This is a genomic window from Paenibacillus sp. FSL R7-0340, assembly GCF_038002205.1.
Taxonomy (GTDB): Bacteria; Bacillota; Bacilli; order Paenibacillales; family Paenibacillaceae; genus Paenibacillus; species Paenibacillus polymyxa_B.
In genome coordinates, this window is record NZ_JBBOBY010000002.1 from 115,343 (window position 1) to 173,013 (window position 57,671).

The following is a 57,671-nucleotide window of genomic DNA, read 5'->3' on the forward strand; positions in this document are numbered from 1 at the left end:
GTGCGCGGCTGCGTACATAATAGGTCGATTTCATACCTGATTTCCAGGCATGGATGTGCAGCTCTAAAAATTCAGTTGCTTTAATATCAGGCCGTACATACAGGTTAAAGCTTTGGCCTTGGTCAATATGACGCTGACGTGCAGAAGCCATGTTGATCGAAGCGTGTTGATCCAGCAAGAAAGCTGTCTTGTAGTACCAGATGGTTTTCTCGTTCAAGTCCGGTGCTGGGTTAGCGATCTTGTAAGTTGTTTTCTCTTCATAGGAAAGCAACTCATACAATGGATCAATGCTGGCGGTAGAGCCTGCGATGATAGACGTGGAACCGTTAGGCGCGATGGCGAACAGCCATGCGTTGCGGACACCATTTTGTTTGACTTCTTCTGCAAGCTCGCTCCACTCGGACGTAGTGACAAATTTGCCTTCACGTGTACCGTCCGTATAGCCACGGGAAGTGAAATAGTGCCCGCTAGACCAGTCAGAACCCTCGAATTTCGCATAACGGCCTTTTTCTTTCGCTAGCTCCATGCTGGATTTGACTGCCAGGTAGTTAATCTTTTCATACAAATGATCGTTATAGGTTACCGCTTCATCGGATTCCCAACGGATACCTTCCAGTGCGAGTAGATGATGCAGTCCAAATGTACCCAGACCGACAGCGCGATATTGGCTGTTCGTATATTGTGCTTGCAGCACTTCAATGTTGTTGATATCAATAACATTATCCAGCATACGTACCTGAATCGGTACGAGGCGATCCAGCACACCTGCCGGAACCGCACGAGCCAGATGGATGGAGTTCAGGTTGCAAACAACAAAGTCGCCAGGAATTTTGGAAATAACAATGCGTGTTTGTCCGTCCTTGGTGACCAGTTCTTCTTTTTCCACTACAGTTGCAGATTGGTTTTGCATAATTTCCGTACACAGGTTGGAGGAATATACCATACCATGGGCGCGGTTCGGGTTGGCCCGGTTTACCGTATCACGATAGAACATGTACGGTGTACCTGTTTCCAGTTGTGATTTCATCAGGCGCTTCATGATGTCGATGGCAGGCACTGTAATACGAGAGAGAATGGGATGCTGTGACGCCTCCTCATACTTTTCGCGGAAGGTACCTGAACCGAAGGTTTCATCATAAAAATCTTCCAGGCCCAGTGGACGACCCTTGTCATCTTTCCAGCCCATCACCTTCTTCACTTCATGCGGACAGAACAGATTCCATTCGCCCCGTGCTTCGACCCGCTCCATGAACAGATCGGGTAGACATACGCCGTGGAACACGTCATGTGCACGCATCCGCTCGTCACCGTTGTTCAGCTTCAGGTCAAGGAACGCGAGGATGTCCTTATGGAATACGTCCAGATATACGGCAATTGCACCTTTGCGAGTACCCAATTGGTCTACGCTAACAGCTGTATTGTTCAGCTGACGAATCCACGGAATGACGCCAGAACTTGTATTTTTATGTCCACGGATATCGGACCCGCGCGCCCGTACTTTACCGAGGTATACGCCGATGCCGCCGCCCATTTTGCTAAGACGGGCTACATCCGTATTGGAGTCGAAAATACCTTCCAGGGAGTCGTCTACGGTGTCGATAAAGCAGCTGGAGAGCTGTCCGGCCACCTTTTTTCCGGCATTGGACATGGTTGGTGTAGCTGCCGTCATGTACATGTTGCTCATCGCCCAGTATGCTTCCTTGACCAGCTCCATACGCTTGTCGGCAGGCTCTTGGTGCATCAGGTACATCGCGATGATCATGTAGCGTTCTTGCGGCAGTTCCATTACGCGTCCATCAAAATCATTGGCCAAATAGCGCTCAGACAGCGTTAATAGCCCGATATAATCGAACAGCAGGTCATTTTTCGGCAATATGGAATCGCCCAGCTCATCAATCTGCTCCTTGGTATAGTAGTCGAGCAGTTCTTGACGGTAAATTCCTTTTTGGACCAAATCGGTAATCAGCGGATAAAAAGCGCCGTAAGGCTCGTCCGCATAGGATTTGTAACGTCGGTGAGTAGCAGCTTTTTTATACAAGGAAGTGAGCAAAGCACGTGCAGCGGCAAATTTCCAGTCCGGTTCTTCCTTACTAACCAATTCAAGGGCAGCCATCGCAAACGCGTTGCTGATGTCATCCCCCGTGACTTCGTCCCGGCGTAGCTTGCTAGTTACACCGCGAATGAGACGATCTTTATCCAGCTTGTCCAGCCCGCTGAGTACACGGTCGGCATATACGGAAATGCGTATTTCATCAAAAGCCAACTGGCGATTGTTTGGTTTGGTTACGAGTTGTGGCATAGGATTAATTCCTCGCTTTCCTGATTTGGAATCATACTTGGGAATAGCATGAAAATGATCATGATGAGAAGATAATGGCGAAAAAAGCGATGGTCAGACAGCATTTGGGGGCTGTATGTAATCCAATAACATAGAAATAGCGATGCACCTGCCAATGAAGGGGGAAAAGATGGTTCCCGTACGATTTATCGGCTACATCACTATATTTAGACGTGTTATGAATATTTAACCCAACATATTGTGTGTATAAACTTAAAATTTCAAATAAGTGCAAGGAGTATTATAGCAACATTCGAAGCCATACGTAAAGGAAAAGGAATGGAAAATCAAAATATGCAGAGAAGTCGCGGGCTGTATTTGAATTGAGGCAGTTTGAACGGTACAATGAATGATAAAGATGTTTCCTACAGAAACAAGCAGCATACATATGAACTTTTTTTGTGAAATAAGGTTGCTCGTTCTATCGGACTGAGGTTTTAGATTTTTAAAGAAGTGACGATTTTAAATTAAAAGGAGGAACTTGGCGATGGCTATTGCAGAAGTGACAGTGATCCCGATTGGAACGGGGAGTACAAGCCTGAGCGACTACGTTGCCCAGATGCAAAAAGTGTTGAAGACGCAAAAAGGAATTACCTATGAGCTTACCTCCATGAGTACGATTATTGAAGGTTCGTTGGACGATGTGTTCACCGCCATTGCTGCGCTGCACGAAGCGCCATTCCTGTCTGGAGCTAAGCGTGTTTCCACCTCGGTCAAAATTGATGATCGCCGTGACAAGCCTTCCTCCAGCCACCAAAAGCTCCGTTCCGTCGCAGAGAAACTATCGGGCACCGCGACAGGAAATGTTACCGAACTAAATCCAAATCCTAGTTGAAAAAGTTGATGTAAGTGATTGATTTTTATGTAACTAAGAGTATAATAGTTTTTGTTGTCAGTTACACTGACCTGCTGGTGTAGCTCAGGGGTAGAGCAACGCACTCGTAATGCGTAGGCCGGGGGTTCAATTCCCTTCACCAGCATAGCTATAAACTCAAGCACAGCGCGGCTTCCAAGCTTTTGGAGGGCGCGCTTTTTTGTGGTTTTGGACAATCTTCTACGCTGAGGTCTTTTTAGTAGGATTATTATGCTATATATAATTAGTTCTTTGTTTTGTTTCATGCTAAAAATCGAATTCTTACATTAGTTGCATAGTATATTGACAGGTGGTTAATTTTGGTGAAAAATGAAGTATGTTTTTAAAAATTATGGAAAGTTTATGCGAAGGGTGGCTATGGAATGAAGCATACACCTACGATACGAGCAGAATTAGACAGATACTTAAAACAAGAGAGCATGAGTCTAACGCAATTCGGGCATATAGCAGGCATGAATAGGGGAATAGTAAGTGCTATTGTGACGGGGAATAAGTCTATGTCTGTTAACCAGCTTGACCTAATTACTGAAGCTATGGATTTACCGGAGGGCTACTTTTACGACTTATTTATAGAAAACTACATCATCGACACTCCCCCGAATATGAGACGAATCGAGCCGTTTTTGTTTCGCTGTGCGGAGTTGGACAAGCTGGATGCGATCCGTCGAGTGGTGGGAAGCATTATGGACAACGTACTCTATTCGCCTAAACTATTTGATATAGCAGAAGTACTATTAGCACAGGGACGACATGAGGCTGCATTGCTGCTCTATGAGGGCGTAGCTGAAGCGGAGAAGTACCAACATTCTGAACGTTTAGCCATCTGTCAATATCGTATATTCACGATTCAAGTTGGAGACGATCAAAGTCGCAATCTCAGTGCAGCTACGATATTTGAAGCTTTTATTGAACGCCTAGATGAAATAGACCAGCTTGATGCATTGAAGGACTTGGCTAATGTGTACAGGTCTTTGCGTAAATGGAACAAGGTAGATGAAGCGGCGAAAAAAATGAAGCAGAAGGCGAAAGCTCAATATTCGCTAAAACATCAACAAGAGAGTCGAGAGCGTGATGAGTCTGCCAAGAAGCTAAGTCGCCCGTTGTTTGTATATATTTCATATGCCGATTTATTGTGTGCAAGTGTCTGTGAAGCCCAAGGCGACTATCAACAAGCTCTAGATTATACATACACCTACGCTAATCTAGATTGGGTCAAAGAGACTGACGACGACACTCAACACTGGGTTAGCTTGTTTAAAAGTTGGGCAGAAGGTAATACTTACGTATATAAACTGTTGTCAGGAGATATAAGTGTGCTTCAAGATTATGTTGAATATATTGCAGTGACATCAGCCACTAACGAGAATGAGAAAATCTCAAAACTGTTGAATGTTATAATTTCAGCAAACCAATATAACATAGATGTGGAAGGTATACTTCAACAATTTGAAGCCGAAATAAACGCTTTTGCACAACAGCAACCATCATCAGATGATATGTATACCCAACAGGTGATACCGGATTATATCGCGTGGTTTGGTTACGAGTTAGCTTATTATTATTTACATCGAGGCTCTTACATTGATGGTTTTAAACATTTGATGTATGCAATGGTAAGTTATCATACATTAAATAATGAGACTAATTTTATAAACTGTATGGGTTTGTTTTTACATTTTCGGGATTATGCAGTTTCAGAAACTAAAGCAGCATTTTTAAATTTCATTGAAAAGGTGTGGATGACCAATGTTAAAAAAAATGGTACTGCTGATCATCGCGGCTAGCTTTTTGTTTATTGTTACTGTGCCGGATCAAGCCCTTAACCACCACAATAGTATTCAGCCTTACGTTACCATTGGAGGTGCTTAAACGTAAGCAAAGCAAATCCCCGCTAACCTTAACTGGTCGGCGGGGATTTTTGTTGAAGGAATTACTACATCGTTCACCGAATGAATTATCAAGGTGATCAGCATGAATCATACATATAAAGTGTCAAAATCGGATATAGAACTGTTTGCAGCTACATTAAGCTAGGATCTGTATTTTAAGACGATATATACCATCTTTGAAATTGCACTGGATGTGGGTGTCCAGTCCATTTCTTATTTAGTAACAATAGGGGTTCCAGTCCCACTGCTCATTTTTTTAAATAGTAAGATGGCAAGAAGTAAAGCTATGCTTACAGCGGCAAAACCCAGCCAATTCAAATATAGGACAGATGTACGACTGATGACTAGCCCGCCTAATCCAGATCCCAGTGCAAAACCAAATTGGATGAACGAAGTATTTACGCTAAGAGCAATGTCCGGATTTCGAGGCGCCAGAGTAACCAGATAAAGTTGCTGGGCCGGGGAAATACTCCAAGTTGCTAACATAAAAATCATTAAAACCAAGATTAATACCAAGAGATTGACTCCGGCTAGAGCGAATAAAAGAAGAGTCGCCCCTTGTAAGATGAGCCCGAGACAAATGGTAAATTTCGATCCCTTTGCATCTGCCAATTGTCCGCCCACTCTTGATCCGACAAAGCTGCAAATGCCCGCCAGGAACAGAACACCGCTAATTTCTGTCATGGAAAGAGAGGACGTGGCTTGCAAGAAAGGCGTAATATAAGTAAACAGTGTAGAATAGCCGCCGACATAAAATAACGTAATAACCAAGGCCATCAGAATGGTTGGATTTCTTAAAATAGAGAGCTGCATTCTTAGGGTAACCTTTTCTTCTTCTTTGATTGCCGGAACTTTTTTATAGATGATAAGTAATGGAAGAACACTTAATAATCCGATTAAAACAAATAGCACTCTCCATCCAAACATCTCACTAAAAAATGTGCCCATGGGAACACCAAGCACTAGCGAACTGCTAAGCCCCATCAAAATGATACCGATGGCATTGCCCCTTTTTTCTTTTTCAACGAGTCGTGTCGCTACTGCCATGGCTACAACGGTAGCGATTCCTCCGCTAGCCCCTTGGATAATTCGTATCCATAGTACTGTTTCATAAGCAAGATCTACAAACATAAGTCCGTTGCTGGCAATAAACACACCAAGGGTGGTCATTAGTAGTTTCTTGCGATCTGCATTGATCGTTAATGCAATCAAAATCGGAGCGACAATGGCCGCGGCGAGAGCAAACACAGTCACCAATAACCCAGCTTCTGAAGTAGATACTCCCAAGTCCACAGCGATCATCTCAATGACTCCCGTAATAATATATTCAATGGTTCCAATCAGAAAAACAGCCAGTGCCAGGACATAGATGATCCGTTTATTTTTCAATTTACCCCACTCCACCCTCTTCAGTTATCTATTTATAATGGGAATTTGTATTTCTATGAATTGTGCATCTCGTTCTGGAGTTAACGGTAAATATAGTTCCCTACCTAATTCGTTTTCCTTGATCTGATAGTTATTTTTCTCAATCCATTTAGCTAAATGAACACAGGCCGCACCATCAAATTTTGAATTTGAATGAAAAGCCATTGTAGCCATCATCGGTTCAGGAGGAAGAGTCCGTAGCCGAAACGGTTCTGGAAATGACCGCAGCTCACAGGTTAAAAAATAACCGACTTCAAACTCAAACTCATCCTCTTTTCCGTCGATGTCTTTCCACAAAACAACCTGAGGGCCTTGGATCAGCTGGCGAATTTCCGTTGTTAATAACTGATCAAATTGACGAAACAAATCCGGAATGTCCTCTTCTTTCCCGCATGTTTTCTGATAAAAAAACGATTGAGCACCATCTGCTTTGACTCTGATTTCTTGACCCGTTTCGAATTGCCCCTCTTTTTCTATAAGCTGCATCCGCTCCTCAATCCTGACGAGTTTGGCTTGTTCCGTATCGATGATATGCTGGATTTCGCTTCTTTTCAGCTTAAACATGCCTTGAATATTCTCCAATGAAATATCTTCCTGAAGCAGCTGTTTAATTTGGGGCAATGTAAAACCCAATTCCTTATAGATTAAGATTCGGTTGAGCTCAAGAAGCTGATCTGCGGAATAGTAACGGTAGCCCGTATCGTAATCCACTTTTCTCGGCTTAAGTATGCCAATCTGGTCGTAATAACGCAGTGTTTTTAAGGAGACCTTGCTTAGCCTGGAAAATGCACTGATTTTGAACAAAATATCATCTCCAATCTATAACATAATGTGAGTATACAGTTTCCCGTGCAGGGGAAAGTCAAGGATGTGAATGCTTTTCCTTTTTATAGCTAAGACCGACTGCCATCCTTGTCACCACTCTATGGATTTTGTTGGTTCAAGCCTTAGTAATTGAGTTAATCTATCTATTGAAAAATACTTCCAAAAGATGCTTTTATTTATTCGAGAAATTTCTCTCATGCCGATTGTAGCACTAGCTATGGCCTAACTGTCCTTTAGCGAACAAAAGGATGCCACTTATCACGGCATCCTCTAGATATTCATTAATCTATCCTGAACTGTACCGGAACGCACTCGTAATGCGTAGGCCGGGGGTTCAATTCCCTTCACCAGCATTCAATGAAACTCAAGCACAGCATGGCTTCCAAGCTTTTTGGAGGACGTGCTTTTTTGTTGGAGGGAGCATTCTTCTCCCAATCAATTCATATTATAACTACAATTGCATGCGCCCTTAACTTTAGGATTGTTATCTCCTTATATCTTACAAAGGAGACATCTACTCAAAATATCAAACGGTGAAGTTAAGTGAATACTCTAAATAAGATTAAATCCCCGCAAACCTTAACTGGTCGGCGGGGATTTTTGTTGAACAATCTAAGGAACGGTGTGTTGAAGAATCGTACAGGAAATTTAGGCTTTAACTGGTTCAGGTCTTTTTAATTGAAGAGGAGGAGGTATTAGCCAACCCTTTTCTTTGTTCATTTTTAGAATACGGACTCCCAAAGCAGTCTTAGTTAGATGATATTTTGCAAATAAAGCCCCGATGTCTTCTCTAATGGATTGACCCATAGCTTGGCTGCAAGATGTCAATCCCACAGAGGTATCTAATGCGATTTTAGCTGCAATTTCGGGATCAGTAAACCTTGCACCAACCGGGATATCCTCAAGTTTCACAGGGGGTCTTTCAGGCAAAATAGGAGCTGGGGCAATCCCATTATCAGTAAGCATTGCGTCGCATTCTTGGATTTCCAGTTTAGCTTGATCAATAAGATCATCCAGTATTTTTTTGAGTTCCTTGTCTCCTGCGTGGTTTAAACATGCTTGGTAAAATGAAACGCTGCCTTTCGCTAACGCTGACAACTGCCACACACTATAAATTTCTCCGTAATGCATGGGCTCGTCTTTTGGATTCCCGCTTAGGATACCCATTATAAAACCACTCCTTGTTTATTTTAATGATGTACAAATTTATGATTCCCAGTAGTAAAGAATTAATGTGTGTATATGAAATAAGTTCTATTGGGCATGCTAAATACGTATGTTGAAAAAATGAAGATAATGGTTGTTGTTGCATTAATGATTTCATGTTTTGAAGCGTATATAAAGTCGCTCTGCTGGCTAATCACCGGCAGGCTTTTTTTGTGTTTTGAATTAAAAACGGATATTTGAACCATAATAAGACAGCCTGTTTTATTCCAAAAGTACAGAGGAGCAGATGAATTGAAAAACAAATGGCTGTTGGCATTGCCGTTAACCTTGGCGCTCGTTTTTAGCATGACTCCGTTAGTAGTCGCGCAAGCGAAGGTAGGGGAGGAGAAGGATTCTACTTGCCTAAGTTCCAAAATGGTGCAACTGAAAGGCGATATGCAGAAGGTATGGATCGACCATACGATATGGACGAGGAACTATATTGTCAGCGCCATATCTAATCTTCAAGATCAGAAGGACGTATTGGACCGGCTTTTACGGAACCAGCAAGATATAGGCAATGTGATCAAGCCTTATTATGGGGAAGCCGCTGGTAATAAGCTGACTGATCTTCTGAGGGAGCATATTCTAATCGCAGGGAAAATTGTAGCGGCTGCTAAAGCGGGTAATCAGGCGGATGTGAAAAAGCTAGAGGCGGATTGGCGTACAAACGCCGATGATATCGCCAAATTTTTAAGTGCAGCGAATCCGAACTGGCAGTTTAAAACACTACAAGATATGCTGTATACGCACCTTCAGTTGATTACGGAATTAGTCCTTGACTATATCAAAGGAGATTGGAAAGCGGGTATTGCATCAACCGATAAAAACGAGATCCATATGATTCATTTAGCGGACATCCTGACAGAAGGCATTGTCAAACAGTTCCCTGGAAAATTTTAAGCGCTATAGCTGCAAAGCAGATTAGCTTTCTATAATCACCCCAAAGGGTGGTATAGAAAGCTTTTTTATCGGTTTAATGAATCGTTAATACAACTATGAATGCAGTCGGTATGTCGAACCGAAATACGTTCTCCCACAAGCTCAGTTCTATTGATTCTATTACGAAGCACTCGTAATGTGTAGGCCAGGGGTAAGGTGGTTCATGAATAAAAAAATTACAATAAGTCTATTTTATTTCAATAATCTTTTTAAAAGGGCAAATTACGTTGTCGGTTCTACTAGTCTTTTTTAGTACGACCTTTTTTACCGAGAAGCCGCCTCAAAATATATTTCAATACATATACTTGGAGCATGAACATATGAAGAACTGGTTTCGAGAAAAATAGGGAAGTTGCTTTTATGTAAAATAATATTTTCTTAATTTAAAATGTAGAATGGAGGGAACTTCTTGTGCCACGAGCTTCAGTTATACTGCCAGTTTATAATACTGTGGCTTTTGTTTGGGAAGCAATCCACAGTATTTTAGTTCAAACCTATTCCGATTTTGAATTAATTATTATTGATGATGGCTCAACAGATGGATCTGCTTTTCTTATTTCACAGATAACAGATCCTAGAGTGGTTAAAATCTTTCATAGTACCAATCAAGGTTTGGTCGCTACTTTAAACGAGGGATTCAATAGGGCAACTGGTGAATATATCGTTCGTATGGATAGCGATGATATTTCTACGCCAGATCGATTGGATGTGCAAATATCATTTATGGATCAAAATCCCTTAATTGATGTATGCGGTGCTGCTTTTACTACTTCTAGTGGAGGAGTACTTAAGGTGAATCCGGCCAGTCATGAAGAAATTAAAACATGGTTGTTATTTCATTGCTGTATCTGCCATCCTGTCACAATAATACGCAATAGCATGATACATCGGCTAAACATTCAATATGATAGTAATTATCCTCATGCCGAAGACTACGAAATGTGGAACCGATTAGCTTCACAGGTACAAATAGCGAACCTCCCCATAAACTTATTGTATTATCGTCAACATAAAGGACAAGTGTCCAATCAACACAAAGCAATACAAGACGCCACTGCTCGGAGAATTCGACAAAGACAGTTTAGCCAGTTGGGTTTGGAATTATCAGATGAAGAGAATCAGATTATGCTGGATATTCTTGAGTTTAAAATTAATCCCTATGATTATCATTGCTACACTAAAGCTGTAGGATTTGCGAATTGGGTGTTGGATCAAAACTGTAAGTATCAGATTTACAATCAGGAACTATTAAGCATGGCTTTTTCACGGTGTATATCCCATCTCCCATATTAACAAAGATATCAGCAAGCGATTGGAAAGTATCCTAATATTCCGCTGGCATACGTAAATGGGGTGTTTTATGTTTACCTGAATGCCCGGTCATAAAACATATTTACACATATATTAAAATGACGACAAAATAAAGGAGGGCTAAAGCTATGAGCGGATGTGCAGGTGCAGCTGTTTGCGGTGTGTGGACTTCTACAGCGGCCATTTTGGTGCTCTATATCCTCTTGGTTATCATCCTTAAATCATGTTGGGTTTAATTTTGTGAAAAGAATTGTATGATAATGACCCATCAATCAAATTCAACGACTTCTTTCTTTCATAATCTACCCGAAATTAGATTAGATAAAAAGCTCTGCTAACCTTATGGGTCGGCAGAGCTTTTATCTTTTGAACAATTTCCTAATCACTTTAAATATATCAAACATGCTGCGATTGTACACCTTATTGTAAGCAACCTTGCGTGGGTTTCTGATCCACTTAAGCCGCGAGGCATCTTGAGTCCTGCACAGTGGACAGTCTACCTCTCTTGTTGTTTATTTCGTTGAATACTCGCTTACTTCAAATGTAAGGATTTTATTGAATATTACGTAGTCCTTACGGTTACTGAATGGACCTTTGTTATTATTATGCTTATCAATGGCAAAGAAAGAAGCACCTCTACCGGCATCTTTAGCATCATACCAAGCGACAAAGGCATTCAGTTCTTTTTTACTCAGATCGAATTCCTTATCCAATCCATTGTCCATCGTTACAATCAAGATGGCACGGTCACCACTAGGTTGTTCTGGTTCGGTTGGATCAGACGGATCGGGCGTGGATTTCTTTACAATAGCATTTGCTTCATTGGATACAACTTGATCCATGGAGATATTCGCAGAAACTACGTAATAATAGGTAGTGTTTTCTTCAACTTTATTATCAGTATAAGAAGTACCAGAAATATCTGAGGCAATTTCTTCATACGGACCCCCAGGGGCTAGTGCTCTTTCAATTTTATAAGTAGTGACTCCTGTTATTTCATTCCACTGCAATTGGATATTTTCTTCATTCCCTGTTGCATTAAGAGTTAATGAATTTTCAGGTTGTTGGTAGGGGAGGAACCCTTCGGGAATACTGTGCGTGAATGGAGTCGCACCAAAATTTGTGTCAAACGAAAAGCTGCCAGCTGAACCACCTGTGATCGAAGGAGTCACAATCTCTCCTGGAAGATCGCTTGGTTTAAAGGTACTTGTATAAACGAATACACCATTCTTATACCAGCTTATCTTGTCATCATCCATATTCAAAGCCACACCAATAACGTCCTTTAATGTGTAGGTCTTTCCAGAAGAAACGATCCCCGGAAAAGTGTTTCCGTTTGCAGCATAATACATCCAGTTCTGAAGAGCTCCTGCACCTGGTCCATTGTATTGCTTACCTTCACCGACGATACCAATGCCAGTTGTGGTACTTGCTTGAGCTGTTACTGTGACTTCCCAATACCATTTTCCTTTGGTTTTTCCCACACTTGCTTTAGTTCCACTTGAATCTACGGTGGCCGAAACAGACTGGCTCTTTTCCCACACTACGTTTTTTGTAGCAGCGTATGTCGAGGAACTAAAACATATTAGAGTAATAAATCCCAGTAGCAATAATGACGAAATAACTCGTTTCAAAATAATCTCTCCTTATTTATGTATTATTTATGCGAGTTTAGCAGTTTCAATATGTATCGTCTAAACATTTTAATGCATATATTAAATAATAAGTAAAATAATAACTTTTTAACAATGAAACGTAACAGTTTAATTCTGTTTTTGCTTAAAAGAAAAAGCCCCGAAGGGCTTACATGATTAACATTTATTGATTTTCTTTCGCGAGAAAGGAAGCTGCTAACAGTGTAGTATTCGTATAGCCACCTGAAACATTTTCATATGAAAAATTAGCGATAGGAACTCCAATAACTGTAGCAACGTCTCCTTCAAAAATTTCTCCACTTGCTCCCGGATAAACTGCCATTACTGTATTATCATTTTCATCACTAATATAAACGATAGCCGTTGTCCCTATAGGAATGTTATCTTCTTCTATATCTATTACATCCCCGCTTATTTTTACAAATTTGTTTAAGTATAAGTTCAAATTTTTATTTAAGTGTTTTGTTGTTACGGATTTGTCTACTAGATTAATGACTTTGCTTTTATCTGTGGAAGGAAATAAGTCACTGTTTTTAGCAATGAAGTCATAAGAGGTTTGTTCCATAGAAGCTTGATCTTCTGTTAACACGGGTGTTCCATCTTTCAAGAATTCAGCAAATAAATATTGTTTATCTGTGACCTCATTTGTAGAAGCTTGCTGAGCAGTATTTTCATTGCTTACTGTTTGTTCAGTAGCAAAGGACGTGCTTGAAGCCCCAGACCTTGTCGTTGTTTCTTTAAAATTGCTTCCACAAGCTGTTAGAGCTACAGAAAGTAGAGCAATGGATAGAATTTTTTTTAACATGATGAATTCTCCTGTGAGTGTCCTCATCGGTTGAGGTAGTTGCTCATTTTATCTTGTTACCTTTATTATCGAATATTAGTGTTGAATACATAATACTTTTAAGTTTTAATAACAAGGATAATAAACAGTGGCTTTTTTTATTCTAGAGGCCTTTTATTAGTATATGATATCGGACGCACTGTATTGCTAAAAATTGTATAAATTACTCATTCTATCAAATTAGGCGATTTCGCAAAGCCGGGGGTTATCCCCCTCACCAATAACTTACAAACTCAGGAACAGCGTGGTCTATAGGCTTTTGGAGACCGCATTTTTTTGTATAAAAATGGAGGGTGTAAGGGTATTAAAAAAAATAAATATTCTATATTTTTTGTTTGTGCTAATATATCTCTATTCAAGTACAACTAGAAATGAGGATATTGTGTGCACAATGATAAGGAATTAAAACTTGAAGAAACAAATATTGCAAAAGGTATTGCTGTAATACTCCTTTTGATTCATCATCTTTTTGCTTTTCCTGACAGATTAAAGTACGACTATGTTTCATTATTTAGTTTATTTCATGAAAGAGGGGAATTTTATGTAGGACATTTTGGGCAAATAGCAATATCCATTTTTCTATTTTTAAGTGGTTATGGTTTATATAAGAGCAATGTTCAAAATCCACATCATTTAATGCAGAAGAGCTTTACAAGATTAAGCAAAATAATGATAAATTACTGGGTTGTTTTTTTGCTTTTTATTCCAGCTGGTCTATACTTTTTTGGAAATTCTGATAGATTTCAAAATAATTCAATAATGGATTTTTTGCGGAATTTTATAGCCCTATCCAGTTCATATAATGGTGAGTGGTGGTTTTTATATGATTATATTCTGCTGCTATTAATTTTTCCGGTCACCTTCCAAGCCTTTCAACGTAATGCATGGGTAACTCTACTCATTTCCGGCCTTGTTTTTTATAATTCATATTCACAAGGAAATTATTACAGTATTATGTATTGGCAGTTGCCGTTTATGATAGGGTTGTTCTTTGCTAAATATAATTTGTATTCATGGATGAGTAAGATTTATAATTCCATCATATTTAATAACATACTTTTTGATATTATAATAATTGTAGTGCTATTTCACTTTCGTACCACGAGTCATTTATTTGAGAAGACAACGATTGATATGATAATAGCTCCTGTACTTATCCTCGTTAGTATTCATTTAATGAATAAATTAAAACTAGCCAGACCTTTCGCTTACTTAGGTAAAAATTCAATGAATATTTGGTTAACTCACACCTTTTTTTGTTATTATTATTTTCAGAGTATTGTTTTCTTTCCCAAGGTATCTATCTTGATCTTATTGTGGCTAACGTTGTTAACGGTACTTACATCAATTGTAGTTAACAGCATCATTAGTCTTATTAATAACAAAGTGTACACTAAAAATATTGATCTAAGTACAAACAAAGTCGGGGGTCAAGTGTAGGTTTGCAAAGCTTTAGTCTAGGAAAAATGTATCATCCAGTATAGCAATGTAGGCGTGATTTCGAGATTAGGGTAACGGTAAAAAAAGGACTTCATTGGCATATTAGCCGATATGAAGTCCTTCATCATGTTTATTTAGTTGAATATTCGCTTACTTCAAATGTGAGAATTTTGTTGAAGATTACGTAGTCTTTGCGATTGCTGAATGGACCTTTGTTGTTATTGTGCTTGTCAATGGCAAAGAAAGAAGCACCTCTACCAGCATCTTTAGCGTCATACCACGCGATGAAGGCATTCAGTTCTTTTTTACTCAGATCGAATTCTTTATCAAATCCATTGTCCATCGTTACAGTCAGAATAGCACGGTCACCAGCTGGTTGGGACCCATCTGTATCCGACGGATCCGGTGTTGTAGACGGATCTGGTGTAGTAGATGGATCAGGCTTTGTAGACGGATCCGGTGTAGTAGATGGATCAGGCTTTGTAGATGGATCCGGTGTAGTAGACGGATCAGGCGTTGTAGATGTACCCGAATCTTGATAAGGTAAAAATCCTTCAGGAATAGGATATTTAAACTCACTAGCTCCGAAATTAGCCTCAAAAGCTATTTTCTGACCAGTTCCACTTAAAACCACAGGGAAAATCTGTGACCCCTCTAGTTCAGATGGTTTAATGGAATTAGCTCCGCGTGAAACCCCATTAGCGTACCAAACTATTTTATCGTTATCTAAGTCCAATGCAATGCCGATAACGTAATCAACTCCAAAACCATAATTGTAGGCTAGCTTTACTGGTGATTTGATGTTATTCCAAATTTCACCACTAGCCCCATAAAATGCTTGATATTGTTTGTCCGATTCACCTGTTATTCCTACGAATGAAGCAACATTGTTGACCTTCACTTCCCAATACCATTTCCCATTTGTTTTCCCCACTGTCGCTCTGTCGCTTGTTGAAATCCCATCAAGAGTAGTTACTACAGACCCGTTTTTCCAAGTCACATTTGTAGTCTCAGCTTTTGTAACGGTAGGGAACAACGAGAACACCGAAGCTCCAATGAGAAGGGCTAACACTATTGTTCCTAGTTTTTTGAATATAATATTGTTCATGACTTCCTCCTAAATATATGTAATAACAAGTGAATTATAGAACTAGATTGGGAGAATTGTCCAAACATTAAATGATATATATTCAAATATGAGTATTATTATGGAATTTAATTTTTTTAGGGAAACGTAGGTCGTCGAAAGTATAAAGGCACTAGTCATTAGATTGGAGGTTTCGAAATTACTAATAACTCCGACGGTCAATAGCTAGTACAGAGAAAGATTTCACGTACATAAATAAGGTAACAGAGTTACGAGTCTCAATAGCTCAACTTCAGAATTAGATTAGTATGAGGCGTGGGATTCGATATTCATAATGACAAGGCATATCCCATATGACTAAGTAAGTGCTTTTTTGCTCACACATAGAGGAGGGGTATGATTGGATGCATTCGTTTCACGCTCATTAGATGAAATACGATTTTGGTCCAGGATCATGAAGGAGCATTCCTTTTTTCTGGGGTTAGGTTTTAGAGCGGAAGATACTCAACTTAAAACAGAAGCCAATCAGTTTTACACTATTTTTGAGGATATCGAGAAAAGGTCGCATGAATTTAATATCGAGACAGATCCTTATACAATCAAAGAGTTTAATACGGAGGTTCAGAATGCAGCAACAAATATTTGGGCATTTAAGAGAATGGTATTGGGCCTTATATTACAATGCAAGCTTCCTGGACAAACCAACTTTCCTTTACTGGTAGATCACATAAGCCGGGAAGCCAATTATTTCAGAAATCGTTTAGGGGAACTCAATTCAGGAAAGCTCGAACCATTACCCGATGCAATTATTGATGAAAATGTATTTTTCTTAAAAATTATGGCCGATCACGCAAAATTTATAGGCCATTTACTTGATCCATCCGAACGTAAACTGGTTGAACAAGCTAGGGAGTTTAGTAATGATTTTGATACGCTGATGTTTCAAGCGATTGATTTAAGTCATATGCGGCCACAGTCACAAACCGTTCCACTCCTGAGTCAATTTGTTGATGAAAACCGTGTCTCTGTGAAGTCCTTGCGTGACTTTAAGAAAACAGCGCGTGATTTAATCGACGAGTGCCGAATAAAAAGCATTATCCATCCTTTATTAGCCGATCATGTATTTCGTGAAGCGGAGAGGTTCCTTTTTATTCTCGATATGTTTGATCAATCCTTATCAGGTGTTAAGGTAAATAAGAAAGAAATTATGCACTGAGAGAGCCCTGTAAAAAGAATACAGTTTCTGTAAAATATCCAGTGGAAATAAAGCTTTAGACTGAACAAAAATCAAACAGCGGCAGACCAAGACCTGAAAAATAAAGTTCTTAGACAGCCGCTGTTGTCATCCAACTAACGTGTATGAGTACATAGAAAATCCAATATGTCAGCATTAAGCATCCTATGGAAATGTTCGCGATCAAAGCCGGGAGGGTCTTGCGATGGGAGAAAGGCCGGAGTCCTCATCGATTCCGGGAAAGGACTCAGAAAGGAGAAATGCCCGGCGTTTTTTACTGTTTTGTATTGTACCTTCTTAGGATCTGGCACGCCATCCAATATTAAACGAGCGTGTAAAGAAGGGGTATACTGATCCTTCTCTGCATCCACCATTAAGATAGGTAGATTAACTGCACGCAAGCTACCTTCAGCTCGAAACCAGACCGACGCTGGCGCTAGTAAAACGAGACATTTTACTCGGTAATTTGGTGTAACCTCTATAAGCTGGGGCTTTCCGTCCGAGGTCTCGTGAGGCAAAGAAGTCGGCACGCCACCCGCCGCCGCTAATGCCGTGTAACCGCCCATGGAATGTCCGATGAGAGACACAGCATTCTGTATTAATTTGTCCTTGAACAGCATACTATCGAAAAACCAGTCGGTGACCATATTAAGGTGTCTAGGTCTATAGGTAAGATTCTGTGCTGTTCCTTCCAAACTATTGTCATTTCGATTGTTAAATGGATGCTCTGGAATGCCGACAATAAAACCATTGCGTGCTAAATGCTGCGCCAAAATCCGATACACAAGCGGCGTACTGCCAGTACCGTGAGAGATGATAACCAAAGGGAATCTTCCTTCTGATAGATCTGCCTCTCTCGCCAACTCTAACTGGTATGGACCCAATCGCTCTATTTGTTCGGGTTCGTCCGCTGGATACATTACCATCATGGGAAATGTAATGCCTAGGGAGGAATCCTTCATTTCTACTTCTCGCCATCCTGCATAACTATTCTTAAATTCTGCGTTTCTTATCATCCACCATACCTTTCCTTTCTCGAATTAGCACAAAATACGTATGTTTATTCTGTATTAAAGCTCGTCATTATTGCATTTTAAATCCAAATATCATTGACTGCCGTTAATTCTGACTCTGCTCCTCCAGTATTTACTACACCTCTCGGCTCTACTAGCATGATATGGCACTCCTGATGTGCGAATGGCTTGTGTTCGACCCCCTTAGGTACAATAAACATTTCTCCCTGAGAAACCTGTACCCGTCCATCTCTAAAATCAATGAACATCTCGCCCTCAAGTACAATAAAGACCTCGTCGGTATCTTGATGATCGTGCCATACAAAATCCCCAACTATTTTCACCAATTTAAATTGATAGTCATTCATTTCACCAATAACTTTCGGAGACCAGTGATCACTAAACTTAGATAACTTTTCATGTAGTTTGATTGATTGATACTTCATAATACCCTCCTTTTAAACTAGATATCCTCAGACGGATTTATAATCGCCAGAACCTGGTGATCCTCCCACTTTCCGTTGATCTTTACGTTGCTTCGAGAGATGCCTTCTTTGTGAAAGCCAGCCTTCTCAAGCACACGGATGGATCCTGGATTCCGAGGAGAGGCTTCCCCGAAGATTCGGTGAAACTTTAGCTCATCGAAAGCATAGCGAACCACCTGCTTGACCGCCTCCGTCGTATAGCCCTTGCCGTTATATGCTTGGTCTAGGCTGTATCCGATCATACAGCTTTGAAGCGGCCCCCTCACCACAAAAGATAAATTTATGCTGCCTATAATCCGGTCGTTCTCCTTGTGACATACCACGAAGAAATATTTCCGGTCCTCCATCATGTCGGCCTTGCTCTTAATAATCGTCTGGAGCTGGTGCTCCTCCGTATAGTACTTCTCTTGGGTGTTTGGCGAAAACTCCTCAAAGAATTCCCGATTGCGCTTGTACATTGCTGTCAATTCTGCGGCGTCCGTCTCCTCAGAGAACCGGATGTATACTCGCTGCTCCGACATCTGCACCATCCTTCCAAACTGTAATATTGAAAGAATTATATCACAGGCTGAAGATTGGGAAATTGATTTGATGAATGGTGTATATCAATGTTAACTAAAAAATATATACCGTAATTATTGGATTAGATATAATGTTTTCTAAAAAAGGAGGATATCGTATGAATAATGCTTACGAAGTGCTTGAGGAGCGTATATCCGAATGGGGAATCTCTAATGAAGAAATTATTGCGGTTTATATCGTTGGGTCCCGGGCAAGAGAGGACAAACCTTTTGATGAGTTTTCTGACTTGGATGTAGTCGTCTTTTCAACGAATCCAGATTACTATCTTCAAAATGATCAATGGTTACTAAACATCGGCAAGGTTTGGACCAGCTTTATGTTTCGAACGGCAAAAGGAGATCCGGAAAAACTCGTTCTCTTTGACTAAGGGGCTGAGGTTGATTTTCTATTCCGTCATACATCCGATCTGGATCATATAATCAAAAATGGGCGTATTCCTGAAGGGTTTCAGCGGGGGGTTAGGATGCTGTTCGATAAGATGGGAAATGGAAACCAAATCATCCCTCAAACCACTACGATCCCGGGTACTCCTCCGATATCTGAAGATGCTTATCTACAGGTTGTTAATATGTATTGCTTCGCCTCTCTATATGTAGCTAAACAAATTTTGCGCAATGATCTGTGGGTAGCTAAGCAAAGAGATACGGACTGTAAACAATTATTGCTGCAAATGATAGAGTGGCATGCAAAAGCTGTACATGGATCGGAATATGATACTTGGCATGCAGGGAAATTCATAAATGAATGGGCTGATCAAGATGTCGTTGCTGATTTGAAAAAATCTTTTGGGGAATACGAACCCAATCATAGTTGGGAAGCACTGATCGTATCCTTGGAGTTGTTCAACCGTTTATCCTCGGAAGTGGCGGCTAAGTATAATTATGTGTATCCGGATGAATTGTTTTCCCATATTCAAACCTGGTTAGGGGGGCAATATGATAAGCATAGATAAGAAGTCGGACATCCTAATCGTCGTGCTGCATGAGATTTATGGGATTAACCAGCATATACAAAATTTTTGTAGCTTATTATCGGATCAGGGTTATGATGTCATATGTCCAAATTTACTAGGCAAGGAAACACCTTATGACTATTCGCAAGAGGAAACTGCCTACACCAATTTTATGGATAATATAGGATTTGACCGCGCTTTCTATCATATCGAAAGTTTATTATTAAGTATTCGAGCTCGCTATAAAAAGGTATTTATCGTCGGATTTAGCATAGGGGCAACGATTGCCTGGCTGTGTAGTAAAGAAAGGTACGTTGATGGAATCGTAGGATACTATGGCTCTCGTATTCGAAATTATTTAGAAATAGCTCCACATTGTCCAACATTGCTTTTTTTCCCACAGGAAGAATCATCATTTAATGTGGATGAGCTCATTTCAATTTTAGACAACCGTAATATCCAGGTACATAAATTCAGTGGACAGCACGGATTCAGTGACCCGTACTCTCCCCGATATAACGTACACTCAGCTCAGCAATCATTTAAAGAAATGGTAGAGTTCTTCAAGGAAGGTTGATCAATGAACAGTTCATCTAGCCCACACCTTTTTCATTGTTCTGGGGAAACGCACAGTCAGGATGTGCGGATTAGTCATATGTATATACATCATTGACTATGAAAAGGGGATGTATGTGGCTTTGGCTACCTTTTATCAAGCCTTCAAATTGAAAAGTCGGATTTGGCGAACGATGCTAAAGCGGAACGGAGTAACAGGGATTGGCGTAGGTTATGCTGATCCCAATAGACCGGCAAAGGGCGCGGCGATTGTGTTATATACCTTGAGAAATCTTTCGGCTGTGACGCAAACCAAATTGCAAGCAGTAACAAAAGATATAAGTCGAGCTTCTGCGGTACCTATCCGAATTTTAGGTGTGGGTTCCTTCAAAAGGGAAGCGGCGGCTCCTACCCAAACGAACCCTCGCCAAAGATGGCGCCCTGTGCCCGGTGCGGTCAGTGTAGGAACGACGGTTCCCACCACTGCGGGAGGGACCGGTGGGCTCATTGTCATTAAGAATAATACACTGTTTATTTTGAGTAATGCCCATGTTCTAGTCCCGACGAATACAAACCAATTTCACAATACCATTCAGCCTTCTCCGGCAGATGGGGGCAGAACGGCGGATCAGATCGGGAGAGCTTTTCAATTTGTCCCGCTTACTACGACAGGGGTTAACTTTCAGGACTCCGCCATCGCTATTGCCAATTCAAACAGTCTGCTTAACCCAAGGTATCTGATTAACCAAAGTGGTGGCCTCATTACCGTACCCGGGCACTTATTAAGCTACCGTCTGGGAATGACGTTTAAAAGAATGGCAAAAACCAACGGCTTCGCCAGAGGGGTCGTGGAGGCGATTGGCGTGGAACAAAGGGTGAGAGGCGATTCGGGAATCAAGATTTTCCGTGATCAAACCGTCATTCGTTTTACCCAGGGACGAACTGGGCCTGGAGATTCGGGTTCCGTATGGCTGAATGACAGTAACGATCGGTTGAATAACTATGCGGCCGCGGTCCATTTTGCCGGATCTACCGACGGAACGCGGTCCGTATCTTTCCCGATTGAACGTGCGATGAGAACGTACGGAACCTTGGTCGCCATCCCGGCTGGAGCTGGAAGATATAAAGCAGGTGTGACAAAAGGAAAGGCTCCAAAAAACAATTATGCCTATGTCCGTCCGATGACGAGAAAACAACTGGCCTTGTCTCCAATCATAAAATCCGACGCGGATTAAGAAAAGATTAGAACTATGATGATCTAGTCGACTTCTATCGAAAATATCTCTTTAAAACCTCTTTTACCATCGGCTGTAACACGTATCGCTCGGGTTGTAGGCAGACGCTCGATCCAATTTAATTCGAATAATCTGTCCAGAAGTGCATTTCCTAAAGCACCTGCAAGGTGATGGCGTCGTTCACTCCAATCCAGGCATTTATGTGAGAAGGAGCGGCGCTTGTGTCTTGTTTGTGTAAGGTCAATCTGAAAGTCAGTGAAGAAAGTCTCTCCTTGTTCCGTGATATGAAGCCCATCCTGATCCTCGGAAATAATCCCCTTTTGAATGAAAAAACTCATGAGTTGCACGCCTAATTGACCCGCAACATGATCGTAGCAAGTTCTTGCCAACCGTAGGGCCTCGTTTTCGGAGGCGTGTTTGAATGAATGGATGGGAACAGGTGGAGCTATGGATAAAAATGACTCCATCACCCGGGCAACTTCGGGGTCTTGAATGCCATAGTAACGGTGACGCCCTTGTTTTTCCACAGTAACGACTTGTGCCTCGGTCATTTTAGCCAGATGGAAGCTGGCCGTTTGCGGTTTGATGCCTGCCATATGGGCCAATTCACTTGCCGTGTGGAACCTGCCGTCTAATAAGGCGGTGAGTATAGCTGCACGGGAAGGCTCGCTAACAAGAGAAGCAATCATGGCTACATTTGATTTGGTGCTCATGGCACGGTTATCCCCCTTTGTAATCCATACTTCGATGAAGGTTGAAATATTTATATTTTATAATAGGGAGGCAGATCTGAATAGAAGGAGAAGAGATAATGAACCCAATAAATCAGATGAATGAGATGAATTATAGTCCAGACGTTAAAACGATTAATCCTAGCATTTTATATTACGGAACCCCTGTGATTTTACTCAATACGCTGAATGAGGATGGAACAACCAATATTAGCCCCATTTCCTCTTCGTGGGCATTAGGAGATTGTGTGGTATTAGGCATTGGAACAGGTGGCAAAGCATTAGAAAATATGGAGCGGCATTCCGAATGTGTAATCAACGTCCCGGGGCCTTCAATGTGGGAAAATGTAGAACGTTTAGCCCCTTATACAGGCAAGAATCCTGTTCCAGCGGAAAAGAAGGAACATGGATTTATGTACCATAAAGATAAGTATGAGATCAGCGGACTAACTTCGATTGAGTCGAATAGGGTCAAGCCCGCCCGAATCAGGGAGTGCCCTATTCAAATTGAAGCTAAGGTGAAGGATGTGAGAATCCCTAACCATTCTCCTTATTTTGCGATCGTCGAAACTCAAGCCATACAGGTGCATGTTCATCAGGATATCATCCTCGGTGAGAACCATATTGATCCGACAAAGTGGAGCCCACTCATCTATAATTTCCGTCATTATTTTGGTTTGGGGGAGCATTTAGGTAAAACATTCCGATAATGAGTGGGACAAGGTAACTGGTGGGGAATGACACGGCGAAGCTACCCGAAAGGGGGGGCTGCCGTGTCTCTTGATTTGTATCTGAAGCTTTTGGACGTTGTGCGGAAGCTGGTTGGTATTATTATTGGCATAAGTATGATAGTAAACGTCTATAAGCGAGCGTGAGACAGGAGAAAACCACCGGGAATAGGTATGGAGCATATTGGCGCGGTCAATCTTCCGCTGCTGCTTCAACTACTTTATCAAGCGTTTTTAAGGAGCCAAGCAAGGCGAATATGCGGAGTGGCTTGGCATGTCATAAGCCCGAATATCTCAGATAAAAAAATATTATAGTCATGGCCTGTATATAAAAAAGCCTAAGAAACAACTAAAGAAGCTCCAGCCTTCGCCATCGGTATGGAGCTTCTTTGATTTGTTCAGCCATTATTTCGCGTCCGAATGCAACGAACCGGCTACGCCCCATACTTCTACATTAACTTTGTTTGAACCGTGTATATCTTCCGGAAAATTTGTGAATGGATTCCTAAAAGCATGCTTTTAGGAACGGTTCTAAATCAGTCTACATCATGTTCCGAAATGTGTATAAATCACTATTGGAACGTTCCTATATTAATGGTGCACTTTTTTGGAACTGAAAGGACGATGCATCACATGGTAAAAATGGCTTATGCCCGGGTGTCGGCCAAAGACCGAAATCCAGAACGGCAGCTCCTAAAATTCCGGGAGTTGGGCATTGAGGAACGGTTTACTTTTATAGACAAGCAAAGTGGAAAATACTTTAACCGGATAAGATATAACGCCATGCGGCTGATGCTTCGGGAAGGGGATCTGTTATACCTGTATGCACTTGATCGACTTGGCCAAGATATAATGGCATTTTGTACGAGTGGAAATATATTACCCCTGAGCTGAAGGCCGACATTTTATGCATAAGAATGAGAGCTTATTTGATAGTCACCGTTTCAAGGCCCTGGGTGATATAGGCAAGCTACTGGAAGACCAGTTTCTTAGTATGCTGGCATGGGGAGCCGAACAGAGGACCGGAAAAAGAATCGTGTCAGGCAAGCAGAAGGGATTGCTGTTGCTAAAAAGGAAGGTGGGGAGTTTGGTACGGCCCAAGAAACAGATGGGTTCGATATTTACTCAGGTGTACGAAAAATGGAAAGCCAATGATTTTACTAGAGTCGCGGCCATGAATGAATTGGGCGTGTCGAAGAGAATCTTCTACCGATACGTAGCCGAGTATGAAATACAATTATTAAAACGGATAAAACCGATCTTGTGGTTACAAGTATATTTATTTTATGGAATCTTCATACACATACTGTATAATAATTGTAAAAGAAGTAAGGGGAGAAACTGAAACTATGCTAAAGAAACCCTATTATTCAATTGTCCTTATTTTGATTGCTTTCTTGGCCACCTTAACATTGCGTATTGTTTATCATCCATCTCATTTTATTTATGATTGGTTGATGGCTACTTACGCTATTCGTTTGATTGGTCGAGCTTTGTACGAAAAATACCAGGCTAATCAGAGAAGCAGGATTAAAAGTGATACAATTGTAGAAGTGATTATGATTATAATTTCATTCGGAGTTATCATATTTTTATTTCTGTCACAAGAAACATGGATGCATAAGCTGCTTTTTCTAATCGCAGAATTATATTTCCTCATTTACAGTAGTGTAACTTTTACTGAGATTATAAAAAAAGGGCGGAATTGATCCGCCCCTTTTTTATGTTTACTGCTTAGACTGCTTCATAGGAGACTGTCGTATAATAGGTGTAATAACCCATTGTCGGACCTTCATGCCATTCCATCCAAATGGTCGATACTACTTTGAATCGGGTGTACTGTCTAGGATTATCGACTAGATTTTGCAACAAACCTACAAAATTCTGTCTTTCAGTATAGGTGCTAATATCCTTAAGAAGGGCTGCCCCAGCTACAACAGTAGTAATTGCCCCCAGCCATGCTACAATCACAGGTGGGATTTTTGCTTTAAGGGCGTTAGAACAAAGTTTATAACCGAATGCACCAATTGCATATCCTAATGTCGAAGCGGATTTTCCAGTATATTGTTCGATCATTTCCTTTAATTGATCTTTTGAAAGATAGGTTGCGTGTTGAGAATGAATTTGTGCCATAATTTATTACCTCCCGAATTTTTATGAGAGAATTGATGGAGTCGCTGACATCTAAATGGCTCCACATTTTTTGACGTCAGTCTTCAATTCCCTCTCACTTATGTAGGTGATTTAAGGCTGTGAATTACAACCAAATCGTGAAAATTGCGAAGTCATGAATTTTTGTGATTCATGTTCTTTACTCGATTATCCCTACACTTATGTAGGAGTTAGGGACTGAAACTACACAACCTGAATATGAAATTTTTTCTGGATCAAGAAGACTAAATAAGCTGCTCACGGTAGGGCACCGGAAGCAGCTTATTGCCAAGGGCTCTTTATTTTTTCATGATAAACTCAAGAAGTTCGGTTTTCATACTCTGGATCGCATCCTCTTTTGGCATACGGATAAATTCACTTAATCGTTTAATATCTGGATCGAAGTATTGAAAAATTGCATTCATTGCCTCTACATCGGATTTGGTTTGGGCAAGTTCTACTAGTTTCATAAACTCATCATCTGACATAAATCGTGTAGCGCCTTCTTTTTCCATTTGTTCACCGCCTGTTGTGTAATATGGAGTTCCTTGGCAACTTGGGCTTCTGTTTTATCGTTTATGTAAATTTCATAGATGACTTTTTTACCTATCTCAGACCTTAATCTATTAATATACGATTGTATCATTATTTTGTTATCAGACTCTTCCGAAAAAGAGGATTGAAAGAGATTAGGCTTGAATTCTAAAGAAATTTCACGTTTACGATTGCGTTTTGTATGATATTGAATTCTCCAAGCAATTCTATATAACTCGCGTCGGTAATCTTCAATAGCACCCATAGAAAAATTTCCTCCCTTATGTTCATATACGTACATATAAGGTAGGAGTTCTCAAAATTAATATAACAACCAATTTATAGAATGAATTTTCTTTTTTAGCGAATATAATAAAATTTTGAATTATTTTGGAACTATTTGAAATTTCCTTTAAGAAGACGATATAGCGAAGCCAACTGCTACGTTTAGAGTTGTTAATTCGTATGGGGAGCTGAAGGAATCTATTTTTGCTTACGACTGGGAAAAGGAAGCAAAGTAGGTGCTCACGCTCACCATTGTGATTGAAGAAGCCATATGTGCTCTGACTACAATTGATGAAGTCGGTCATGCGAATTATGATTTAAAGAACGGTGAAGGTGCAGGCAACCCACAAGAAGCAGAGGAACAGAAGGAAATAGCCCGTAAGGAAATGCGCCTGATCCGAGCCTTTATACGTAAACACATTTATTGGTTCGGCGGTGGAGCGAAAAGACAATATACCTGGCTTTGGGCAAGCCCAAGAGCAGGGCGGCCAGAATTATTAATACTGGGCGAGAAAGGTGTGGACAATAGAAAATATTCTGCGGGAGTGTGCCGGATTTTATCCGGTCAAAATTACACCGAATTATTTAAACCTGATCCGTGAGCAGGCCATAAATCTAATGAAGTTTCGATGCTTATACGATTGGATTCTGTGTGTAAGTGATTTTATTCCAAGTATCCTGCTCACAGCGTTTTTTTATTATTTTTTTGAAAAACATTCTGGCGGCTTTACCGTCGATAGGACATATATGAAGACAAATTGCATACAAAGATGTTCGACAATCATCAGTTCTCTTTTTTACAAACACAACAATAGTGCCATGGAAATATTTTTATATTAATGGTACATTATGTATAATTCGATTTATAAGGAGGGCTTTATGAAAATACAAAAAAAGTATGCTCTAAGTATCATAATACTTTTCGTAGTAATCATCGTCGTGGGAGGCATTTTTGTATCTAAATCGACTATTTCTTTTAAAGAAGCAGCTTTAGAGCAAGTGAATCTGAAAGAAATTGATACCATTGAAATCATTAAATCAGAGGACAATTCTGCCAATGAAAAAAAGATAACTGTGTCAAATGCTAAAGAAATTCATCAAATCATAGAAGAACTTTCGAAAGTACAGCTAAAAAAATCTGATTCAAGCGCTCCTTCGTCCGGCTTGTATTGGATTACTATACGATCAAAACAAGAAAGAAGCGTTGGATTAACCATTTTTGGAGAAAAAAGTTTAGTGGTTTATAAATACAACACGCCCGTTCCTAAAAGTAATGTTGTTTCATATGAAATCATCAGTGGATATAATGGGAAGCTAATAGAAAACTTGTTCAAATAAATTTTGAAGAAACAAACGACCGCTTGTCTTAGCTAGGCAAGCGGTCGTTTGTTCTATAACTGACTATTACATAAGCATCCATCCACCGCTGGTGGAATGCACTCGTGTTACTACACCTTTACCAGTAATGAATCTGATCCCCTGTGTTTCATATTCAATAAATGGAAATTTGACATCAATCAAATCATATTTCCCTTGATTGTCCTCCAAAAAGTCTTGAAGATATCCCATCTCCCAGTAACCATTAATAACCATACTTTTGAGAGCATCTTTTTCATTAGGAACCATACCTAACAGGAGAGAGGCAATGCCTGCTGCCAAACTAGGTGCAGTGTACTTAAAAAATATAGCCCCTAGTATAGAAAGCGAAGAACTCAACCCAGCGGCCAAAGCATTAGTATTCTGCTCTACAAGGCCCTTATCATAAACAGTTCGTTGTGCTCTTTGCAGTTGTCTAACCTGGTCCAAATTCAAAACAACATTAGCAGTGTATTCTTTTGTAAATGCCATAATTAATTAGCTCCTTTTACTTAAAGTTTTTTTGTCTAATCAGACTAGAGAGCTGCGCGCTTTATTTGCTTCTCGTTATATAGGGAAAAAAAGGAGCCATTTTTACAACACATTAATACTTTTTATTTGGAGGTTTCTATTTTGGGCCGGGTGGACATCCAGAGAGTAGTAAGTTTCTTGATGTATACGTGGAGAATGGCCTTCTAGGGATCGTTTCAAAGAAAAGGCTTAAAGGATGCTTGAAAGGCCATCAGAGCTTTTGCGGCCTAATGGGGACGCTGGAATGGGTGTTAATATAGCCCGAAAGGCACCGCCCAATTGGTCTAAAATCCAAACTTACAAACAAAGAAAGCCCCTGCCAGCCGCAGGGGCTTTGTTTATTCGAGTCGTGAGGAAATGGCTTGACCGCCAATCCCTGGGGGAAGTTCTACGTGTTTCTTGAAACGGTTGGTTGGCTGATGTTCCGCTGGAGTCTTGCTTATCTCTGGGTTAGGGGGCAGAATAGCATTGGGATTATTGCCCCCTGTTGTATTCAAATAGTGGACTGCTGCGATTTAAGGAAACCAGCCTGGCTTCCAAATTTCTTCATAGCAGCTAAAATGTCTGCATGTTTGTCTGTGTTGAAAGTGACTTCTATTCTTACTTTATCGCCCATTTGTTTCACTCTGATCTAGCGGCTACCATAGCTTTTGCTTATTTGTAAAAACCGAGCACATTAGCGATTTCCGAATCCTCTACAAACCGGGCAAATTTGTAATGTGCTTTAACTTCCTTCTGACCGATTAGATTGGACCGGCCACCAGTAAATAGCACGGTATCATTTCTTAATGTTGTACTAATCGTATTCAGGATTTCTCTTGTATACTTTATAACAGCTCTTACCACAAAAATGGTAATAGGGAAAGTTTTATTTTTTATTAGGTTGTAAGAAGTATCTTTCCTTTGTGGAAACAATTACTTCGAGTATAGAAGTTTTCGCTTCTTCATAGTCACGTGCTAGTTCAGCCAGAGCAAAATCGGTAAGGAGTTTGAATTCTTGTCGTTTGTAACGATCTTCAAACCCAATTGTATTTATAATCCGGTCTTTGGCATGTACCAAATGAAGATCGGTGCCCCATGTATATGAAAATCCTTTATCTATTCCAGAAACAAAATTCATCAATATGTAGCTTATTGCCTGTAATTGCTGTTTGTTGGTAGAAAACTGATATTTTAATAAAATTATAATATCCTACCTGAATAATGAGAATTATCTTCCCAAATCGTTCTTTTTGTGCGAGAATGATTGAAAAATCATCCATGAGTACGCATACAGGAAGAGACGATTCATACAGCACGTATAACAAGGGAGGAAATAACCATGTCAGAAGAACGCAAGCTGTCATTCGAAACTCTCGCTGTCCATGCCGGACAACAAATTGATCCTACTACCTTTGCCCGCGCCGTTCCGTTGTATCAAACCACTTCATATGGATTTCGGGATGCGGAGCATGCGGCTGATTTATTCTCGCTGAAAGAATTCGGCAACATTTATACGCGTCTGATGAATCCGACCACGGATGTGTTCGAGCAACGGATCGCTGCGTTGGAAGGCGGGGCTGGCGCGTTGGCAACGGCTTCGGGAGCGGCGGCGATTTCCTTCTCCATCCTGAACATTGCAGGAGCCGGGGATGAAATTGTGTCGGCCTCCAGTCTGTATGGCGGTACATATAATCTATTTTCTACAACACTGCCGAAATTGGGCATTAAAGTACATTTTGTCGATTCGGATGATCCAGAGAACTTCCGTAATGCCATTACGGATAAGACGAAGGCATTATTTGCCGAAACGATTGGCAACCCACAGGGCAATGTGCTGGATGTGGAAGCTGTAGCGGCGATTGCGCACGAATATGGTATTCCGCTGATTGTGGATAACACGTTCCCAAGTCCTTACTTGTTGCGTCCTATTGAATACGGAGCGGACATTGTCGTGCATTCTGCAACGAAGTTTATTGGCGGACACGGTACGTCTATTGGTGGGGTGATCGTGGACAGCGGCAAGTTTGACTGGAAAGCGAGTGGTCGTTTCCCAGGACTGACTGAGCCGGACCCGAGCTACCACGGAGTTGTTTACACCGAGGCGGTGGGACCTATCGCATATATTATCAAGGCACGGGTCCAATTGCTGCGGGACTTGGGAGCTGCCATTTCTCCGTTTAATTCATGGCTGCTGCTTCAGGGCTTGGAGACACTTCATCTGCGGTTGGAAAGACATAGTCAAAATGCCTTGAAGGTAGCGCAATATCTCGAAGGCCACAAGGATGTGGAGTGGGTCAGCTACACCGGGTTGCCGAGCCATCCGTCCTATGAATTAGCTCAAAAGTATTTGCCGAAAGGACAAGGAGCAATCCTGACCTTTGGTATTAAAGGTGGAAGCCAGGCGGGAAGCAAGCTAATTGCGAATGTAAAGCTATTTTCTCATTTGGCGAATGTAGGTGATTCCAAGTCTTTGATTATTCACCCGGCAAGCACAACGCACCAGCAGTTGAATGTGGAAGAACAGGTTGCTGCAGGAGTCAAACCAGAGCTGTTACGCCTATCTGTCGGGACAGAAGCGATAGACGATATATTGTACGATCTGGAGCAGGCGATCGCGGCCAGCCAGCAGTAGTAGCAGTAGATCCTTCTTAGACTAAGTGTGACAGAGCATTCGTGTAGCATTCGCAAGTGATTTTTCGACCCAGATCAGTATTCGTTCAATGTTTATCAGGCGGGGGGCAACCTCCGTCTTTTTTGCGTATTGACAACATACCCCCATAGGTATATATTATACCCCGTAGGGTATATAAGGAGGGGAAGAAATGGGTAGGAAAATAGTTATTATTGGCGGGGTAGCAGGTGGAGCTTCTGCTGCTGCGAGATTACGTAGATGGAATGAGGAAGACGAGATTATTTTGTTTGAACGCGGAGAGCATGTTTCTTTTGCAAACTGTGGCCTTCCTTACTATATTGGCGGGGCAATCCATGCGCGGGAGAAGCTGTTTCTTCAGACACCTCAAGGGATAAGAGACCGCTTTAATATAGATGTACGGGTACTGAAAGAAGTGATACAAATAGACCGCGAGCAGAAGCTCGTCCATTTCCGCGATATGATTACAGGGGAAACAGATGAGCAGCCGTACGATATTGTGGTATTGTCGCCGGGAGCCAAACCGATGATACCGGACATTCCTGGATTACATGAAGCTATGAATTTATTTACATTAAGAAATATTCATGACACGGACGTTATTAAGGCATATGTAGATGAAAGGCATCCAAAGCACGTCACGGTGATCGGGGCCGGATTTATTGGGCTGGAGATGGCCGAGAATTTGCGGGAGCGTGGACTTGCAGTAACCATTATTGATATGGGGCAACAATTATTGAATCCACTGGACCCTGAAATGGCAAAATGGGTAGAACAGCATATGAGGCTGAACGGGGTGGAGGTGCGTTTAGAGGAAGGAGTCACAGCTTTTGAAGAGCAGGGTACACAACTTCGATTGACCTCCGGGGGTGTGCTTCAGACGGACATGGTTATTCTGGCGATCGGTGTTGTTCCTGAAAATGAGTTGGCCAAGCAAAGCGGATTGGAACTTGGTTTTCGCGGCGCTATTCAGGTGAACGCCCAACTGCAAACCAGCGATCCGGCCATTTATGCGGTGGGGGATGCCATTCAGGTCAAAGACCGCAATCATGGGTTTGCAACGATGGTATCGCTAGCCTGGGGAGCCAATCGTCAGGGGCGTTTGGTAGCGGATCATATTAACGGTCAAGCAATTTCTTATGATGGGGCGCTTGGAACATCCGTAATTAAGACCTTTGCATTGACTTCAGCTTCTACAGGTAATAATGAAAAAACATTACAGCGGCTGGGCGTTCCTTATCAGGCTGTTCATATTCATCCTGGTTCACATGCCGGCTATTACCCTGGCGCATCACCCATTGCTATGAAGCTGCTCTTTAATCCCGAAAACGGGATGATCTATGGGGCGCAGGCTGTTGGAGCTGATGGAGCAGACAAAAGGATTGATGTCATTGCGACGGCTATTCGTGGCCATTTGAACGTCCGTGAACTGGCTGATATTGAACTTGCTTATGCACCTCCTTATTCTTCAGCAAAAGACCCTGTGAATATGGCGGGTTACGTGGCTTCGAATATCATGGATGGGCTGGTCCAAACGATACAGTGGCATGAAGTTGATGATTTTCACCGCAATGGTGGTCTTATTATTGATGTTAGGGATGCGGTGGAGCTACAGGCAGGGGCCATTCCAGGTTCGATTCATATTCCTCTGGCCGAAATTAGAGAGCGGATGGCAGAAATCCCTAGTGATCTAGAGATCGCGGTATCCTGCCAAGTCGGTCTGCGAGGCTATATTGCTGCCCGAATTTTGACTCAATACGGTTATCGGGTGAGGAACGTTGATGGTGGCTATAAGACGTATTCGGTTATGGCTGAACGTGAGTGAACATTTCCTTTCATGTCTTTGGTGTAGGATCGCTACTGTACATTATTTACGTTATCCGCAGGGTTTACCCCTTTTCTGATCAAATTATGGCTTGGTTCACTGTGTGACGTCTGTTACAATAGAAGAGGCATATACGAATGGATAGAAAAGAGGTTGAGCAGGTGGGCACTTCAGTGATTTGGGAAGCAGTTATATATTGGGTGATCTTGGTGATTTCCGCTCTGTGCGTGATCGCAGTATCTGGTACTCGGAAGACAGCAAGCACGATTATTTTAGCGCCCGTTGTTTTGTTCTGTACCATATTTATGATGCAGGGATCAGTGTTTACTGCCATGAATCACCCGACGATGGGGTCTAATGTCGGTTTGGGTATGGCATTTCTGACAACATGGGTGGTCAGCGGAATATTGTTTGCTGTAGCGCTTGTAATTGCTTTTATTAAATATAACAAGAAGAACAAGGCGTAAATTAGCCTTAACCTCAGATGGATAAAGGCTTTCGGTGATGTACCGAAAGCCCTTTTTGTATTCCTTTTTAACCATGCAGGATGTCTGCTTATCTGCGTCTTCTCATAAGCAACACAACGATCAGCACGACGATGATCACGATCAATAGGAATTTCATATTCGATAACCTCCTTGGTCTGTCTCATATTTGGTATTAACCACTTTTAGTTAGTATGCACCGATGGATCTCAAGCAAGTATCTATTGTCGAGTTTTTGGGGAAATTTAGAATGTGGGACTAAAAAGAGGTTTACAGGCTTAGCTGGAAAGTGTATACATAAAGTAAGGAGGCGATTGCCATGAGTGATCGTGCATTTCATTTGTTCTATATTATTTTCTTAACGGTTCTGGCACTTGGAAGTGTGGGTGGAATCGCTTGGTGGCTGCGCTCTGTCGGTCGTCAGGAGAAGGAAAAAAACTAAATTCAACATGGGCATACAAGCCCGAATGCATCTTCCAGTAGGAGGGTGCATTTTTATATGTTATAATGGGAACATATGTTCTTTGTAGGGGGGAAGACGATGTTGCCAGATTTGGAACGAAAGCTGTTACGTATTTTGTATAATTATTTCGCCCAGCATCGCCACATGCCCACAATGGCGGAATTGACCGTAAAAACGGGCAAGCGAGATGCTGAAATTACAGTCGCCTTGCGACATATGGAACAGGAGCGCTACATCACTTGGGAAAACAATTCGGGTACCCAGCATGTTGTTTTACTGGAAGGGTGGGAGCGTCCCTCGACCCAAAGGCGCACCCAAGCGGAAACAAGACGTTCCACTACGCAAACGATGCCGCCCGATGGTACAGAATACTGGACGAATTATTAGAAGGTATATAAAACTGGAAAATTAATGAGTTTTTAAGGTGCATATCATTTAGTTTTAAGAAAGCGAGACTATAATGACCCTATTAACCCCTTTTTGATCAAGCTATAGGCCCTGCCGATGTATCGGCAGGGCCACTTTTTTGTTCATAGATACGCTTTCCGTATATGAAAAATCCCCCGGGGATCATCCGGAGGATGGTGCAGTTTGCATATACTGCACGGCCTGCTCAAACTTCATCGTTTGATGGCAAAATATATATTCAACCCCTGCTACCTTGCATTATATGGTCAGCATGTTCATAAGGGGCAGTGTGATTCCACTGTTCATTTTCCAAACGACAAAAGCCCTACCTCTCTTTCGTCCTTGCGGCTCCGATGACCGCGCCAGTGTGAATGTGAAAATCTTCGGCAAAAGCTCAAAATTCTACATTAGGGTTATACATAAAATTAGGAGAAGCTCCATACGGTGATTAGGAGTAATAGCTTGTTGCGTGGAATCTTATGGGGTTAATACATACTTCAATAGTATAGCAAGAATGATTGTAAAACACAAGTCATTTTTGGCTTTTTGATTATAGACTGGAAAAAATGTTGGCTAAAATGCTCTTCCCTCGAGAGTTTCTTAGTTAAGAATAAGATGATTTCCCATCTATAAATTGCAGTTTAAAAGCCATCCTCGTATTTATGTAAAATGCTCGAGCAAGAAGGTAAACTTTTGATGGTTGGACTCCGATATTGAATACACAAGATATTTTAGAGTGTACGGATGAAAAGAGGGGTAGCAATTTGCCGACCTATAAGCGCTTTATTCAGCATGTTATCCTGAACTATATTATAGGTTCGTTTATCGCTGTATTGTTGGTAGGTATGATTTTTGTATTTTCCACGTTAAATGTAGCCCACTATGAAATTCTGGGTCTTGTTAAAATTATTGCATTTTCCAGCGTCATTATGATTGCTTGTGAAACCATAGTGTTTCGAATGCATTTGAGACCGGTTCATCGCTTTTTTTACGGCAATCAGGAAACACTCAAGGATGTAGAAGCGGTGTATATCCGGGTTCATCATCTGCCTAATTTGTCAGTTTTACGTATTGTTGGACCGCATTTGTTGGGTTTCTCTATCCCGGCAGCCGTCATTGCCTTATGGATGATACATACTGGACAACTTACCTTTCCCTTGTATTATGTAGGAATCGCCTGTATAGGAGCTTGTCTGGTTGCTTCGATGCACGCACTGGTTGAATTTTTCCTGACAATGAGAGCAATCAAGCCGCTGCTGGAGGAAATCCGTGATCGAACCTATCAGCAATTTGGATTAAACCTGTCCCTGCGAGGACGAGTCCTACTATCGCTTCGGCATAAATTTCAGTTAAGCGCGACGCTCATTGGTGCTTTTCCTCTGTTTTTATTTTGTTTAGCTACACAGATTCGCCTGGAACGTTTGGAGGCGACGGATTCGAGTTCCTATTGGGCATGGGCGGGTACGATTTTAATTTTTGGTGTAGCCTTTGCTTATCTCGGAGGAAGGTTGTTGACCCGTGAGATCGAACAGCCGATCCACCACCTGCTGGAAAAAATGAATGCAGTGAGGGAAGGCCGCCTGAACAGTAATGCCAGCGACTTGTACTCCGACGAATTTGCCGAGCTGGTTGAAGGCTTTAACATGATGATCGAGGGCCTGAAGGAACGGGAAGAAAAGAACGGTCAGCTATTGGACAGTTACTTCGCCACCTTGGCGGCAGCGCTGGATGCGCGAGATGCCTATACCGCAGGACATTCTTTGCGTGTGGCTGAATACTCCGTACTCATTGGGCGCAAGGGCGGTTTGAATGAGACAGACCTCGACTTGCTGCGCAAAACAGCTTTGCTGCATGATATCGGTAAAATCGGCGTGGCTGACGCTGTTCTGCTCAAGGACGGCAAGCTGACGGACGAGGAGTTTGATCAGATTAAAATGCACCCGGTTATGGGAGAGAGCATTCTCCGGCAAGTTGAACCAGCTTATGCTATGGCCCCTTATTTGCCCGGCGTGCGATCGCACCATGAACGTTATGATGGCAAGGGATACCCTGACCAGCTCGCTGGGGAAGATATCCCCTTATTTGGGCGAATCATTGCTGTAGCGGATGCTTATGATGCGATGACGTCTGATCGTCCCTATCGGCAAGGTATGAAGGAAGAGAAGGCGGTTATGATATTGGAAGAGGGAAAGGGAACCCAATGGGACCCTTATTTTGCCGAATTATTTGTCAAAGAGTGGCGCCGGAACAAAGGCATCACAAGCTGACTCTGTATATATCAGCACAACAGGGCGAGCCATTGAGGTTCGCTTTTTTATATAGGAATGTAAGCATCTTTTATGTCGAAAGATGGGGCTTCATGTTATGATGTACAAGAAAGGCAAACACGGTTAACATAGGCCTGGCATCCAATTTTTTGCGCTATGGGAGTGTGAGTCCATGCAATTTTCAATGATGTTTTTAATGAATTTAGGGATGCTGATTGCCGTTGCCTATGTGGCGAACGTGATTTATAAATATGGTTTGAGTCGTACCTCTTCGCGGTTCAAATATGTCAGCTCGGTGCTGCTAGTGATATTTGGCGGATGGGTCAGCTCTTGTTTTGGTTTTAACTTTAGTGAAACGGTTATTTTTGATTTGCGTTTTGTACCGCTGATTATCGCGGCATTGGTGTATCCCCGCTCCTATACGCTTATTATTATTGGGGTCGCAATCGGACTAACGAGATTTACCTTCGGTCTGCATATGGCGGCGTGGGTCGGCTTTTTGAATATGAGCATTCTGGGCGTCCTGTGCGCCGGATTGAACTACTGGATGCGCCGTTCCACCTGGCGTTTGATTATTAAGGCATCGGTGACCATTTTAGCGGTTAATATCGTAAATACGTTAAATATTGCCTGTCTGGGCGTCATTCCCTGGCGCTATTATGTAGCGGAGGTTGTCCCTCTTACACTGCCAATCGGCATCGTCCTCAGTTTCTTATTTGCTCTGATTTTAAGGGACTTTCAGATGGAACAACAGCGGAATCATCAGATTAAGCAGGCGAATGAGTTGTTATCAGAGCAGCGAGATGAGTTGCAGAAGGCAAAGGTCATTCTAGAGGAACGTGCCAAGCAACTGATGATGGCTTCCCAATATAAATCGGATTTTATGGCAACGATGTCGCATGAGTTACGTACACCTCTTAACAGCATCATTAATCTGGCGCAGATTATCAACGAGCAGGGAAAAGAACTGGATGAGGACGAGTTATACCAATACAGCGATCTCATCTATGCCTCGGGGCATGATTTGCTCCAAATGATTAACGACATTTTGGACTTGTCCAAGGTCGAGGCTGGGCACATGGAAATCGTAAGTGAGCCAGTCAATGTGCGTGAGATTGCGCAGGTGATGATGATGCATTTTGAAGTCACTGCGAAGGATAAAAACCTGGAATTCAGCTTAAAGGAGCATGAGCCTATACCGAATGAAATTCGGTCCGATTCTAAACGTGTACAGCAAATTTTGCGTAATTTATTGTCCAATGCCTTTAAGTTCACTCATGAAGGACGTGTATTGCTAGAAATGAGTACACAGCATCTGGATCGAAAGGGACAGGAGGGAGATTGGGTTGTATTTGCTGTAAAAGATACGGGCATCGGTATTTCCAAGCTTCAGCAACACGTTATTTTTGAGGCATTCCAGCAGGCGAACGGTTCCATTAATCGTAAATATGGAGGAACCGGGTTGGGATTGTCCATCAGCCGTGATTTTTCCCGCTTGTTGGGCGGGTTTATCCGTTTAGAAAGTGAGGAGGGTAAGGGAAGTACGTTTTCCTTGTACCTACCCATGTGTCCGTCCGTAAGCAAGGAGGCGGACGAACAACCCTTTAAATTAACCTAATCGCTATTGTAGGAGCAGGAGCGTTATGGCACAAAGGAGGTCTATCATGGAACGTAAAGCGGTCGTTGTGGGTGCAACAGGGCTCGTCGGGGGTTATGTTGTACGAGAGCTGCTGGTGCAAAAGGAATACAACCGCGTCATGGTTATGGGCAGACGTCCGTTGGACATCAAGCATCCCAAGCTGGAGCAGGCGCTCATCGATTGGGAACAGCCACAGAAAGCGGCGTTCGCCTTCGAAGGGGTGGATGATGTTTTTTGCTGCCTTGGGACAACAATGAAAAAAGCTGGCACCAAGGAGCAGTTTCGTCAGGTGGATCTGGACTATCCGGTGCTGGCTGCCCAGTTGGGCAAAGAGGCTGGTGCTGTACAGATGCTAGCTATCTCAGCGATGGGGGCCGATCCAGATTCACGCGTGTTTTATAACCGCACCAAGGGTGAGGCTGAAGAGGCGCTTGCCGCTATCGGGCTGCCTGCGCTGCATTTGTTCCGTCCGTCGCTGATTTTGGGCGCGAGACCTGAACGACGTTTGGGCGAAGCCGCTGCAGCTGTTGTCATGAAAGCGCTGGACGGTCTGATGACGGGCAAGCTCGCTTCCTACCGCGCTATCCCGGCCTCGGTCATCGCACGAGCCATGGTACGAATTGCTCTTGCGCAGGCGAGCGGCGTACATATTTATCCGAACGACATCATTCGGGTCATTGGTGCAGAGCTAACATCCGAAGATGAGGAACCTGTTACAGGAACGGCTCCTGATGAGAACGTGTAAAACCACGGCAGGATTAAAATGACAATAACGCCGCTGCTGCCCAATGATTCGGACAACAGCGGCGTTATTTGTGTTTTATTGGTGGTTTGTTTTTTGCGGCACATCTATCGTAATCTCTAATTCATCAATGTAATGGCGTGTCCAGTTGCCATTAGCATCGAGTAGGGCACTGCCTCTTGGTTGTGTTGGCAATATATAAGGCTTGAAAATGATCTTCTGGGGAGTATCTACAAAAGGAGTAAACAGGGTGATCATTTTGCTGTCACGTTCTTTGGTAAGGGGAACTCCAGAGCCGCTCAGGAGCTGGAGTTCTCTTCCCTGCTCGTCGAATATAGCATACTCAAGCATATCCAATTCCTTTTTGGTGTACTGGATCGTGTGGCCGTTTTTGATGTACTTGTATTCTCGCTCCACGGTATAATCATCCGGCATATGTGCAATATCGGTCAGCATTTTGAACGACGTTGTGATCTTGGTCGTGATGGGTGTAATTTCTACCTTTTCTGCCGTAAATGCAAGATACGGATTAGACTTGCTCATTTGCAGCTGAAGTATCTTGTTATTTATTTTAGTTTTGTGAACCGTGGTTTGTATGCGAAACGGCTCGGCTATACCTTTTAACTTTGCATATACCTCTAGCTCAAACTGATCCGATAAGGCGGGTTTACCACTGGCAGGGTCACGCATATACGCAATCAGCATAGAATTACTGTCTTTGCCTGGGCGGCCATACATGAAATTAAAGGCGCCATTATTGCTATTGACCGATGTCCCATTGATGAACAGGTCCACTTTCTCCAGAATGTCCTCCTCGGGCTGTCCTTGCGTTTGGATGGCCGGATATAGGGTTTGATGTTGTGAATCTCCGCCGCTCTTTTCCAACGCCACGACCAAGCGTGTCCCGTCAAATATGATTTGTGGTACCTTTAATGTAATACCGCTATGGGTAACACTGAGATTCGAGGAAGTTGCGAACCCTTTCTGATCAGCGGTTTGCAGCCCGAGATCCCCAGCAAGCTTGAACACGCTGTCTACAAGGGGAACCTGTTTCAGTGATTCTGCCATTGTAGGCGAAACAAAGGCGCTACCAATGATCATAATGCCAATGGCAGCCGCAGAAGCAGCGACAATTGCGGTTCCCCGAAGAAATCTTTTGACTGGTCCATGTAAGGAAGAGGAAGGAGACTTGGATAACGGCTCCACATCCGATTCCATTTGTGTGTAAAATACATCTAAGCGTTCTCTTACCAAATCGGGAATCATTACCGTGTCTGCTTCCAAGTTTTCTTTTTCTGATTGTAATTTCTGGTCCAGCTCTTTATTCTGTTTCTCAAACTCTGAAGGGCTCATTGAAAGGTCACCTTCCTTTCTCCGCGATTTTGTAGCAGGTCCATTAATGTTCTGCGAGCACGGTGTAATCGTGTTTTGACGGCCCCCTCTGATACATCCAGTACCTCTGATATTTCTCTGATCGGCATATCCCGCAAATAGTGCAGGGAAATCACAGTTCGCATGGACTCCTCCAAGTGGTCGATGGCCTCGCGCAGTTCGATTTTTTCATATCCGCCCGAAATGGAGGGTTCCTTTATAAATTCCGCCACGGGTACGATCCGTTTTTGCTTGCGGATAATGAGATGGCACTCATTAATGAGGATGCGAAGCAGCCATGTTTTAAAATAGCGAGGTTCACGCAGCTCACCCAGAGACTGGTATGCCTTGAGCATCGCCTCTTGCATCGCGTCCGCGCAATCTTCATTGCTGCGAAGAATGGAACGCGCCATGCCATACATATCGGATTCCATATGTTTCATCAAGGCGACGAATGCCTTGCGGTCCCCCTGCCTTGCTTGGTGTAAGTTTGTTTCGAGATTCAAAGGATGGTGCTCCTTTCCCGTCTATACTGGCTATGATCATTGTACCTGTATCTGGATTTGTGGAATTTATTTTGTAGCAGGTTATAGGAGTTAGATGATACATAGGCGCTAAAGGTTACAGCGGATATAAAAAATATAGCACCGTCGCAAGGGATGGCTTAAAAGAAGCCCAGTGCGTTAATCCGTCGCACGGAATAGTGGCTTTGGACTTCACATGCTATAATACGGTGAACCAGTATCAGGAAGGAGAATCCAACCCATATGAAAAAAACAATTGCTACTGAAAAAGCACCCGGTGCTATCGGCCCTTATAGCCAAGCGGTAGAGGCAGGCGGGTTTATTTACACCTCGGGACAGCTTGGACTGAATCCGGCAACAGGTGAGTTCGGTAAGGATGTACAGGAGCAGGCACGCCTGTCCTTGAGCAACGTACAAGCCATTCTGGAAGCGGCAGGCAGCAACATGAACCAGGTTGTGAAAGCGACTGTATTCCTGAAGGACATGAACGATTTTGTCAGCGTCAATGAGGTGTACAGTTCTTTCTTTGAACAACCCTATCCAGCACGCAGTGCGGTGGAGGTAGCTCGTCTGCCTAAGGATGCACTGGTGGAGATTGAAGTCATTGCATTGAAGGGCGAATAGTCTGAAAGGTCCGTTCATAAAATAAAAAGTTTGTATGGCAACCGGGTGTCCCTATTAAATAGAGGCACCCGGTTGCTCAAATTTAATGTGTTTTGTTTTTTTTGAATACAGAGTGGAGGTGGAGATGATTAAAAAAATAATTTTCACTGGTGGAGGCTCTTCAGGACATGTAGCAGTAAACCTAGCTTTGATTCCTCACTTACTGGAACAACATTGGAGTGTCCAATACATAGGCTCTGAACAAGGGATTGAAAGAAAATTGATTTCTGGACTGGAAGATGTGCGTTATTTTAGTATCTCAACTGGGAAATTGCGCAGATATTTTGATTGGAATAATTTTAAGGACCCTTTTAAAGTGCTGAAGGGGATTTCTCAAGCGTACCGGATTATAAGAAAAGAAAAACCGGATATTATTTTTTCAAAAGGCGGGTTTGTTTCGGTTCCTGTGGTATTGGCTGGGTGGTTGAATAAAGTCCCTGTAATCATTCATGAATCAGATATTACCCCTGGATTAGCTAATAAGATTTCCAGCATATTTGCTACAGAAATTTGTACTACCTTTCCTGAAACCACTCAGTACTTTCGCTCTAAGCATACCCGGTATGTAGGTGCTATTGTGAGAGATGAACTAAAAGATGGGGAGGCAGCCAAAGGTTTGACCTATTGCGGATTTACTCGAAATAAGCCGATCATTCTGATCATGGGTGGGAGTTTAGGTTCCAAGAAGATCAATGAGATGGTCTGGATGAATTTAGAGGCTTTGCTCGTTCATTTTCAAATCGTCCATATTTGTGGTAAAGACCAAGTGAATCATTCCATTCATATGCATGGCTACAAGCAGTTTGAATACATAAACGATGAACTGGCGGATGTTATGGCGATGGCAGATATGGTTGTTTCTAGGGCGGGTTCAAATTCCATTTTTGAATTCTTAACGCTGCGGAAGCCTATGCTATTGATCCCTCTTTCAAAGGCAGTCAGCCGGGGAGATCAAATTCTAAATGCCAAATCATTTAAAGCGCAAGGCTTTTGTGAGTTTTTAGAAGAAGAAGAGTTGGAATCTGAACGATTTGTTGACATGATTCTTGGTTTGTATGAAAAAAGGTCGGATTATATTATCAATATGAAGAAAATGAATGCAGATCACTCGACAAGCAAGCTTATAGATTTGATTAAAGTCTATACCTAATCACATGGTTAAAATGAATAAACAAAGCAAGCGAGCTTGGGCTAGATGATTCAGACCCAAGCTCGCTTGTTCTGGCTAGGAGATCATATTCGTTTTCTTTAATCCCGTTCTCGATTACGGGCAAAGAATAGCCATAGCGCGTACACCAGAATGATTGCCGCCAAGATCAATGAAGCCAGCCGTACATTTTCATTGTTCGGATGCTCGACGGCGATGGCGACATAGGCCCATACAAATACGAGAGGATAAATGCTGTCGCGATAAGGGAAGCTGACCATGATGGCCAATACGGTGCCGATGAGCAGGATAATGATCGCCCATGTCGTATCGCTGAGTCCCCAGCCACTCCATTCATTCTTTTCCAGTGCCACTGCAATATTGATAATAGTAGCAACAGATACCCAACCGAGGTTCAGGCTGAACGGTAGCTTGACGAACCACATTTCTCCGCGGGTTGGCTGCGGCGTGCGGGTACGTACATACACGACGCTCAAGGAAAGCAAGTATAGAATAATGACGATGACGCACAGCTCTACGTATACATACTGCCAGAGGAAAATCCAGATGATATTGAAGAGACAGCTTAGAATAAAAAAAATACCGATGGACTGAACGCTTGTCTTGGCTTGCCCTGTAGGTGTAGCTTGGTACACGACAAAGCAGGCGAGCAGTACGTAGATGACCGACCAGATGGAAAAAGCGTAACCCGCTGGGGTGATCAAGGTTGGGTACATGTTGGATACAGCAGCAGTGCTTCTGCCACCGATAGGAAGTGTAGAAGCCAGAACGTTAACGAGAACGACAGCGATAAATGCAATAATATTCCACCATTTATACGGATGGCTTCGTGACATAGGGATATCTCCTCCACAACGAATGATGATCCAAAAATGACCGACTGGTCACAAGCTTCTATTATGAATATACCCACTTTGCTTTCGAATATGTCCTAACCGGAAAAAGTTTCTTGATCCCGGTAAAATCATAAAAAGTTGTATGTATATGCAGTCATATGTAGTACAATGGTGAAAATTTTAAGCACTATATAAGCTGAATTTCCTCAAATTCAAATTATATAGAAGTAAGGAGATAAGTAGAATGAATGGCTTGGAGAAAGTAGGGAAATTTGTAGGAGGAACCTTTTCCATCTGGGTACTTTTATTTGCATGCTTGGGATTTTTCTTTCCTGCGGCGTTTACAGGGTTGAAAGGATACATACAGTTATTTTTGGGCATTGTCATGTTCGGGATGGGGCTGACTTTATCTGCGGCTGACTTTCGTGAAGTATTCCGGCGCCCAGTGGATGTGGCTATTGGTGTGGTCGGGCATTATCTGATTATGCCGTTTCTGGCCTTTGGATTGGCATTAGTATTGCAGCTGCCACCGGATATTGCGGTAGGTGTCATTTTGGTAGGCTGTTGTCCGAGTGGAACTGCCTCCAACGTAATGACGCTCTTATCCAAAGGCGATGTGGCGTTGGGCGTGTCGATTGCTTCGGTGTCGACGCTGATTGCTCCACTAGCTACCCCGGCCATGATTAACCTGCTTGCTGGACGTTGGATGAATATTGATGCGAAGTCGCTGATCATGGATATTCTCATCGTGGTTATTGTCCCCATAGTGCTGGGTGTTATCGTCAAATCGCTATTTCGCAAACAGGCAGAAGCCAGTGTCCAGGCGCTGCCGCTCATATCAACACTGGTGATTATGCTCATCGTGGCTATTGTGATTGCAGGCAGCAAAGGCAAGATTTTGGAGACAGGTCCGATTATTTTTGGTGTGGTTATTTTGCATAACGGTATCGGGTTCCTGCTCGGATATTGGTTTGCCAAGCTATTCGGTATGAATCTTTCCAAGCGTAAAGCTGTTACTCTGGAAACGGGAATGCAGAATTCCGGACTGGGCGCTGCGCTGGCAGCAGCTCATTTTAATCCGATTGCTGCTGTACCGAGTGCGATTTTTAGCGTGTGGCATAATATTTCCGGCTCGTTGCTCGCGACCTGGTTTTCCCGCCGGGAGGAGAAGAACAGCACATCCGGGAACCATTAAGCTTTGTCAGTGGCTTGTGACAAGTGGCTGCTTTTTCGAACAGTTTGGGGAAGGTCAGAAAGGATAGATTTGACTTTATAGTTGCGGATCATTATACTGTGGTTGTTACAACCACTGTATTTAAGTAAGCAACAGTAGTTTGAGTTCGTTATGGAAGGAAAACTGCATCCAATTCATATTCGGCTTCATGCTTAACAGCCTTATATTATCTGATCTGATTTAAACTGAAGGAGAGAGAACGAATGAACCCAAAATATAATTCTCTATTTGAAGCTTTTACCCTTCCATCCGGTGTTACGTTGAAGAACCGTATTACCATGGCACCTATGACTAACTTTGCTTCCCACGAAAATGGTGAAGTCAGTGACGAGGAACTGGCATACTACCGTGAACGCTCCGGTGGTGTGGGCGCGGTTATTACCGCTTGTGTGTATGTAACTCCAGATGGCAAAGGATTTGTTAATGAGTTCGGTGCGGACAAGGATGAAATGATTCCTAGCCTGCGCCGTCTGGCAGATACGATTCATCAGGAGGGCGCGAAAGCGATCCTGCAAATTTATCATGGTGGCCGCCTGTGTCCACCGGATCAAATTCCAGATGGACAGCCGATCAGTGCAAGCGCAGTAGCCGAGGAAAAAGAAGGCGCGCCTGTGCCGCGTGAAATGACATCCGACGATATCCACCGCGTCATTCGTGCCTATGGCGAAGCGACTCGCCGCGCGATTGAAGCAGGCTATGATGGTGTGGAGCTTCACGGAGCGAACGGTTACCTGGTGCAGCAGTTCTTCTCCCCGCATTCCAACATTCGTACTGATGAATGGGGAGGAAGTCTTGAGAAACGCTTGGCCTTTCCGCTGGCGATTGTTCACGAAGTGAAGAAAGTGATCGCAGAGCATGCGAAGCGTCCATTCATTTTCGGCTACCGCTTGTCTCCTGAGGAAGGACACACACCAGGCATTACGCTGGAGGATACGATGGTGCTTGTAGACCGTCTGGCGGATCAAGGGCTGGATTACCTGCACATTTCCGTAAATCATTTCTTCGGTGGTTCATTCCGTGACCGCAGTGACGAACGGTCACGTACCGTTCTCATCCATGAGAAGGTAGGTAACCGTGTGCCGATTATGGGAGTTGGGTCGCTGAATACACCGGACGAGGCGCTTGCAGCACTGGAGACAGGTGTACCGCTTGTATCGCTGGGACGTCCGCTTTTGATGGAGCCGCAATGGGTTCAGAAGGTGCAAAACGGCACAGAAGATACCATTCGCACGACATTATCCAAGCAAGCCCAGCAGGAGCTAGTCATTCCTGACTACTTGTGGGGTGCGTTGACGACCCTTCCAGGCTGGATGCCTGTTACGGACTAAATTTTGAATGATGGAGATACCCTAGGCTGCTCTCATGCACCTGGGGTATTTTCCTGTCTCGTGACCGTGAACACAATAATATAGGAATAACTGAGAAAGAAGGAAGATGACAATGTTACATAAAGCTAATGGCGCCATTTTGATAAAGTCCACCCATGCAGGGCTACAGTTTCGATTGTTACAAGTAAGTGATGCAGAACGTTTATTAGAGATCAGACGTGAAAATTTTGATTTTTTCAAACCGTTCGAGCCAGAACGACCTGAAATTTACTTTACGCTGGAAGAACAGGCGCGTCTGATTTCCAACGGTTTGGAAGCGGCACAAGCTGGACAGGGATATACGTTTGGACTTTTTTTGCCGGAAAATGATAAGCTGATCGGCAGAATGGAGCTGTCGGGTATCGCTAGAGGCCCCTTTCAAAACGCCAATCTGGGCTACTTTGTAGATCCTGCATACCACGGACAAGGCTATGCCACTTCCGCAGTGAAGGATATTGTACGCTACGCCTTAAATGAGTTGGAATTACACCGTATTCAAGCTGGAGTGATGCCAAGAAATACGCCTTCCAATCGAGTGATGGAAAAGGCAGGATTTCGCCGCGAAGGGCTGGCTCTCAACTATTTGAAGATTAATGGTGTGTGGGAAGATCACGTGTTGTATGCGGTCACGGCTGAGGATTTGCAGAATGGCGTTTTCTGAATTCGCCGGGCGTGACCCCCTCCAGTTTTTTGAACACCTTGCCAAAATATTTTTCATCCTGATACCCGACCATACCGGCAATATGATGAAGGCGCAGCTTGTCATTCAGCAGCAATAGCTTTGCCTTGCTCATCCTGATCTGACACAAATAGTCTGACAGATTAACCCCGTACTCCTGCTTAAATTTACGAGAAATATATTCCCGACTGAGATAAAAGCGGCTCGCCATATCCTGTAGAGAAATGTCCTCGTCATAGTGTGCATCCAGATAGCGGGCAATATCACGGATGGTCGGGTTGTTTGGGCTATGGCTTGGTGTAAGTGCCTGACCGGCTGCCAGCAGTCGGTTTTCAACCTGTCTTTGCCATAAGGGCAGGGAAAGCATACCACGGTTGTCGACCGGCAATGCATGAATGGAGCCAGACTCATCTGCCAGTTCCTCGCCATCGGTATCTCCGGGTCTGTCATTCAGCCAACGGGCCAGCATCCAGTCCAACTCCTGATTCCAACTGGCTAGCTGCTCTGCTGTCACCGAAGGCAGCTCGGCTACGGCTGCTATCCAGTGGCCTACCGCTATCGACACACGATTGGCATTGCAGCTGAGCGCACTAAGCCGTAGCTCTTCTTCCATCTCAGGCAACTGGGGAAGACGAATGTTCTGCCGTGTCTGGGAACTCTGGTGCATCCAGTCGGCGGTTTGCAACACATCCCGTTTCCACAACGCTTGCCGTGCCTCTTGGTAGGCAGTGGCTGCCGCTATGGGAAAAGCGCCAAAAGAGCCATAAGAGCCAACCCCGATGTGCATGTAACACCGCAAAGCCGTTTTGATCCCTGTGTGAATATCCTGCAAGAGCAGCGGCCAACGAGATGGCTCGCCCCAATATAGCAGAATAATTTCGTCCATACGCTCCAGATGACGGAATGCAATTCCGGTTTGAGAAGTTCCAAGAAATTCGTTGCAGATGTTAATCAGGGAAAAGCTCAAAAGCGCACGACGCGTTTTATATTTGTCCAGTATATCGGCATCCAGCTGCGTGGTACTCATCACAGCTGCATTACATATCTGAATAGCTGCGGGAAGACGTAACTCCTCACGTAAGGGCGTAATGGAAAGAGGGGTACTCGCTATACCGGAAACGATCTCAGTCAGGAGCTTATCAGCATAGTGCGGCCTCATCCGGTTGACCTCCATGGCCTGCATCGTCTGCCTGTTTCGGTCTTGCTCCGCTGTCCGCCAGGCTTGAGTGGCTTTATTTAGAGCCTCGTTAATCTCCACTGGATCTACGGGCTTAAGAATATAGTCCATGCCTCCCCGGCGGATGACCTGTCGAACCAAGTCAAAATCATCATAACCACTGACCACCACAACTCGGGTTGCTGGGGAATTCACTTGAATCCACTCCATCAGTGCTACTCCATCCTTGCCGGGCATCCGCATATCCGTAAGTACAACGGGTGGGGAAAGGGCGGTAATGACCTCAATCGCCTGATCGCCCGAATCAGCTTCAAGTACCTCGCTCACACCGCACGCTTCCCAATGTACGAGCATCCGAATGGCATGGCGTACATGCTTCTCATCATCCACAATCAGGACTTTCATTGACAGATCACTCTCCCTTAATATGAATCTCCGTATGGGCTTCAGTGCGAATTTCGAGTGTATAACGGACACCATGAGGCAGGATGTTGTCTACGCACAGGGTGTTGGAACCATCCTCCGAGTGAAGCTGAATACGCAATAGAACATTACGAAGGCCAATAGAGTCCTGCTCGCTAGTGTCTGGCTCCTCGTAGGCTTTTAGCGGACGTTTTAACATATGCTGGAGTTGCTCCAACTCGGCTTGTGGAATGTTAGTTCCGTTATTTTCCACTGTTATTTTCATAATGCCTTCCCGGATTCGGCTGCCTGTAATGCGAATTTCACCGGGCCCCAGCCGGGGATCGGCACCGTGTTTAAAGTAGTTTTCCACCAACGGTTGGAGAATCATTTTAGGCACCCGATCATTCAGGACCTCATCCTCCCACTGGTAAGTAACCTCTAATTGCTCACCGAAGCGTTCCTTTTGTAAATCAAGATATTGTTTTACATGTTCGGCTTCTTCCTTAAGTGTAACGACCGTATGGTCCCTCATATTATAGCGTAGCATTTTGGCAAGGGAAGAGAGCAACGAATAAATTCGCGGTACCTCATGCTGTAGAGCCAGGGTTCCAATAGACTGTAGCGTATTATATAAAAAGTGAGGATTAATCTGTGCCTGAAGCGCTTTCAATTGATGTGTCTTGTTAGCCAGCTCCAGCTTGTATTCCTGTAAAATGAGGTTATTGATGGTATCCATCATCTGTCTGAAACGGCGCGACAGTACTCCGATTTCATCGTTACTCATGGCCCGAATGTCTACATCCAGTTGACCGGACTGAATCTGGTTTATGTAGCGAGTCAGTCGCTTAATAGGTGCCGTGATTTTTATCGAAATCCATAACGTGGCAACAATGGCAAGTAGCAATGCTGCGCCTGTAATGACCGCATTGATCTGAGTCAGGCGGGTAGCGCGTAAATACAGCGTACGATGTGGAATTTTCTTGACGAGTGTCCAGCCTGACAAGTTGGCATCCAGCTTGCCGTACACGTGCAGTGCTGTATCATCCTCAATCACTCCGTGCTCGCCTTCTTTAGAAATTCGATTGAGCAGGTCAGATTCCTTCCAGTGTGTTCCAATTGATGCTTCTTTTCCGCTATATATGATCATTCCGTTTCGATCGATCAAAAACAGATCCTCTGTATCCGCATCATACAATTGACGGCAAATACTGCGCAGCGGCTCCAGATCAACATCTATAGCCAGTACCCCAAGCGTCTCTGAGGCAGGAATGTTCCGAATCGCCCGATGAAGTGTAAATACCTGCTGCTTTGTGCTGTGCTCCGCATAGGAAACCGCCGAAAAGCCGTACAAATGCTTCATGTGCGAAGGCTGTATGAATAGTCCGGAAGGGCCGTAATGAATAGAACCAGTAAAGGGCTCCAGTCGGAATTCCCGTAGCGGGACTGTACTGGTAATCAACGTGGATTGCCCAGCCTCAAAAGAATGCAAATACACTTGGTCAATGCCTGACGAAGCATTCATCATCGTTTGCAGTGTGGTGTAAATTTCAGCGACGGCCCGGTAATCATCTGGAATTTTGGCCAGATTACGCAGAAAATGGGGGTCATTATAGACTCCGATGGACGCACGATTCAGTCCCTGTAAATAGTTATCCAGATTCGTAATTCCCTGAAAAATAAGCCGTTCATTTTCTTGTGTGGCCTGCTCCCGCAAGGATTGCTTGGTGAGAACGAAGGTCATAGTCATCGACAGCAGTAGCGGCAGAGTGACCGCAATGAGCAAAAACCAGATCAGGCGGGAACGAATACTGTGAAATTTCATGCAGTGAGCTCCTTTCACAATTCAAGGCGAGCCAGAGGTCAATATTTTCCCCCCTAATGGTTCACGATCCTACGTGTTCTCCAGAGCGCTTATTCGACATAATGAACATGTGAATCGCATATCCGTACGGCCCAAGCATCATGCTGCTGAAAGAAAGCCGTAAGGGAGCGTTCCAGACACCAACAGACAACAAAAGGGGGGGATCGGATTGAATCGCGCCAAGTCGTCGCAATGGCTCCAGCAATGCATTTTTGTAGGGCCGTCGACGTTATTTTTCGTTATCATTATTGTAATCCCTTTTATGCTCGGAATGTACTATTCTTTTACAGAGTGGAATGGGGTAGCCAATGAGGCAAAGTGGGTCGGGCTGGATAATTTCAGTCACATTTTATGGAATGATGACAAATTTGGGACAGCGTTCTGGTTTACGGTCCGTTTTACGGTGGTAGGAGTGGTGGCTGCGAATATTTTTGGCTTTCTGCTGGCGTATTTTCTAACCAAACCGCTGAAAACAAAAAATGTACTCAGGACCATCTTTTTTATGCCTAATGTGATCGGAGGTCTGTTGCTGGGTTTTATCTGGCAGTTTATTTTCGTCAAGGGATTTGCAGCAATCGGAGAGAGCACGAACTGGTCCTTCTTCAACCTGTCCTGGTTGGGAGATGAGATCACGGCCTTCTGGGGCATTGTCATCGTGTTTATCTGGCAAACTGCCGGGTATTTGATGGTTATTTATATCTCTTCCCTAACCAATGTGCCCCGCGATATGCTGGAAGCAGCCGAAATTGACGGAGCAAGCCGGATGCAAATTTTGCAGTCGATTATACTTCCTTTGATCATGCCTGCCGTTACGGTTTGTCTTTTCCTGGCGATATCATGGTCATTCAAAATGTTCGATCTCAATTTGTCACTGACCAAAGGCGGTCCCTTCGGGTCCACAGAGTCGGTTGCACTCAATATTTACAATGAAGCGTTTGTGAATAATCGTTATGGGCTGGGAACAGCTAAAGCACTCATTTTCTTTATCATTGTTGCTCTGGTTACGAGCCTTCAGGTACGACTGACGAAAAGTCGGGAGGTGGAAGCGTAAATGGAAACAAGCAAGCGCTACCGCTTTGGAACATGGGCGACCGAGATGGTGATGATCCTCGTCGCATTGTTATTCCTCGTCCCGTTTTACTTTTTATTCGTGAATTCGGTCAAAAGCTTTGGTGACCTGCTCACCGATTCTGCGGCCTGGCCACAAACCTTTGTATGGAGCAACTACGCTAGAGCGTGGAGCATCACGCGTTTTCCCGAAGCTTTATGGAATTCACTCGTGGTTACGGTAATTAGTAATCTGCTGCTCGTACTGATCAGCTCAATGGCTGCTTACCGAATGGTCCGGCGTCCGACGCGTTATAATCGGGTGTTGTTCAGCCTGTTCGTAGCTGCCATGGTCATTCCTTTTCAATCGGTGATGATTCCTTTGGTCAAGGTTGTAAGTACACTGGATTTAATGAACAGTATAAGTGGTCTGGTAATCTGTTATCTGGGATTCGGAGCTCCAATGTCGATCTTTCTCTTTCATGGATTCGTCAAAGGTGTGCCAGTCGAGGTGGAAGAAGCAGCTACGGTGGACGGCTGTACGCCTTACGGAGTGTTTTTCCGAATTGTGTATCCGTTGATGCTACCGATGATGGTAACTGTTATTATTTTAAATACGCTCTGGATTTGGAATGATTATCTCCTGCCTTCTCTGGTACTGCAAAAGGCTGAACTGCGCACGATTCCGATTGCTACCTATGCCTTTTTTGGACAATACACGAAGCAGTGGGATTTGGCTTTGCCTGCTCTGGTGCTGGGCATCTTGCCTGTCATCGTATTCTTTCTGGCCATGCAAAAATATATTATACAAGGTATTATGGCTGGTTCGGTCAAAGGTTGAGTGTGGGATGAGCTGAAAATGTACACGGTGGCCACTCCGCAAACGGATGGTGCTTACCATCGCTGTTGCCTCCAGATTCCCCTGAATAAGCGAATAAAGGTGGGAATCTAGAGACAAAGGCGAGCGCTATCGCTTGTTCAGCACCATTCCGTTTTCCGTTTACTCCGTTTCCACATGAATTTTTCGAGTTCATCTGATATGAATTTAGAATAGAAAGGAACATGAAAATGAAAACGCATACTTTTAAAAAGAAAGCTCAAGCACTCATCTTGCTCCTCGCGGCCTTTGCTCTGGTTTTGGCAGGTTGTAACAGCAGTGGCGGACAAAACGCAGGCAAAGAGGAAGTGAAGGAAAAAACAATTCACATTTTTCAGTTTAAGGTAGAGATTGCAGAAGCGCTGAATCGCATGAAGGCAGAATATGAAGCGTCTCATCCAGGCATCAAGCTCGATATTCAGACCGTGGGCGGGGGCAGTGACTATGGTGCGGCGTTAAAGGCGAAGTTCGCCTCCGGGGAGCAACCGGATATTTTTAACGTAGGAGGTTACCGTGAGCTGGATACGTGGCTGGAATATTTGGAGGACCTGTCTGACCAGCCTTGGGTTGGCGATGTGGTGGATGTCGCCAAAGAGCCGATGACCAAAGACGGCAAGCTGTATGGCCAGCCGATGAATCTGGAGGGTTACGGCTTTATTTATAACAAGGATTTGTTCAAGAAGGCGGGGATTACGGAGACCCCTAAAACATTGTCCGAACTGGAGGGAGCTGCGCAAAAGCTCCAAGCCGCAGGGATTACTCCATTTTCTAATGGATATCAGGAGTTTTGGGTGTTAGGCAATCATTTGCTGAACGTGGCATTTGCCAATCAGCCGGACCCTTCGGCCTTCGTCAAAGGACTAAATGATGGAACAGCAAAGATTCCGGGCAACGCTGTATTCGCCGAGTGGGTTAAACTGTTCGATCTGACACTGAAGTATGGCAATTCGAAGCCACTCACGACCGATTACAACACGCAGGTAACGAATTTCGCCACTGGAAAGGCTGCCATGATGCAGCAAGGGAACTGGACTCAGGTCCAAATTGATGGTATTAATCCGAAGCTGAATTTGGGGATTTTGCCTATGCCGATTGGTGAAGACGCAACAGCCGGAGATAAGCTGTTTGTAGGTGTCGCTAACAACTGGGTGGTTAATAAAAATTCGACTGTCAAACCCGAGGCGAAGGAGTTCTTAAACTGGATGGTGACATCCGAGCAGGGGAAAAAGTATATCACCAAGGAATTCAAGTTTATTCCAGCATTCAAGAGCATCGAAGGAGCAGAGGCTGATATGGGCCAATTGGGTGCGGAAGTGGTGAAATACAGTAAGGAAAACAAACTGTTGGGCTGGTTCTTTAGCCGCTATCCTGAAGGAGCACAGCAAGAATTCGGAAGTCAGATGCAAGCTTATGTGGCAGGTAAATCGGATGCTGGGAAGCTATTCGAGGATTTCCAGAGAACATGGGATAATTTGAAGACCAAATAATGAACAAAAGCACGCGATAAAGCCTTCATATTTCAGGGAGATTACGTGATCCTGAAATATGAAGGCTTTTCTGTAAACAAAATTATAAATGGTAATGGAGCAGAGCGATATCCCCGCGGCGTTCTATTTCTTTGAGCTTAAACGTGCTTGGTAGCGTTCCTTCTGGAAATAACGGTATTCCTTGTCCAAGCACCTTGGGAATGATCGCAATGATAGCCTTCTCCAGCAGTCCAGCTTGTAAGAAGGCCCGGACTAACTGGCCTCCACCGACTAGCCATACCGCACCTTCCGATTGTTCTTGTAGACGTGGAACCAGTTCAGTCAGAGCTTCGTCCGTAAATGTAACATGTGGCGCTTGCTGTTGCTCCGTTAATGCTCGTGTGAGCACATAGCATGGCTTGCCAGCATAAGGGAAATCATCTGAGAGCTTCAACACTTCCTCATACGTCAGCCTGCCCATCAGCACTGTACCTACGGTGTCGTAAAAGTCGGCATATCCATTGTCCCCGCCATCCCCTTTAACATCATACAGCCAGTCCACCGAACCGTCCGGCAAAGCTATATACCCGTCGAGACTCATGGCAATATACAGCACAACTGCGTTTGATTTCAAATCCCCCATAGTTCATTCACTCCTTTCTATTTCCTAATGTTACAATGTATTTATGACATAGTATGTCGTAGTTAAACGGTCATTTTAAATTAATTTTTGAATCGAGGGGTACCTTATGAACGAACGCAGGATTGCTCTTATGAGGATACTGGATTCCCGAAAAAAATATACGGCGCGTGAGCTGGCTGAACGTTTTGGTGTCTCCGTCAGGACGATACAAAGAGATCTCGACTATTTGCAGCAGACCGGGTTACCCCTTTATACCGAAATGGGCCCCCATGGCGGGTATCGGGCACTTCCCAATCGGCTTCTTCCTCCCCTTCATCTTGCCCGCGACGAGGCTCTGGGTCTTTTTCTCATGCTGCAACTGTTGGAGAACATTCCAGATATCCCTTTTGGCTCGGTTCGTGGACATTTATCCGAGCATTATTATGCCGAGCTTCCACAGGATGTGCAGGACAGTATTGATCAATTAAAGGAGTACATTTCTTTTCGTATGCTACCCACTCACGAAGAGTCACCCTACACCTCAATCATTTTGGAGGCTGCGCTGAATAAGCGCCGGGTGAACATGCATTACCGCTCCGCTTCCGGTGAAAAGTGGACTGAAGTATATCCGATTGGACTGTATTTTGATCACGGATATTGGTACATGCCAGCGCATAGCAGAGACCGCATCATTCTGTACCGTTCAGATCGGGTGATTACAATAACGATGCTGGACGAAACCTTGGACAGCCTTCCCACACTTCAGGAATGGTTGGCTTCGGAGGATTCCCGTATAGGAATTCCGTCTAAAATAAAATTTACCGCATTGGGTGCCAGGCTGGCCGGATCAGATGCCCTCTTCCAAAATGTTTCCCATCAGGAAGGGCAGGGTCAGGAATGGCAGGGATATATTCCGGTCGAAGAGTTTAGATATGTGTCCCGACTTTTGCTAAAATACGGGCCAGAGGCCGAGGTCATATATCCGAAAGAACTGCGGATGAGGGTCAAGGAATTGCTGCAAGACAGCCTGAACCCTTATCTGAAGGATGCAAAAGCAGATGATGAAGAAAAAGACAATTAATCCTGTAAATTGATTCTCTTATTTATAGTTAACCACATGAATATTTAAGGTTATTAACTTATGACTTTCCATTTATTTTTGTGATAAAGTTTTGAAAAGAGCCCGTTTTCGTATATGATGAAGAGTAATAATTCAAAAGGCTGGACGGGAGACAGATATGAATCAACCGCTTTATGGAATATGGCTCGGAGATGTGTTTTTTTGCTTTTCTGGTGAGACGTCGGAACCACGTATCGATGCGTGGAGCAGTGTAATCCGCAGGCTGACGCTAAAGGGAGACCTTCGGCCGTTTCGGCAGGCTGCGTTGCGTCTTGCTGAGGTACGGATACCGAACACTGCTCGTGTGGAAACCGTGGGCAGAGGTGGCAAAAGACGTTCCATGCTGGGGCGTACATTGGAGGGTTTGGCGCTGGAACCGCGCGAGACGATGGCACTGTTGACCCGCATGGACGAGAAGGGCTGTGCGGCATCGGGCATTACGCTGGGCGAGGAAATGCAATATTGGCAAAAAGCTGCTTATTTTGCGCTAGAGCTGATGCAGCGGGGCGAAATTGCGCCATCGCTTACAGAGGCGCGTCCATCGGGACCGCGCCGTCGTGGTCCGGAAGCGGCTGTCGGGGTGTGGATTCCTCGACTGTGTCAAGAGGAGGACATACGCCGCTTTTATGAGCTGGCTGCTGCAATGCCGGCTGTTTGTATGGCGGCTCCGGCTGTTTTTGCGGGCAAGGAGCCTGAAACACGTGAGGATGCAGCCGGAATCGTACTGTACTCCTTCTTGTGTGCGGTCATCCATGCGGAAACGACCGCGGTGCTGGCAGCCTCAGACCGTGAGCTGGGCCGATATCGCGCAGAGTATCGGCGCGGAGGATCGCCGCTGGCAGAGCTGTGGTGGAACAGTCTGCTGACAGGTTCCCGCCCGGTGGCGATTCAGGGAACGCCCGCGGAGATGGAGGAGCTGGTGCTTCAAGCGTCCTCTCTTGAGGGAAGCGCAATGCCTGTCACGGAACGGGAAGACAAAGAGCCTATAGAAGGGCAACTGCGGTTGTGCCTTCGTTTGGAGCCTTCGCTGGAAGAGAGTGTGAAGGAATGGCGCATTACCTTTTGGGCAGAAAGCGATGCTGAGCCGGGGTTGCGACTGCCTGCTCTGGCACTGTGGGCGCATCCTGAACGTGATCTGGTTCGAGGCGGAATTGTATATCGTCAAGTGCAGGCGCAACTGTTAATGAGGCTCGGACAGGCGGCTGAAGCGGCACCTATATTGCAAGAAGCATTGAATCGTCCTTATCCCGAGGGGCTGACACTGGAGCCAGAGTTGTTCTTCCGCTTCCTGACGGAAGCCGTTCCTGCACTACAAAAGAACGGTATCACCGTGCAAATGCCTTCACGCTGGAGCCGGGAGGGCCGAAGACGTGCAGGCTTGCGGCTCAAAATGCGTTCGACAGAGCAGGGTGCCAAGCCAGATGGTGTGATTGCCGATACATCGTCTGTCGGCATTAACCGCATGATTTCGTTTGATGCCGAGGCTGTGCTGGGTGATACGATTTTGACGATGGAGGAACTGGAAAGCATCGTCGCGGCCAATTTGCCGTATGTACGTCTCGGAGGGGAATGGATCGAGGTCGATCCCAAGGAAATCCGTCAGGTGCTGCGCTTTATCAAGCGCGGGGAAAACGGTGAGATGAGCTTGTCCGAATGGATGCATCTAGCTGCAGAAAATGAAAGTGCAGGCGAGGCCTCATGGAAAGGCTTGTCCATCTTTGGCGCGGAATCCGCCGGATTGCTTGCGTCCTTGGCTGAGGGCGGCGTACTCCGTTCGGTAGAGCCACGGCCTGTGCCGGAGACGCTGCATGGCGCATTACGGCCCTATCAAGAGCGCGGCTTTCAATGGCTGGCTGCGATGCGTGGATTGGGCTTTGGCGTCTGCCTTGCGGACGACATGGGACTTGGTAAAACGATTCAAGTCATCACCTGCCTGCTCGACGGTGGCATCGGCGCAGATGATCAACGTCCGGCGTTGATCATCTGTCCGACGTCCTTGCTTGGCAACTGGCAGCGCGAGTTGAAGCGCTTTTCACCGGATTTGTCACTGTATATTCACCATGGCAACCAGCGACTCCACGGCGAGCTGTTTCAGGAAAGTGTACGTGAGTATGATATCGTCCTCACTACCTATCATTTGGCGGGCCGGGACGGCAGCGATTTATCTGCGGTATACTGGTCGTCCATCGTGTTGGATGAGGCGCAATATATAAAAAATGCACGAACAAAGCAAGCACAAAGCGTCATGAAGCTGTCTGCTCCACATCGGATTGCCATGACGGGTACCCCGGTAGAGAATCGGCTGAGCGAGCTGTGGTCTATTTTTCAATTTCTGAATCCAGGTTACCTCGGTACGGCTTCTTCATTCCGCCAGCGTTACAGTCTGGCAGGAGAGGAGCGGGGGTCCGCGTTGCGTGAGCTTCATCGCCTCGTCTCCCCGTTCATGCTGCGTCGTCTCAAAAGCGACCCAGATATACGCAAGGATTTGCCAGAGAAGCTGGAGTTGAAATCCTACTGTGTACTGACACCAGAGCAGGCCGGATTGTATCGGGGCGTGGTGGATCAATTATTGGGAACACTGG

54 protein-coding genes, 2 tRNA genes and 1 pseudogene (2 of these 57 running past the window's edge) are annotated in these 57,671 nt (G+C 43.9%); 35 read left to right on the plus strand and 22 right to left on the minus strand.

Annotated elements, in window-relative coordinates; genetic code table 11:
• A protein-coding gene (locus tag MKX59_RS23375; RefSeq protein WP_028541188.1) for a ribonucleoside-diphosphate reductase subunit alpha crosses the window boundary here: on the minus strand, positions 1-2,299 show its 5' portion. Its footprint begins 35 nt before the window's first position; only the first 2,299 of its 2,334 coding nucleotides appear in the window; the start codon lies at positions 2,297-2,299; its stop codon lies beyond the left edge, outside the window.
• A gap of 526 nt (positions 2,300-2,825) precedes the next feature.
• Between MKX59_RS23375 and MKX59_RS23380 the strand changes: the two genes are divergently transcribed.
• From MKX59_RS23380 to MKX59_RS23390, 3 genes are all read left to right on the plus strand, one after another.
• Positions 2,826-3,173 (plus strand): MTH1187 family thiamine-binding protein, encoded by a 348-nt coding sequence (locus MKX59_RS23380; protein WP_013308518.1) that lies wholly within the window; start codon positions 2,826-2,828, stop codon positions 3,171-3,173.
• Between the two features lie 73 nt (positions 3,174-3,246).
• Positions 3,247-3,318 (plus strand) — tRNA-Thr (locus MKX59_RS23385).
• A 256-nt stretch (positions 3,319-3,574) separates the two neighbouring features.
• On the plus strand, positions 3,575-4,996 hold the full coding sequence (locus MKX59_RS23390) for a transcriptional regulator (RefSeq protein WP_071559401.1): 1,422 nt from the start codon (positions 3,575-3,577) through the stop codon (positions 4,994-4,996).
• Between the two features lie 318 nt (positions 4,997-5,314).
• On the opposite strand, the gene MKX59_RS23395 is transcribed toward MKX59_RS23390, so the two are convergent.
• Entirely contained in the window at positions 5,315-6,490 is a 1,176-nt protein-coding gene (locus MKX59_RS23395; RefSeq protein WP_076295428.1) for an MFS transporter, read from the minus strand.
• Between the two features lie 24 nt (positions 6,491-6,514).
• On the minus strand, positions 6,515-7,333 hold the full coding sequence (locus MKX59_RS23400; RefSeq protein WP_023986754.1) for a MerR family transcriptional regulator: 819 nt from the start codon (positions 7,331-7,333) through the stop codon (positions 6,515-6,517).
• 310 nt (positions 7,334-7,643) lie between these two features.
• Here MKX59_RS23400 and MKX59_RS23405 point away from each other — a divergent pair.
• Positions 7,644-7,704: transfer RNA gene (locus MKX59_RS23405), tRNA-Thr, on the plus strand.
• Positions 7,705-8,002: 298 nt separating this feature from the next.
• On the opposite strand, the gene MKX59_RS23410 is transcribed toward MKX59_RS23405, so the two are convergent.
• Positions 8,003-8,521 carry a DUF3231 family protein gene (locus MKX59_RS23410; protein WP_023986755.1) on the minus strand — a complete coding sequence of 173 codons (519 nt, stop codon included), beginning with the start codon at positions 8,519-8,521 and terminating at the stop codon, positions 8,003-8,005.
• Between the two features lie 291 nt (positions 8,522-8,812).
• Here MKX59_RS23410 and MKX59_RS23415 point away from each other — a divergent pair, with 291 nt between their 5' ends.
• From MKX59_RS23415 to MKX59_RS23425, 3 genes are all read left to right on the plus strand, one after another.
• Positions 8,813-9,463 (plus strand): glycosyltransferase, encoded by a 651-nt coding sequence (locus MKX59_RS23415; RefSeq protein ID WP_339201364.1) that lies wholly within the window; start codon positions 8,813-8,815, stop codon positions 9,461-9,463.
• 450 nt (positions 9,464-9,913) lie between these two features.
• On the plus strand, positions 9,914-10,795 hold the full coding sequence (locus MKX59_RS23420) for a glycosyltransferase family 2 protein (RefSeq protein ID WP_053324514.1): 882 nt from the start codon (positions 9,914-9,916) through the stop codon (positions 10,793-10,795).
• 146 nt (positions 10,796-10,941) lie between these two features.
• The gene (locus MKX59_RS23425; RefSeq protein ID WP_023986758.1) at positions 10,942-11,049 is read left to right on the plus strand and encodes a hypothetical protein; all 108 of its coding nucleotides are present in this window, start codon (positions 10,942-10,944) and stop codon (positions 11,047-11,049) included.
• Between the two features lie 276 nt (positions 11,050-11,325).
• Here MKX59_RS23425 and MKX59_RS23430 read toward each other — a convergent pair whose 3' ends face one another.
• Entirely contained in the window at positions 11,326-12,447 is a 1,122-nt protein-coding gene (locus MKX59_RS23430; RefSeq protein WP_053324515.1) for an SPRY domain-containing protein, read from the minus strand.
• A 184-nt stretch (positions 12,448-12,631) separates the two neighbouring features.
• Positions 12,632-13,273, minus strand: coding sequence for a hypothetical protein (locus MKX59_RS23435; RefSeq protein ID WP_023986760.1), 642 nt, complete (start codon positions 13,271-13,273; stop codon positions 12,632-12,634).
• 423 nt (positions 13,274-13,696) lie between these two features.
• On the opposite strand from MKX59_RS23435, the gene MKX59_RS23440 reads away from it, so the two are divergent.
• Positions 13,697-14,752: an acyltransferase family protein gene (locus MKX59_RS23440; protein ID WP_340859034.1), complete on the plus strand. Its 1,056-nt coding sequence runs from the start codon at positions 13,697-13,699 to the stop codon at positions 14,750-14,752.
• 130 nt (positions 14,753-14,882) lie between these two features.
• Here the strand turns inward: MKX59_RS23440 and MKX59_RS23445 are convergent, their stop codons facing one another.
• Positions 14,883-15,860: an SPRY domain-containing protein gene (locus MKX59_RS23445; protein WP_340859036.1), complete on the minus strand. Its 978-nt coding sequence runs from the start codon at positions 15,858-15,860 to the stop codon at positions 14,883-14,885.
• Between the two features lie 379 nt (positions 15,861-16,239).
• Between MKX59_RS23445 and MKX59_RS23450 the strand changes: the two genes are divergently transcribed.
• Positions 16,240-17,055 (plus strand): DUF2935 domain-containing protein, encoded by an 816-nt coding sequence (locus MKX59_RS23450; RefSeq protein WP_028541173.1) that lies wholly within the window; start codon positions 16,240-16,242, stop codon positions 17,053-17,055.
• A 134-nt stretch (positions 17,056-17,189) separates the two neighbouring features.
• Here the strand turns inward: MKX59_RS23450 and MKX59_RS23455 are convergent, their stop codons facing one another.
• The 3 genes from MKX59_RS23455 to MKX59_RS23465 form a co-directional block, all read right to left on the minus strand.
• A complete protein-coding gene (locus MKX59_RS23455) occupies positions 17,190-18,089 on the minus strand; it encodes an alpha/beta hydrolase family protein (RefSeq protein ID WP_340859037.1) in 900 nt (299 codons plus the stop codon).
• A 77-nt stretch (positions 18,090-18,166) separates the two neighbouring features.
• A complete protein-coding gene (locus MKX59_RS23460) occupies positions 18,167-18,532 on the minus strand; it encodes a cupin domain-containing protein (RefSeq protein ID WP_028541171.1) in 366 nt (121 codons plus the stop codon).
• 17 nt (positions 18,533-18,549) lie between these two features.
• On the minus strand, positions 18,550-19,092 hold the full coding sequence (locus MKX59_RS23465) for a GNAT family N-acetyltransferase (protein WP_340859039.1): 543 nt from the start codon (positions 19,090-19,092) through the stop codon (positions 18,550-18,552).
• Positions 19,093-19,250: 158 nt separating this feature from the next.
• On the opposite strand from MKX59_RS23465, the pseudogene MKX59_RS23470 reads away from it, so the two are divergent.
• The 3 genes and pseudogenes from MKX59_RS23470 (at position 19,251) to MKX59_RS23480 (ending at position 21,895) form a co-directional block, all read left to right on the plus strand.
• Positions 19,251-20,105: pseudogene (locus MKX59_RS23470) on the plus strand (aminoglycoside 6-adenylyltransferase).
• Positions 20,089-20,682 (plus strand): dienelactone hydrolase family protein, encoded by a 594-nt coding sequence (locus tag MKX59_RS23475; RefSeq protein ID WP_071559396.1) that lies wholly within the window; start codon positions 20,089-20,091, stop codon positions 20,680-20,682. Before MKX59_RS23470 ends, MKX59_RS23475 begins: the two are co-directional and overlap by 17 nt.
• A gap of 109 nt (positions 20,683-20,791) precedes the next feature.
• On the plus strand, positions 20,792-21,895 hold the full coding sequence (locus MKX59_RS23480; protein WP_068941412.1) for a hypothetical protein: 1,104 nt from the start codon (positions 20,792-20,794) through the stop codon (positions 21,893-21,895).
• 23 nt (positions 21,896-21,918) lie between these two features.
• On the opposite strand, the gene MKX59_RS23485 is transcribed toward MKX59_RS23480, so the two are convergent.
• Entirely contained in the window at positions 21,919-22,608 is a 690-nt protein-coding gene (locus MKX59_RS23485) for an ArsR/SmtB family transcription factor (protein WP_071559395.1), read from the minus strand.
• Positions 22,609-22,706: 98 nt separating this feature from the next.
• Between MKX59_RS23485 and MKX59_RS23490 the strand changes: the two genes are divergently transcribed.
• The 3 genes from MKX59_RS23490 (at position 22,707) to MKX59_RS23500 (ending at position 25,063) form a co-directional block, all read left to right on the plus strand.
• Positions 22,707-23,336, plus strand: coding sequence for a flavin reductase family protein (locus MKX59_RS23490; protein ID WP_071559394.1), 630 nt, complete (start codon positions 22,707-22,709; stop codon positions 23,334-23,336).
• A 651-nt stretch (positions 23,337-23,987) separates the two neighbouring features.
• Entirely contained in the window at positions 23,988-24,248 is a 261-nt protein-coding gene (locus MKX59_RS23495) for a recombinase family protein (RefSeq protein WP_305953840.1), read from the plus strand.
• A gap of 455 nt (positions 24,249-24,703) precedes the next feature.
• A complete protein-coding gene (locus tag MKX59_RS23500) occupies positions 24,704-25,063 on the plus strand; it encodes a hypothetical protein (protein WP_028541164.1) in 360 nt (119 codons plus the stop codon).
• Positions 25,064-25,088: 25 nt separating this feature from the next.
• Here MKX59_RS23500 and MKX59_RS23505 read toward each other — a convergent pair whose 3' ends face one another.
• From MKX59_RS23505 to MKX59_RS23515, 3 genes are all read right to left on the minus strand, one after another.
• A complete protein-coding gene (locus tag MKX59_RS23505; protein ID WP_028541163.1) occupies positions 25,089-25,487 on the minus strand; it encodes a hypothetical protein in 399 nt (132 codons plus the stop codon).
• Between the two features lie 317 nt (positions 25,488-25,804).
• Positions 25,805-26,020, minus strand: a complete 216-nt coding sequence (locus MKX59_RS23510) for a helix-turn-helix domain-containing protein (protein ID WP_237448909.1) — start codon at positions 26,018-26,020, stop codon at positions 25,805-25,807.
• On the minus strand, positions 25,972-26,304 hold the full coding sequence (locus tag MKX59_RS23515; protein WP_028541161.1) for a hypothetical protein: 333 nt from the start codon (positions 26,302-26,304) through the stop codon (positions 25,972-25,974). Before MKX59_RS23515 ends, MKX59_RS23510 begins: the two co-directional genes overlap by 49 nt.
• Positions 26,305-26,560: 256 nt before the next feature.
• Here MKX59_RS23515 and MKX59_RS23520 point away from each other — a divergent pair, with 256 nt between their 5' ends.
• Both MKX59_RS23520 and MKX59_RS23525 read left to right on the plus strand, forming a co-directional pair.
• Positions 26,561-26,926: a hypothetical protein gene (locus MKX59_RS23520; RefSeq protein ID WP_028541160.1), complete on the plus strand. Its 366-nt coding sequence runs from the start codon at positions 26,561-26,563 to the stop codon at positions 26,924-26,926.
• A gap of 277 nt (positions 26,927-27,203) precedes the next feature.
• Positions 27,204-27,662: a DUF5301 domain-containing protein gene (locus MKX59_RS23525; RefSeq protein WP_028541159.1), complete on the plus strand. Its 459-nt coding sequence runs from the start codon at positions 27,204-27,206 to the stop codon at positions 27,660-27,662.
• Positions 27,663-27,728: 66 nt separating this feature from the next.
• Here MKX59_RS23525 and MKX59_RS23530 read toward each other — a convergent pair whose 3' ends face one another.
• Both MKX59_RS23530 and MKX59_RS23535 read right to left on the minus strand, forming a co-directional pair.
• On the minus strand, positions 27,729-28,172 hold the full coding sequence (locus MKX59_RS23530; protein WP_049828373.1) for a hypothetical protein: 444 nt from the start codon (positions 28,170-28,172) through the stop codon (positions 27,729-27,731).
• Between the two features lie 907 nt (positions 28,173-29,079).
• Positions 29,080-29,331 (minus strand): hypothetical protein, encoded by a 252-nt coding sequence (locus MKX59_RS23535; protein WP_028541157.1) that lies wholly within the window; start codon positions 29,329-29,331, stop codon positions 29,080-29,082.
• 201 nt (positions 29,332-29,532) lie between these two features.
• On the opposite strand from MKX59_RS23535, the gene MKX59_RS23540 reads away from it, so the two are divergent.
• The 8 genes from MKX59_RS23540 (at position 29,533) to MKX59_RS23575 (ending at position 38,675) form a co-directional block, all read left to right on the plus strand.
• Positions 29,533-30,825, plus strand: a complete 1,293-nt coding sequence (locus MKX59_RS23540) for a homocysteine synthase (RefSeq protein WP_013308539.1) — start codon at positions 29,533-29,535, stop codon at positions 30,823-30,825.
• A 190-nt stretch (positions 30,826-31,015) separates the two neighbouring features.
• A complete protein-coding gene (locus MKX59_RS23545) occupies positions 31,016-32,668 on the plus strand; it encodes a CoA-disulfide reductase (RefSeq protein ID WP_034094966.1) in 1,653 nt (550 codons plus the stop codon).
• A 137-nt stretch (positions 32,669-32,805) separates the two neighbouring features.
• Positions 32,806-33,135, plus strand: a complete 330-nt coding sequence (locus MKX59_RS23550; RefSeq protein WP_023986776.1) for a hypothetical protein — start codon at positions 32,806-32,808, stop codon at positions 33,133-33,135.
• Positions 33,136-33,472: 337 nt separating this feature from the next.
• Complete coding sequence (locus tag MKX59_RS23555) at positions 33,473-33,595, plus strand: hypothetical protein (RefSeq protein WP_023986778.1); 123 nt, start codon at positions 33,473-33,475, stop codon at positions 33,593-33,595.
• A 99-nt stretch (positions 33,596-33,694) separates the two neighbouring features.
• Positions 33,695-34,003, plus strand: a complete 309-nt coding sequence (locus tag MKX59_RS23560) for a hypothetical protein (protein WP_023986779.1) — start codon at positions 33,695-33,697, stop codon at positions 34,001-34,003.
• Between the two features lie 785 nt (positions 34,004-34,788).
• Positions 34,789-36,291, plus strand: coding sequence for an HD-GYP domain-containing protein (locus MKX59_RS23565; RefSeq protein WP_028541155.1), 1,503 nt, complete (start codon positions 34,789-34,791; stop codon positions 36,289-36,291).
• A 172-nt stretch (positions 36,292-36,463) separates the two neighbouring features.
• Positions 36,464-37,909, plus strand: coding sequence for an ATP-binding protein (locus tag MKX59_RS23570; RefSeq protein WP_028541154.1), 1,446 nt, complete (start codon positions 36,464-36,466; stop codon positions 37,907-37,909).
• A 46-nt stretch (positions 37,910-37,955) separates the two neighbouring features.
• On the plus strand, positions 37,956-38,675 hold the full coding sequence (locus tag MKX59_RS23575) for an NAD(P)H-binding protein (RefSeq protein ID WP_028541153.1): 720 nt from the start codon (positions 37,956-37,958) through the stop codon (positions 38,673-38,675).
• Between the two features lie 75 nt (positions 38,676-38,750).
• On the opposite strand, the gene MKX59_RS23580 is transcribed toward MKX59_RS23575, so the two are convergent.
• Both MKX59_RS23580 and MKX59_RS23585 read right to left on the minus strand, forming a co-directional pair.
• On the minus strand, positions 38,751-40,025 hold the full coding sequence (locus MKX59_RS23580) for a DUF4179 domain-containing protein (RefSeq protein WP_028541152.1): 1,275 nt from the start codon (positions 40,023-40,025) through the stop codon (positions 38,751-38,753).
• The gene (locus tag MKX59_RS23585; protein WP_028541151.1) at positions 40,022-40,549 is read right to left on the minus strand and encodes a sigma-70 family RNA polymerase sigma factor; all 528 of its coding nucleotides are present in this window, start codon (positions 40,547-40,549) and stop codon (positions 40,022-40,024) included. Before MKX59_RS23585 ends, MKX59_RS23580 begins: the two co-directional genes overlap by 4 nt.
• Before the next feature lie 261 nt (positions 40,550-40,810).
• Here MKX59_RS23585 and MKX59_RS23590 point away from each other — a divergent pair, with 261 nt between their 5' ends.
• Both MKX59_RS23590 and MKX59_RS23595 read left to right on the plus strand, forming a co-directional pair.
• Complete coding sequence (locus tag MKX59_RS23590; protein WP_013308546.1) at positions 40,811-41,191, plus strand: RidA family protein; 381 nt, start codon at positions 40,811-40,813, stop codon at positions 41,189-41,191.
• Between the two features lie 124 nt (positions 41,192-41,315).
• The gene (locus MKX59_RS23595; protein ID WP_023986783.1) at positions 41,316-42,380 is read left to right on the plus strand and encodes an undecaprenyldiphospho-muramoylpentapeptide beta-N-acetylglucosaminyltransferase; all 1,065 of its coding nucleotides are present in this window, start codon (positions 41,316-41,318) and stop codon (positions 42,378-42,380) included.
• Between the two features lie 98 nt (positions 42,381-42,478).
• Here MKX59_RS23595 and MKX59_RS23600 read toward each other — a convergent pair whose 3' ends face one another.
• Complete coding sequence (locus MKX59_RS23600) at positions 42,479-43,234, minus strand: tryptophan-rich sensory protein (protein ID WP_028541150.1); 756 nt, start codon at positions 43,232-43,234, stop codon at positions 42,479-42,481.
• Positions 43,235-43,478: 244 nt separating this feature from the next.
• Here MKX59_RS23600 and MKX59_RS23605 point away from each other — a divergent pair, with 244 nt between their 5' ends.
• The 3 genes from MKX59_RS23605 to MKX59_RS23615 all read left to right on the plus strand — a co-directional run bounded on the left by MKX59_RS23605 (position 43,479) and on the right by MKX59_RS23615 (position 46,496).
• Positions 43,479-44,429, plus strand: coding sequence for a bile acid:sodium symporter family protein (locus MKX59_RS23605; RefSeq protein WP_023986785.1), 951 nt, complete (start codon positions 43,479-43,481; stop codon positions 44,427-44,429).
• A 242-nt stretch (positions 44,430-44,671) separates the two neighbouring features.
• The gene (locus MKX59_RS23610) at positions 44,672-45,796 is read left to right on the plus strand and encodes an NADH-dependent flavin oxidoreductase (protein ID WP_340859047.1); all 1,125 of its coding nucleotides are present in this window, start codon (positions 44,672-44,674) and stop codon (positions 45,794-45,796) included.
• Positions 45,797-45,908: 112 nt separating this feature from the next.
• Positions 45,909-46,496, plus strand: coding sequence for a GNAT family N-acetyltransferase (locus tag MKX59_RS23615; protein ID WP_340859048.1), 588 nt, complete (start codon positions 45,909-45,911; stop codon positions 46,494-46,496).
• Here the strand turns inward: MKX59_RS23615 and MKX59_RS23620 are convergent.
• Both MKX59_RS23620 and MKX59_RS23625 read right to left on the minus strand, forming a co-directional pair.
• Positions 46,462-48,096, minus strand: coding sequence for a response regulator transcription factor (locus MKX59_RS23620; RefSeq protein WP_340859050.1), 1,635 nt, complete (start codon positions 48,094-48,096; stop codon positions 46,462-46,464). The genes MKX59_RS23615 and MKX59_RS23620 overlap by 35 nt on opposite strands.
• Before the next feature lie 7 nt (positions 48,097-48,103).
• Positions 48,104-49,918 (minus strand): sensor histidine kinase, encoded by a 1,815-nt coding sequence (locus MKX59_RS23625; RefSeq protein WP_340859051.1) that lies wholly within the window; start codon positions 49,916-49,918, stop codon positions 48,104-48,106.
• A 208-nt stretch (positions 49,919-50,126) separates the two neighbouring features.
• Here MKX59_RS23625 and MKX59_RS23630 point away from each other — a divergent pair, with 208 nt between their 5' ends.
• From MKX59_RS23630 to MKX59_RS23640, 3 genes are all read left to right on the plus strand, one after another.
• Positions 50,127-51,008: a carbohydrate ABC transporter permease gene (locus MKX59_RS23630; RefSeq protein WP_340859052.1), complete on the plus strand. Its 882-nt coding sequence runs from the start codon at positions 50,127-50,129 to the stop codon at positions 51,006-51,008.
• Entirely contained in the window at positions 51,009-51,845 is an 837-nt protein-coding gene (locus tag MKX59_RS23635; RefSeq protein WP_023986791.1) for a carbohydrate ABC transporter permease, read from the plus strand.
• A 227-nt stretch (positions 51,846-52,072) separates the two neighbouring features.
• Entirely contained in the window at positions 52,073-53,368 is a 1,296-nt protein-coding gene (locus MKX59_RS23640; RefSeq protein WP_028541145.1) for an ABC transporter substrate-binding protein, read from the plus strand.
• A gap of 82 nt (positions 53,369-53,450) precedes the next feature.
• Here MKX59_RS23640 and MKX59_RS23645 read toward each other — a convergent pair whose 3' ends face one another.
• The gene (locus MKX59_RS23645) at positions 53,451-53,990 is read right to left on the minus strand and encodes a dihydrofolate reductase family protein (RefSeq protein ID WP_028541144.1); all 540 of its coding nucleotides are present in this window, start codon (positions 53,988-53,990) and stop codon (positions 53,451-53,453) included.
• A gap of 106 nt (positions 53,991-54,096) precedes the next feature.
• Here MKX59_RS23645 and MKX59_RS23650 point away from each other — a divergent pair, with 106 nt between their 5' ends.
• The gene (locus tag MKX59_RS23650) at positions 54,097-55,050 is read left to right on the plus strand and encodes a helix-turn-helix transcriptional regulator (RefSeq protein ID WP_076295418.1); all 954 of its coding nucleotides are present in this window, start codon (positions 54,097-54,099) and stop codon (positions 55,048-55,050) included.
• Positions 55,051-55,207: 157 nt separating this feature from the next.
• Positions 55,208-57,671 carry the 5' portion of a DEAD/DEAH box helicase gene (locus MKX59_RS23655; RefSeq protein WP_340859055.1) on the plus strand. Its footprint extends 662 nt past the window's final position, so only the first 2,464 of its 3,126 coding nucleotides appear in the window; its start codon is at positions 55,208-55,210; its stop codon lies off the right edge, out of view.

Coding starts and splice junctions, on each gene's coding strand:
- MKX59_RS23380 (WP_013308518.1), top strand. CDS start 2,826: ATGGCTATTGCAGAAGTGACAGTGATCCCGATTGGAACGGGGAGTACA.
- MKX59_RS23390 (WP_071559401.1), top strand. CDS start 3,575: ATGAAGCATACACCTACGATACGAGCAGAATTAGACAGATACTTAAAA.
- MKX59_RS23410 (WP_023986755.1), bottom strand. CDS start 8,521: ATGGGTATCCTAAGCGGGAATCCAAAAGACGAGCCCATGCATTACGGA.
- MKX59_RS23425 (WP_023986758.1), top strand. CDS start 10,942: ATGAGCGGATGTGCAGGTGCAGCTGTTTGCGGTGTGTGGACTTCTACA.
- MKX59_RS23435 (WP_023986760.1), bottom strand. CDS start 13,273: ATGTTAAAAAAAATTCTATCCATTGCTCTACTTTCTGTAGCTCTAACA.
- MKX59_RS23445 (WP_340859036.1), bottom strand. CDS start 15,860: ATGAACAATATTATATTCAAAAAACTAGGAACAATAGTGTTAGCCCTT.
- MKX59_RS23455 (WP_340859037.1), bottom strand. CDS start 18,089: ATGATAAGAAACGCAGAATTTAAGAATAGTTATGCAGGATGGCGAGAA.
- MKX59_RS23460 (WP_028541171.1), bottom strand. CDS start 18,532: ATGAAGTATCAATCAATCAAACTACATGAAAAGTTATCTAAGTTTAGT.
- MKX59_RS23465 (WP_340859039.1), bottom strand. CDS start 19,092: ATGTCGGAGCAGCGAGTATACATCCGGTTCTCTGAGGAGACGGACGCC.
- MKX59_RS23475 (WP_071559396.1), top strand. CDS start 20,089: ATGATAAGCATAGATAAGAAGTCGGACATCCTAATCGTCGTGCTGCAT.
- MKX59_RS23480 (WP_068941412.1), top strand. CDS start 20,792: ATGTATGTGGCTTTGGCTACCTTTTATCAAGCCTTCAAATTGAAAAGT.
- MKX59_RS23485 (WP_071559395.1), bottom strand. CDS start 22,608: ATGAGCACCAAATCAAATGTAGCCATGATTGCTTCTCTTGTTAGCGAG.
- MKX59_RS23490 (WP_071559394.1), top strand. CDS start 22,707: ATGAACCCAATAAATCAGATGAATGAGATGAATTATAGTCCAGACGTT.
- MKX59_RS23495 (WP_305953840.1), top strand. CDS start 23,988: ATGGTAAAAATGGCTTATGCCCGGGTGTCGGCCAAAGACCGAAATCCA.
- MKX59_RS23500 (WP_028541164.1), top strand. CDS start 24,704: ATGCTAAAGAAACCCTATTATTCAATTGTCCTTATTTTGATTGCTTTC.
- MKX59_RS23505 (WP_028541163.1), bottom strand. CDS start 25,487: ATGGCACAAATTCATTCTCAACACGCAACCTATCTTTCAAAAGATCAA.
- MKX59_RS23510 (WP_237448909.1), bottom strand. CDS start 26,020: ATGGAAAAAGAAGGCGCTACACGATTTATGTCAGATGATGAGTTTATG.
- MKX59_RS23515 (WP_028541161.1), bottom strand. CDS start 26,304: ATGGGTGCTATTGAAGATTACCGACGCGAGTTATATAGAATTGCTTGG.
- MKX59_RS23525 (WP_028541159.1), top strand. CDS start 27,204: ATGAAAATACAAAAAAAGTATGCTCTAAGTATCATAATACTTTTCGTA.
- MKX59_RS23530 (WP_049828373.1), bottom strand. CDS start 28,172: ATGGCATTTACAAAAGAATACACTGCTAATGTTGTTTTGAATTTGGAC.
- MKX59_RS23535 (WP_028541157.1), bottom strand. CDS start 29,331: ATGAATTTTGTTTCTGGAATAGATAAAGGATTTTCATATACATGGGGC.
- MKX59_RS23540 (WP_013308539.1), top strand. CDS start 29,533: ATGTCAGAAGAACGCAAGCTGTCATTCGAAACTCTCGCTGTCCATGCC.
- MKX59_RS23545 (WP_034094966.1), top strand. CDS start 31,016: ATGGGTAGGAAAATAGTTATTATTGGCGGGGTAGCAGGTGGAGCTTCT.
- MKX59_RS23550 (WP_023986776.1), top strand. CDS start 32,806: ATGGATAGAAAAGAGGTTGAGCAGGTGGGCACTTCAGTGATTTGGGAA.
- MKX59_RS23555 (WP_023986778.1), top strand. CDS start 33,473: ATGAGTGATCGTGCATTTCATTTGTTCTATATTATTTTCTTAACGGTT.
- MKX59_RS23560 (WP_023986779.1), top strand. CDS start 33,695: ATGTTGCCAGATTTGGAACGAAAGCTGTTACGTATTTTGTATAATTAT.
- MKX59_RS23570 (WP_028541154.1), top strand. CDS start 36,464: ATGCAATTTTCAATGATGTTTTTAATGAATTTAGGGATGCTGATTGCC.
- MKX59_RS23575 (WP_028541153.1), top strand. CDS start 37,956: ATGGAACGTAAAGCGGTCGTTGTGGGTGCAACAGGGCTCGTCGGGGGT.
- MKX59_RS23580 (WP_028541152.1), bottom strand. CDS start 40,025: ATGAGCCCTTCAGAGTTTGAGAAACAGAATAAAGAGCTGGACCAGAAA.
- MKX59_RS23590 (WP_013308546.1), top strand. CDS start 40,811: ATGAAAAAAACAATTGCTACTGAAAAAGCACCCGGTGCTATCGGCCCT.
- MKX59_RS23595 (WP_023986783.1), top strand. CDS start 41,316: ATGATTAAAAAAATAATTTTCACTGGTGGAGGCTCTTCAGGACATGTA.
- MKX59_RS23600 (WP_028541150.1), bottom strand. CDS start 43,234: ATGTCACGAAGCCATCCGTATAAATGGTGGAATATTATTGCATTTATC.
- MKX59_RS23605 (WP_023986785.1), top strand. CDS start 43,479: ATGAATGGCTTGGAGAAAGTAGGGAAATTTGTAGGAGGAACCTTTTCC.
- MKX59_RS23610 (WP_340859047.1), top strand. CDS start 44,672: ATGAACCCAAAATATAATTCTCTATTTGAAGCTTTTACCCTTCCATCC.
- MKX59_RS23615 (WP_340859048.1), top strand. CDS start 45,909: ATGTTACATAAAGCTAATGGCGCCATTTTGATAAAGTCCACCCATGCA.
- MKX59_RS23620 (WP_340859050.1), bottom strand. CDS start 48,096: ATGAAAGTCCTGATTGTGGATGATGAGAAGCATGTACGCCATGCCATT.
- MKX59_RS23625 (WP_340859051.1), bottom strand. CDS start 49,918: ATGAAATTTCACAGTATTCGTTCCCGCCTGATCTGGTTTTTGCTCATT.
- MKX59_RS23635 (WP_023986791.1), top strand. CDS start 51,009: ATGGAAACAAGCAAGCGCTACCGCTTTGGAACATGGGCGACCGAGATG.
- MKX59_RS23640 (WP_028541145.1), top strand. CDS start 52,073: ATGAAAACGCATACTTTTAAAAAGAAAGCTCAAGCACTCATCTTGCTC.
- MKX59_RS23645 (WP_028541144.1), bottom strand. CDS start 53,990: ATGGGGGATTTGAAATCAAACGCAGTTGTGCTGTATATTGCCATGAGT.
- MKX59_RS23650 (WP_076295418.1), top strand. CDS start 54,097: ATGAACGAACGCAGGATTGCTCTTATGAGGATACTGGATTCCCGAAAA.